Origin of the sequence: Proteiniborus sp., from assembly GCF_040308045.1 — a bacterium.
Classification (GTDB): Bacteria; Bacillota; Clostridia; order Tissierellales; family Proteiniboraceae; genus Proteiniborus.
On sequence record NZ_JAWRHZ010000007.1, the window covers coordinates 1 to 45,635 of the forward strand.

Below are 45,635 nucleotides of genomic sequence, written 5' to 3' on the forward strand. Positions count from 1 at the left end.
TTTTGAGTTCCCTTCGCCCTTGTTACTTTTGCTTAAGCATTTTCTTATTTTTGTCAAGGGTGGCGGGAGAACCTACTCAAAATTTGCTTTAAAAACACTACTTTTTGACTCTTGTTTTTTCATAGAACTTTTTACATTACCTTTTTAAGTAATAAAAAATCCCTCATCCCAGATAGGGACGAAGGATTAACTTCGCGGTACCACCCTCATAAGCGAAAAATCGCTCACTCAGTAAGAATATGTAAACACATTCTATCCTCTATAACGTGAGGACACGTCACCATCTACTTAAGAGTAAAACTCTTATTTTTCAATGTGAGATTCAAAGGCTGCTTCCATAAAGTTCCCCTACCAAAGTTCCACCACTCTTCAGCTCTCTTATAAGTTCCCCAAATGTACTATTCCTTATCACAATCTTTAAAAATTTTAATATTCTTTATATTATAACCATAATTAAGGTTAATATCAATAGTGAATTATCTATAATATTTCTAATGTTTTAACTATATTATAACTTTTCATGAACCCAATACTCTAAATAGACTTGTTTTATATACTTATTTAATTGTGGAGAGCAAAGCTTTTTTTTATTTATAAGGTAATAATACTAAAATGCCCGAATAAATTATATTAAAAACCTTTGTGAGGAGGGGACAAATGAAAATTTATATATTTGACAAAAAGGCTACTATAAAAATAACAGCAGTATTATTACTTGTAGTTGCATCTGTTATATTTACAGGAATAATAAGTGAAAATGGAATAATGAGTGTGTTTTCAACAACTAGGGAACTACCAATATACTATGTTGATACACCTGAAAAAAAGATTGCAATAAGTTTTGATGCAGCTTGGGGAACGGATTTTACTAATGATATACTAGATACATTAGATAAATACAATGTGAAAACTACTTTTTTTCTTGTGGATTTTTGGGTAAAAAAATATCCTGAAGTAGTGAGAGAAATAGATAGAAGAGGTCATGAAATTGGAAATCATTCAACAAATCATCCCTATATGTCTAAATTAGATGAAATACAAATTATTAAAGAGTTAAAAACAACTGAGGAAAGCATAAAAAATATAATAGGAAAAAGAACTACCTTATTTAGACCACCTTTTGGGGATTACAATGATAGATTAATAAAAACCTGTAGAGAAAATGGCTATTATGTAATTCAGTGGGATGTAGATTCTCTTGATTGGAAAGAATTTGGGGTACAGCCAGTAGTAGATAGAGTCACTCGAAATGTAAAAAATGGTTCAATAGTACTTTTTCATAATAATGCTAAGTATGTGTCTCAATATCTACCTATTGTTTTAGAAAAGCTGCAGGCAGAAGGATATAAGATTGTTCCTATATCAGAGCTTATCTATAAAAATGATTTTTATATTGATAATAGCGGAAAGCAAATAAAAAAACAGTAAAGTAAGACTTTTTAAGCCTTACTTTACTGTTTTAACTACTGTATAGATGACTAGCACAAAATTGCAGATTTTGGCTATCTACTTATTATGATCTTCCTAAATGAGTATATTTGTCTGATGTTTCGTTTTCCATCATTTTTGTAATATGATCATCTCTGTCCCGCAAATCAACTTCCATGTCTTTTGCTAATTCCTCTTTGAAACTTTGAAAAGCTTGCCTTGCGTTTGGAGATATTTTTTTGTCTTTCATATAAATCACCTCTTAATTATTCTTTGACTTATTTCAAAAAATATTATCGGAATATAATGGAACTCAAAAAGCAAGTAATTGATTGCACATAAAATAAGCTATGTAGGCAAAACATATACTTATACTATTTTTGATATGTGTTCTTTACTAATGGCTTTAGAAGGGGAGCTAAGATAATGAAGATTGATGGAATAACAATTACCGGAGTTACTTGTGATTCAAACAAAGTACAGGAAGGTTTTGCTTTCGTTGCTATTAAAGGATTAAAACAAAACGGAAACAAATATATTCGTGAAGCAGTAAAAAATGGAGCAAGTATTATTTATACCGAGGAAGATATTGCATTCGATAATGTACCTGTGATTAAAGTAAAAAATTCAAGAAAAAAACTTGCAGATTTACTCAATAGTTTCTATGATTTTCCATCACATAAGCTAATTTTAATTGGAATAACAGGTACCAATGGCAAAACTACTACTTCATATTTATTAGAGCATATTTTAAAGACTGCAGGTATTAGAGCAGGAGTTATTGGGACCCTTGGTATAAGATTTGATGGAAAACATATCCCTACTAATTTAACCACACCTGAGCCTGAAATTTTATTTCGTGTCCTAAATGAAATGGTAAAAGAAGAAATTGAAGTTGCCATTATGGAGGTATCATCTCATGGGCTCAAGCTAATGAGGGTTAATGGATTGGACTTTGATATAGCTATACATACTAATATTGGCTTTGACCATATAAACTTTCATAAAACAAAAGTTGACTATATAAAATCGAAGAAAATACTTTTTGACTCATTGAAGAAAAATGGGATCTCAATAATAAATATAGATGATAAAGAGGGTCTTAAACTTATAGAAGGTAATTTAAATACAATAGCAGTTACTTATGGATTAAACTCGAAGGCAAGTATTACTGCTTCTAGCCTAAAGCTTACAGATAATATTAAGTTTAATCTATATATCCAAAGAGGACTTACTGCATTAAACAGTTCAGAGATTGAACCAATGGAAATACCTGTTGCAATGAAATTGATGGGTAGGCATAATGTATATAATTCTTTAGCTGCTATTAGTGGAGCTTTATGTTTAGGTGTACAACCATATGACATAGCAAAATCATTGAAAGAATTTTCTGGAATAGATAGAAGACTTAATGTGATATATAACAAGGATTATATAGTGATTGATGATTTCTGTCATAATCCACAAGGGTATGAAGTTGTCTTTGAAACTATACAGGCATTAGATTTTAATAAATTGATAATTATCAATGCAATAAGAGGGAGTAGAGGAGTTGAAATAAATAGGGCTAATGCAAAGGTTATAGGTGGATGGTGCAGTACTATGAAAGATGTGAGGATGTTACTAACTCTCAGTAAAGATACAATAGGGGCAGAAGATAAAGTAAGAGACTTGGAGACACTAGCATATAAGACAGTTTTAGATAAAATGGGAATTGGATATTTAGTCTTTGAGACACTGAACAGTGCCTTGAAAGAAGCTTTAAAGATAGTTGAAAAAAAAGATTTAATATTAATGCTTGGAGCTCAAGGCATGGATAAGGGAAATAGTATGATAAGAAACATGCTAAAATAATATGAAATATAATTAACTTATTCTTTTTACAGAATAAGTTTTTTTCATTATTGTCTAAAAATAATATTTTTATAGCATGAAGGATTTTTCTATTTTGTGTCTAATAAACATAGAAAGGAACTATTTACTATTTTAATATTATATTACTAATGATTCAAAAAATAATTCATATTATTAAACCTTGAAGAATAAACATATTCTAGATTAAAAAAACATAAGAATAGGAAGGGGAGTGGGGTTTGATGGCTGACAAGGTAATTGATACTAATTCAATAACCGTAGTAGGCAAGATAATCACTGAAAAGGAGTTTAGTCATGAGATGTATGGGGAGGGCTTCTATTCCTTTGACTTAGAAGTACCAAGACTCAGTGACTATTCTGACGTGTTACCAATTACTATATCTGAAAGGCTTTTAGTTAACATGGATTTAAAACCAGGGGTAAATTTAGTAGTAGAAGGACAACTAAGGTCATATAACAGATATCAAAACGGTAGCAACAAGTTAGTTCTAACAGTTTTTGCAAGGGATGCATATGTTCCCGAAACTGAAGAAGAACTTAATGAATTGCTGAAAAGACCAAATGAGATATTCCTTGATGGGTACATTTGTAAAGCACCTGTTTACAGAACAACTCCATTTGGTAGAGAGATAACTGATTTATTAGTAGCAGTAAATAGGCCTTATAACAAATCTGATTACATACCTTGCATCGCTTGGGGAAGAAATGCAAGATTTTGTGAAAAGCTCCAGGTTGGCGACCATATAAGATTATGGGGAAGAATACAAAGCCGTGAATATCAGAAAAAGATTGGTGATGGGGAAGTAATAAATAAGGTAGCCTTTGAGGTTTCAATATCAAAGCTTGAGTTTGTAAGAGAAGATAATAATAGAGAGGGAAAAAAACAAGACCTTTAAATGGTCTTGTTTTTGATATAATTCTATTGAGGTGATAAGATGGATTATAAAATTATTGTTTTTTTTATTTTTTTGACTATAATTGTTAGCATACAGTACTCACTAAACAAAATTCTTTTAGAGTTAAAAGAGATAAAAAAAATATTACTTCAGAATAAGATTGATAACTAAGTGTAGGTGAAAAAAGTGAAGCCTTTATTAGCTACAATTGACAGGATATATGAATTATATTCAAAAAAAACTTATGGATATTTTGAGAATGACATAATCAATTCTTCTATTCTACTTGCTATAAAAGCTAATGGTATAAAAGATGAACAGATGAAAGAATTAAGAATAAAAAAGCTACTAAAGGTCTATGACAGCAATGTATATTCTATTCTTAATTGTCATGATTTACAAGAATTTTGGAATAACCCTATTACTTTATTAAAAATCTATGAATATATGGCTGGAAAAAAGAGCAACAAAAAAGAAAAATACAGTATCTTTTATACACCAGAATGGATAGTCAAAAATATGGTGGACAATTCTATGAAGAGAATTTTTTTAACTAATAAGCTTGAAAACATTAGGGTATTAGAGCCTGCCTGTGGATGCGGAGCCTTTTTATTATGTTTATTTGATTCATTATTCGAGTTGTATTTAGAGAAAACTAATTATTCTAATGAAGAAATATGCAAAATCATTATTGAGAATAATTTATATGGAATAGATATTGATTCTAAGGCAATAGAAATATGCAAATATTTGCTGATGATTAAAGCACTTAATAGAACTGGCAAGCTTTATTTCTATAATTTTAAGTTGTTTACTGAAGATTTCTTAGTAGCATCATCAATAGATAAGAATTTTTTTGATTTAATATTAGGTAATCCTCCGTATCTAGAGAATAGAGGGTTAAATAAATACTATGACAAAGAGTATTTAAAGAAAAAGTTTACTACTGCAGTAGGTAGATTTGATATTTATAGTCTTTTTATAGAAAACTCAATATCTTTTTTGAAAAAAGGTGGTTATATGAGTTTTATTCTTCCAGGCAACTTATTATCTAATAATAATTTCGCGCAAACTAGGAAATATATATTAGACAACTCCTCAATTACAAGTATTATAAATTTAGGAGAGGAAATTTTCGAAGATGTTGGAATGAGTGTTATCATTATTTCTATGCACAAAGATAGGGATAAAGCAAACGAACTAATTATGTGCAGGAATATTTCAGGTAGTGAAGATAAGAAAAAAGATATTGAAGTAGCTGAATATAAGGAAATCCCTCAGAGGTTTTACGAAAATACACTTTTAAATGTATTTGATATTGATTCGTCCTATGATACTTTTAGACTTAGAGAGAAAATATATAATAGCTGTTCATTAATTATTAATGATGCTGCTGAAGTTGTCGCAGGCATAGCAACTGGGAATATTAGAAAGAAGCTTTTGACAAAAGAAGAAGATACACCAAATGCAAAAAAAGTGTTAGAAGGTAAAAATGTTCATAAGTTTTACCACAAATGGTCAGGCTTGTATTTTATTGATGATAAAAGATTAATTGACAGGAAAAAAGGTGAATATGCAACTTTCATGAGAAGCGATATGATTTATAAAGAAAAGTTAATTATAAGACAGACTGCAGATAGATTTATATGTTCATATGATGATGATAAATATTATATTCTAAATACTCTTTATTCTTTAGTAATAAGAAATGATTATGAAAGCGTATTAGATATTAAATACATACTTGCTTTATTAAATTCAAAGCTTTACTATTTTTTATACAGCACTCTAATAAGAGAGAAAGGAAAACTATTTCCACAGCTTAAGATATTTCATATTCAATACAGTCCAATATGCATTCCCCATAAAAGTGAGCAACAAAAAATAGGAGAGGCAGTAGATGAAATAAGACTATTATGCAGGAAAATGAATATGAGGAATAATATGGATGGGCATAATGTATGTAAATATAAAGAGAAAAAAGAATTGTTAGAATCTCTTTTAGATGAAATGATATTTAAGATATATGGTTTAACAGCACAAGAAATTGAAGTAATAAACAATGAAATAAAATAGTCATTGCTAATTATCGTCAATTTTTTTCAAGAATTCTTTTTTAACTTTAGTATGAGTATCATATTCTTCTTGACTTATAATATCTTTATATCTAAGCTTATCAAATAAAAGAATAAATGAAGTTGAAAGCTCTTGTAATTTTCTTTCTATTTCTTTAGTGTCGTCCATTTTATCAACTCCAATAATTAAGATCATGTTGTAATCAATACCATTATAAGTTTAGTCAAAAGAAGACAAAAATACCTGTATGTAAAATATTATTTTACACATTAAATAGGTCGTAAAGGTATTTACCATTAGTATATATTCGATATTATTTTGAAAAATCCTTCTATTTTTAATTATATATTATTATATATTTTTTTAGTCATTGGTTATTCCAAAATAAACATAAAAGTTTTTTAAAGTGCCTTAGCCTTTTTAAAGAATACCATAATCAAATTATTGACAAAGCTTATTGTTTGGATTAGAATTGATTTTAAATAGATAGGATTGTCTTTATATAGGTTCATAATTTTGTAAAGGGGCTGTTTTTTGGAAATGAATAAAAAACAAAAAATACTATTTTCTACTGAGGATATTAACAAAAGAGTCAAAGAGCTAGGGCAACAAGTTAGTAAAGATTATGAAGGCAAAAAGCTAGTAGTTGTCTCTCTCCTAAGAGGTAGCTTTATTTTTGCTGCAGATTTAGTAAGAGAGATTGGAATACCAACTCAAATCGAATTCATAACTACGGCAAGCTACGGTCATAATGAAGAATCTTCTGGTCAAGTAGAAATTATTAACGATATTAAGGATGATATAGAAGGAAGAGATGTATTAGTTGTTGATGACATTATGGATACCGGCTTAACTATGGAAAAAATAATAGAGCATTTAAAAAAGAAAAATCCAAACAGCATTAAATCATGTGTTATGTTAGACAAACCCGAAAGAAGGAAGACTGAAATTACACCAGACTATGTAGGTTTCACTATTCCTGATTTATTTATAGTTGGCTATGGCTTAAACTATGGCGATTATTATAGAAATATACCATATATATTTTCATTTGTTGATTAAGTAGATAGCCAAAATCTCTGATTTTATGCTAGTTACTTATTCAGTAGCATAATTAATAAAAGAGCTGATATAACTCAGCTCTTTTCCTATTACAATACAGTTTCAATCAAATCATCCATGTTATAAAAAGCGGGCTTTTTATTAGCTATAAATTTTGCAGCTCTTATAGCACCTAAAGCAAATATGTTTTTTGATGCAGCACTATGACATATTTCTATGACTTCATCATTACCAGCAAATATTACGGAATGCTCTCCTACTATAGTACCTCCACGTATTGCGTGTATTCCAATTTCGTTTTCCTTTCGCCTTTCTGTTTTAGTATGTCTTCCAAAAGTATATTCTTTAGGATTCTTTAGACTATCATTTATTTTATTTGCAATTAAGTAAGCTGTGCCGCTAGGTGCATCTATTTTCAAATTATGATGCTTTTCTATTATTTCAATATCTGTGTAATCCTCCATTAACTTAGTAGTTATCTGTGCTAATCTTATTAATACATTTATTCCTACGGACATATTGGCAGATTGAAATATAGGGACTTTGTTTGATGCATCTTTTATATTGTTCATATCTTGATCACTTAGACCTGTAGTTGCAATAACCAATGGAGTATTAGTCCTTATAGCAAAATCTATTAATCCCTGTAAGGCTTCAGGTCTAGAAAAATCTATGATAACATCAGCTTTATTGCTGCATTCAAAGATATTGTCATATACAGGGAAGGCAACATTTTCTTTATTAATATATTTGTCGATACCAGCAATAACCTGAAGTTCGTTATCTTGCTCAATTTGATTTATTAATACTTGCCCCATCTTTCCATGACATCCATTTACTATTACTTTAAGCATGGCTACCTCCTATAGCATATTATAATTCTTAAGCTCTTTTTTAAGTATTTTAGCATTTTCATCTGACATTTCAACTAATGGTAATCTTAAGTCACCAACATCCATTCCCAGTAAATTCATAGCTTTTTTTATAGGAATAGGGTTAGTCTCTATGAATAAAGCGTCAATTAAAGGCTTCATTTTAAGCTGTAGATATCTGGATTTTTCTAAGTTTTTTTCAAGATAGTAAAATACCATATCATGAGTATCTTTTGGAAGTATATTTGCTACTACAGATATTACACCTATTCCACCTAAAGATAAAAGAGGAACTATCATATCATCGTTTCCAGAATAAATAGCAAAATCATCTGGACATAGACGAGCTATTTCAGCTACTTGACTTATGTTACCACTTGCTTCCTTAACTCCTCTAATATTAGGATGCTTAGATAGTTCAGCTAAAGTATTTGGAGTTATATTAAGTCCAGTTCTTCCAGGAACATTGTACACAATTATAGGTATATTCACGTTATCTGCAATAGTATTATAGTGAGCAATAAGGCCTCTTTGGGTAGTTTTATTATAATATGGGTTTACTATTAGCAGTCCATCTACACCTGCACTTTCGGCATTTTTACTCATTTCTATTGTATGCTGAGTATTGTTGCTTCCTGTACCTGCTATAACAGGAATTCTTTTGTTGACTTTATCTACAGTAAATTTTATTGTCTTTAAGCGCTCTTTATCACTCATAGTAGATGCTTCACCTGTTGTACCACAGATAATAATAGCATCAGTCTGCTCCTTAATATGCCATTCTAATAGTTTCTCTAGTTTATCAAAATCCACTTGATTATTCTTAAAAGGTGTAATTATAGCGACTCCTGAGCCTTTAAATAAAAACAATTAAACCCCTCCTATTTGTTGTACTAATAAATAGATTACCAAAAACAATTCTGAAATTCTACCTCCTTAAATATAATATATTATCGTAAAAGTTAAAAAATACAGAATATGCTACTAGTGATTGAATTTACTGTATAAATTATATACAATAGTGTTTGAGATATTAAAAATACTTTGCAGGGGGACACATTATGATAAGAGACAATTCTAAACCTTCAATATTGGAGGCCAATTCTTTTTATTTATTTATTGGAATTATTCTACTAACTTTAGGTTCATATGCACAAATAAAAGGAATATATACAGGTTTATTAATAACTGAATATATAATCATTTTAGCACCTACAATTTTTTTCTTAAAGATGAGAGGATATAGCCTTAAAAAAGTTCTTAGACTTAATAAAATTTCGCTCAAACAAGCTTTAATTATTCCAATAATAGTCGTTTTTTCGTATCCTATTGGGGTTTTCTTTAATTATTTAATGATGATTATTCTAAATCTCTTTGGGAAAATAAATCCTAATCCTATACCTATACCTGAAAACGGACAAGAGATGATAATAGGTTTAATAGTAGTTGCATTATCAGCAGGAATATGCGAAGAAATAATGTTTAGAGGCTTTATAATGAAAGCCTATGAGAAAAAAGGAATAAAAGCGGGGATAATGTATTCTGCATTGCTATTTGGAGTATTTCACTTCAACATACAAAATTTACTTGGTCCAATGTTCTTAGGAGTGCTATTTGGATATATTGTCTATAGAACAGATAGCATATTTTCTTCTATGATTGCCCATACAACTAATAACGCCTTTGCTCTAATATTAGGAATGCTTATTACTAAGATAAACATAGATCCAGAGATGGCTGCAGATGTAGCTGTAGCATCAGGAGCTATTTTAGATACGGCTACTATGATTATAGGAGCTATTGGAATAGGTTTTATTGCGGTTGTTTGCGGAGTGATTGTTTACTTTCTTCTAAGACTTTTACCAAAAGGAGAAAATATCCAGCAAGAGGATACAAATGCTAGTTTTCAAGAAAATGTTAGTATTGTTTCATTTATTCCTTTATTTATAGTCTTTTTAATTTTTATCTATACGATTTATGTTGCTTTTACAATGTAAAAAAATATGTTTTAATAAACTCATAAAATAGTAAAGGACCTACCTGGGGAAAGTAGGTCCTTTATTTAATGTAATTTTAATATATACAAATATATATTAAAGGGGGAGTGGGAAAGTAGTATCTTTTCACAGGTCTTAGTTTAACATTATGATGTTTATAAATCAAGTGAATTTCCTAAGGTTTACGCAATCTTAATACTTGTTTAAATTAGGTAATATCTTTATTACAAATAGTAAAAGAATAATATTTCTCTTTTTTCAAATAATAGCTAAAAGGAGGAATGATTTATTATGAAAAAAAAGCATAAAGTTGAAACACCTCAAGACAGGCTAAAATATGAGATTGCAAGGGAACTAGGCCTAATGGATAAGATTAAGGAAGTTGGATGGGGAGGACTAACTGCAAAAGAAACAGGTAGAATTGGTGGTATTATGACAGTACGTAGTAGAAAAAACACAAATAAGAGTGAAAAAGATGCAAAGGATAAAGAGAATAGTTGAATATTTAATAAAACTATACTAAAATTAAGTAGATATTAATGTAGAATATTGGAATGTTTAGAAAAGGGGACAATGATGGAGGCTTATACAGGATTTGCTTATATATATGATAAACTAATGATGGATGTAGACTATAGTAACTGGTTGGATTTTATAAAAAGCATCTTAGAGAGACATAATAAAAAACCAAGAGAAGTGTTAGAGATGGGCTGTGGGACTGGCAATTTTACAGCGCTTTTGTGTAAAGAAGGGTATAATGTGACAGCATTTGATTTGTCTGAAGACATGTTATCCGTGGCATATAATAAGCTTGATTCACACAGAAATTTTCAACTACTTAAGCAGGATATGACAGATTTTAGTATCAACATGAAATTTGATACAATAATTTCTGTATGCGACTGCGTGAACTACATAACTGAATATTCTGAGCTAGTAAAAACCTTTGAGAATGCATATAATCATCTAAAATCTGATGGAGTATTTATTTTTGATATAAACTCATACTACAAACTAAAAAATATTATAGGTGACAATGTTTTCGTTGAAGACAATGAGGAAATATTCTATGTTTGGGAAAATGAGTATAATGAATCTGATGACACATGCCAATTATATATAACTTTTTTTGTTAAGGAAGAAGGATTGTATAGAAGATTTGACGAACTACATGTTGAAAAAGCTTATACTACTTTTGAAGTAGAAAATGCCCTAAAAAAAGCTGGTTTTAAAATTGTCAATATATATAATGGATATTCAAATGAATCGCCAAATAATGAAAGCGAAAGACTAACCTTTGTAGTGCTAAAATAAAGGGATTGAGACTAGCATTCAAGCATTGAATAAATAGGGATTTAGCTGGGAATATTAATTGACAAAGGGATTTTCATGTGATAAACTAGCAATTGAAGGTGGATGTACATAAGAAGTCATCTGCAAATTTTTCAGTATATGGAGGAATGTTTTAAATGGTTAAAGGTACAGTAAAATGGTTTAATGCAACAAAGGGTTATGGATTTATCTCAACTGAAGCTGGAGAAGATGTATTTGTACACTACTCAGCAATAACTGGAGATGGATTCAAGACTTTAGATGAGGGACAAAACGTTGAATTTGAAATAGTTCAAGGCGAAAAAGGACCTCAAGCTACAAATGTTACAAAACTATAATCGACGATTATACGAAACTTTATATATATAGTTTTCTGACGGTAGCAAGCCCCTTCATGGGGCTTTCATATTTTTTGATTAATTTCTCAATTTTAAGTAAAATATAAGTATGAGCATATATATTCTATTTTAATAAAGCGTTGAAGAAAATATATTAGGAGGATTTTATGCAGGATTATGTTATAAGAGCTATGGATGATGAAGGAAATATTAGAGTTTTTGTTGCCAAGACAACAAACTTAGTTAATAATGCTAGAAATATACATAACACAACACCTACAGCATCTGCAGCTTTAGGTAGGACTTTGACTGCTGTTACTATTATGGGCACTATGCTTAAGAACGAAAGAGAAACAGTTTCTTTACAGTTAAAAGGAGCCGGCCCTTTAGGTACGGTATTAGCAGTAGCCAATAGCAAGGGTGAAGTAAAGGGATATGTAAGTAATCCTAGTGTTGACTTGCCATTAAAAAACAATGGGAAACTAGATGTTGGTGGAGCAGTTGGGCAAAATGGAAAAGTCACAGTTATTAGAGATTATGGTTTGAAAGAACCTTATATAGGACAGTCTGATATAGTGACAGGTGAGATTGCTGAGGATTTAGCTAATTATTATGTTTACTCAGAACAGCAACCATCAGCAGTTGCTTTAGGTGTGCTTGTTGATAGAGATACTTCAATAAAAGCTGCAGGAGGCTATATAATTCAAGTACTACCAGAGGCAACAGATGAAGCTTTGGATAAACTCGAAGCTAATTTAGCAAATATAGAACCAGTATCATCATTGATTGAAAAAGGATATACACCAGAAGATATACTACTTAATGTTTGCAATGGCTTTAAAATGGATATAAAAGACAAGACATCGGTTAAATTAACCTGTGATTGTTCAGTTGAAAGGATGCAAAAAGCGTTAATTGCTATAGGAAGAGAAGAATTAAATAAAATAATTGAAGAAGATGGGGAAGCAGAGCTAGTATGTCATTTTTGTAATGAAAAGTACAAGTTTAATAGGGATGAACTTGTATCATTATTAAATGAGTCAGATTTAAAGTAAATTAGGAGTTGTATAAGGCCCATTATCTAGTTCTAGCAAGAAAAAACTATTAAATACACTATTGACATTGTGTCAAAAATATTGTATACTAAAATCTGTCGCTAGGAAAGGAATTGCGCCCAGATAGCTCAGTAGGTAGAGCAGGGGACTGAAAATCCCCGTGTCGGTGGTTCGATTCCGCCTCTGGGCACCAGATTTTTTAAAATCTGGTGCAGAACATTTTCTTATACTGAAGTAGCAATGTAAGTAAATTTAATAAAGTAAATAATCATGCGGAAGTGGCTCAGTGGTAGAGCATCGCCTTGCCAAGGCGAGGGTCGCGAGTTCGAATCTCGTCTTCCGCTCCACGGCGACATAGCCAAGTGGTAAGGCAGAGGTCTGCAAAACCTTTACTCCCCAGTTCAAATCTGGGTGTCGCCTCCATACATACAATTCATTTAGTCTTCTTAAGGAAGACTTTTTTGTTTTTTTGTATTTTAATATTGAATTTGTGGTATATATGATATTAATAAAGCCAGGAGAGGAGACATTCTTTTATGTTCAGGAACCCATTTATTCCTCATGATAAAGCTCGTATCGCAATTTTAGATAGTAGAGCAGACAATGAGATCAAGGCAAATTTAATAAACCTCGGATTAAAGCTAATAGAAACTTGTAAATGCGAAGACCTTTATGACTCTATATCCTACCATCCTGACATTGTAATACATCCCATAAACCATGAAAAAGTAATAGTTGCTCCAAATGTCTATGATTATTATAAAGATACACTTAAATTTTATGGTATAAAAGTAGTTGAAGGAGAAAAGAAACTCAGTAGAAACTATCCTGAAAACATTGCATATAATGTAGCAAGGATTTCTAAATATGCCATTCATAATACTAAATTTACTGATGAAAAATTAAAATTCTACATGAAAAAAGAAGGTATAGACCTTATTAATGTTAAACAAGGGTACACAAAATGTTCTTTAGCAATAATAAGTGAAAGTGCAGCCATTACTTCTGATTGCTCTATTTATAAAGAGCTGAAAAAATATGGTATTGATGTACTTTTTATTAAAGAAGGATTTATTGAACTGCCCAATCTTAATTATGGTTTCATTGGAGGGGCTACGGGTATGATATCAGAAAACGAACTATTGATTTCTGGAATAATGAATGATCATCCTAGCCTACATGATATAAATGATTTTTTGAAAAAATATAAAATTAAACCAATTTATCTGAGTGATAAAAAAATTATAGATATAGGTTCAATAATTACTTTTTAATACATTTATTACATTTCTATTATGAGAATATACCTTTATATTAAACATATACTACTATTACATCAGAAAGGAGTGAATCGAGTGAGATTGCTTACAATCGCATCAAAGGTTGAATCAGATGAAATATTAGACAAATATATTAATATCTTTAAAAAAGAAGATTTAATTATAGAAAAAAATGTAGGCAAATGCGGAGATTTTTATTTAGTAGATTATAATTTAAGTAATAAAAGCAATGAAAAACATAAAAATATCAATAATGTATTTAAACACTATATTGCTAATGGTATTGCTGATGTTATTATAGACATATATCAAGAAAATATAGTTGAAAGACTATTAAACTATAATCTTTACTATTTTGATAAAAATGAAAAAGACAAAATTAAGATAAGTACATTAGATTATTTGAAAAAAAATGAGTATATCAATACTGAAGGGATAATATATAAAATTAGTAAGAAATCTAGAATTTTAAAATCTGTAATAGACTTTCTAGAGGAGAATGATTCAATTAATATAGAGGGCTTTATTAATTTTAGATTAAAATACTATCTAGATACTATAGAGGATGCTATTGATAAAAATATTGAAGATTATTTTGCAGAAAAAGAATATAAAGAATTTATTAAAATCCTTCAATATTTCGTAGAAATTCAAGAGCCTAAGAGGGAAGAAGTGAATATAATATTTAGTAATAATAAGTATAAATTAATAGATGAAAAAAGACTGGCAATTAACAATGAATTTCTTGAAGAACTAGGAGAAGAACTATCAGAAATAGATATAAATTATGATGACTTACTTATTAGCTCACTTATTACTATTGCGCCAAAAAAAATCATTATTCATCTTGACAATGGCACCGATAATTTTGACATAATTAACATAATTAAAAATATTTTTCTAAACAAGGTCACAATATGTGAAGGTTGTGATTTATGTTGTAGTGATATTTCTTCTCATCCTTTCAAAGGATATTAACTTTGAAAGGATGTTTTTATGAGAGCGACAGCGAACAAATAAATTTGTGTTGCGAGACTGTGGAAGATGACCTAACTCTTCTTATAGGATTATGGATTATATTATAACCATATTTAATATTCCTGAGAAATATGTTATAATGAGTCGCATAATGTTATTAGAAGGTGAGTCTATGTATATACTAAAGGTTTTGATATTAGCTGTGATTGGGGCATTAATTGGATGGCTTACAAATATTATTGCTATTAAGTTGTTGTTTAGACCTTTTTATCCTGTGAAGGTTCCACTAATTAATTATAGTATTCAAGGCTTAATACCAAAGCGTAGAGAAGAAATAGCAAAAAGCATTGGGAATGTTATTGAAAATGAGCTTTTATCCCTAGAGGAAATTGTAGACAAGGCAATGGGAGAACAGAATATAGCACAAATTAAGTCTGTCATTAAAAATAAAATTAATGAAATAATAAAAGACAAGCTTCCGTCGATTATACCTAGTATATTTAAGAACATGATTTATTCATATGTAGATGAGTTTATTGAAAAAGATGGAGAAAATATTATTAGTGATTTAATGAAAAAAATGATTGATAAAGCTTCTGAGGATATTAGCTTATCTGAGATTGTTGAAGAGAAAATTAATTCTTTTGAAATAGAGAGAATAGAAGATATTATTGTTTCAATTGCAAGACAGGAGCTCAAACATATCGAAATACTAGGAGGAGTTCTAGGATTTATTATTGGAATAGTACAAGGCGTTATAATTCTTTTATTATAAGTTTTCCTCTATAATAATCTAGTTTACCATATAATTATCAAGATAGTTTTAGATATAAAAATAAGGAAGGTATATTACTCTTCCTTATTTTTATAATTTGGTAGTGAACTGACTAAATTATCTACAATTTTTTAAGTAGCTAATACATGTGAGTCGTTATACTGATAAACAATACTGTCTAGTTCATCTCCAGTCATTGTTTCGTTTTCTAGAAGATATTCAGAAATTATTCTTAACAAGTTTTTATTAGCTTCAACTAATTTTAGCGCTTCATCATAGCACTCCTTTAAAATTTTCTTTATTTCACTGTCAACATTATTAAAAGAATACTCAATATACTGTTCTTTTATAGATATATTTCCAAGAGAACTCATACCATAGCTACAAACCATTTCCTGAGCAATTTCAGTTGCCTTTACTAAATCATCCTTTGCGCCAGTTGTTATTTCACCAAAAACAGCATGTTCTGCAGCTCTTCCAGCTAGAAGTACTTTTATCTTGTCACGAAGTTCTCTTTCTGTCATTAGGTATCTTTCTTCATCAGGCATCCTTAGAACGTATCCTAATGCTTGCCCTCTAGGTACTATTGATATCTTTTGTATCATATCAACTTTTAAAAGCTTTCCTACAAGAGCATGACCGGCTTCATGACAAGATACTATATTTTTTTCTTTATCTAATACTGAAGGGTTCTTTACTTCTAGACCTGCTACTACTCGTTCAATAGCTGAGTTAAAATCATTTATATCTATTACTTTCTTTTTATTTCTTACAGCGATTATAGCTGCTTCGTTTGCTATGTTAGCTAACTGTGCACCAGAAAAACCATGGGTTTTTCTAGCTAAATCTTCTATATCAATACTAGCATCCAAAGGTTTATCTCTAGTATGAACACCAAATATCTCTTTTCTAGCTCTAACATTTGGATTTCCAACATATATATGTCTATCAAATCTACCAGGTCTTAGAAGTGCTTCATCTAAGAGATCAAGTCTATTTGTTGCTCCTATGACTATTACTGTTTGAGCTCGATAAAAACCATCCATTTCTACGAGAAGTTGATTTAAGGTTTGATCTTTTTCATTGTTACTATCTGAATTTCTCCTAGAGCCTATAGCATCAATCTCGTCTATAAATACAATACTAGGGGCATCTTTTTTTGCCTTTTCAAATAATGTACGAACTCTCTTTGCACCTACACCTACGTATTTTTCAACAAACTCAGAACCACTTGCATATAAAAAGGTAGAATTTGTTTCTCCTGCTAATGCCTTAGCTAGCAAAGTTTTACCTGTGCCTGGCGGTCCATAAAATAGAACTCCTCTAGGAATTTTAGCCCCCATCTTCATATATTTTTCTGAGTTATTTATGAAATCAATGATTTCCTGGAGTTCTTCCTTGACTTCATCTAATCCTGCTACATCTTTAAAAGATACGTTAGGCTTATTGTTTTCACTAGGCGAATCATCAATTTTCTTTTTTTCACTACTAAAAGAAGCAGTGACTAGTGATGGCTTAAAATCAAGTCTTATATAATAAGTTAATACAATTAATGTTGTAAACCAAATAAAAAATCTATCTCCATTTGAAATATTAACAAAATCTATATTAGAAAAATATTTTTCATATACTAAGAAAGTGGAAAGCGAAAGAAAAATTATCACAATACAAAATGTTATCTTCTTCTTTAAGATACTAATCACCTCTTTATCTATAAGTTTTATCTTGTCTAAGAAACTAGAAATTATAATATTATTTTAACCAATGTTTATGTTAATATTAGATATATAAAGTTATAAGATAAAAAAAATAATGAAAATAATAACAGTTTTAACATAAAAAATCATTAAAACTAAGTAAAATTAAAATTGCAATATGCAAATAATATAAAAATATAAAAGATGTTGACAAATATCAAATGATTTAATATAATGTACTAAGACTTACATTAAAGATAAAACAAAGTAGAAGTATCCGCTTCTCACCTTACAGCTTATCTGCTCATAAGGTTAATATTGACGAGTTAATAGCAAGTATTTTGCTTTTATTGTCATGTAATTTGGCGGATAGTTTTAACTATCCGCTTTTGTATTTATAAAAAATGTTTAGGAGGTGTCTTAATATTAAAGAACTTCAGATTAATGAGGAAATCAGGGAAAAGGAAATTAGACTGATTGATGTTGATGGGGAACAACTTGGCATTATGACTTCAAAAAAAGGAATGGAAATTGCAGATGAAAGAAAACTAGATTTAGTTATGATTGCTCCTAATGCGAAACCCCCAGTTTGTAGAATAATGGATTATGGTAAGTATAAGTACGAACTTGCCAAGAGAGAAAAAGAGGCAAGAAAAAACCAAAAAGTTATAACTGTAAAAGAAATTAGACTTACGCCTAGTATTGAAGCTAATGACTTAAACGTTAAGGCTAAAAGAGCTATTGATTTCTTAAAGGATGAGGATAAAGTAAAGGTTACAGTTAGATTTAGAGGAAGAGAAATGGGCCATACTGAAAAGGGTAAAATAGTACTTCAAAAATTCGCTGAACTAACTTCAGAGTATGGAAGCATAGATAAGCAGCCAAAACTAGAAGGTAGAAACATGGTAATGTATTTGAACCCAAAAAACTAATCACTTGGAAGGAGGAAACATTATGCCAAAAATGAAAACACATAGAGGAGCAGCAAAAAGATTTAAGAAAACAGGATCAGGAAAACTTAAGAGAAACAAAGCATATAAGAGCCATTTAACTGGCAAGAAATCTCCAAAGAGAGTTAGAAACTTAAGAAAAGCAACATTAGTAAGTTCTGGAGATGAAAAAAGAATAAGACCATTATTACCATACTAATTAGATGAACGAGGAGGAGAGAATAGATGGCTAGAGTAAAAAAAGCAGTAAATGCAAAGAAAAAACATAGAAAAATATTAAAATCTGCAAAAGGCTATTACGGAGCAAAGAGCAAACTTTACAGACCAGCTAATCAAGCTGTAATGAAATCTCTTCAATATGCATATGTAGGACGTAAATTGAGAAAGAGAGATTTTAGAAAGCTTTGGATAACAAGAATAAATGCTGCAGCTAGATTAAATGGTATGTCTTATAGTACCTTTATAAATGGATTAAAGAAAGCTAATATTGAAGTAAACAGAAAAATGCTTTCAGAAATGGCAATCCACGATGCTCAAGGCTTTGCGAAATTAGTTGAAGTTGCTAAGAACGCATAGATAATAAAAGTTCCGATTACGGAGCTTTTTATTTTTCTATTATAATAAGGGTACTTTTAATATATAGGTCAAAATGTTATAATAATTATTAACGCTAGGAGACTATAGGTTAGGGTGAAGGTAATTATGCATTACAAGAGAAAACTAAAAGAAAAAAAGTTAAATCCAGCACAAATTTTAGTATTAGGATTTGCAGGATTAATTATAATAGGAGGTATTCTTCTTAATCTACCAATAGCTTCAGTAGATGGAGAAAGTATTGGCTTTATTGATTCACTTTTTACAGCTGCATCTGCTGTATGTGTTACTGGTTTAGTTGTAGTTAACACAGCTACATATTGGACTTTATTTGGTAAGATTGTGATATTGATGCTGATTCAAATGGGTGGATTAGGATTTATGACCATGGCTACTTTAGTAGCTTTACTTATTGGTAAAAGGATTACTTTAAGACAAAGACTTGTAATACAGGAAGGACTAAATCAGTTTTCATTAGAGGGTGTTGTTAAGCTTACAAAATACGTTATTATGTCAACATTAATTATTGAAGCAATTGGAGCAATTATTCTTTCAACAAGGTTTGTACCTATATATGGAATAAAAAGCGGAATTTGGCATTCTATATTTCACTCAATTTCTGCTTTTTGCAATGCTGGCTTTGATATAACAGGAAATAGCATAGTGCCTTTTGTAGGTGACGCCGTAGTTAACATCACTTTAGCTTTGCTTATTATTATAGGTGGACTTGGATATACTGTTTATATTGATCTAACAAGGAATAAAGAATTTAAAAGCAATACACTCCATACAAAGTTTGTATTATTATCTACTGCTATATTGCTAATAACTGGTTTTGTTTTCATTTTAATTATTGAATATAATAACCCAAAAACACTTGGGAATTTACCTTTTATTGACAAGATAACAGCGTCTATGTTTCAGGCAGTTGTCCCAAGAACGGCGGGATTTAATAGCATAGATATAGGAGGATTAACTAAAGCAACTTCTTTTCTTATGATTATACTTATGTTTATAGGAGGCTCCCCAGGCTCAACTGCAGGAGGTATAAAAACAACAACATTTGGTGTAATTATTTTGACTATATATTCAATTCTTAAAGGTAAATCAGATGTAGATGTATTTAGAAAGAGAATCCCATACGAATTAATTTTTAGAGCTTTAGCAGTATTGGGTATAAGTCTTTTCTTAGTAGTATTTGTAACAATGATATTGACCTTAACAGAATCTGAGAATTCTTTTTTAGATTTACTCTTTGAGACCACGTCTGCTTTTGCTACAGTAGGATTAACAAGAGGAGTAACTTCTGATTTATCAAGCATAGGAAGATTGATACTAATATTTACTATGTTTACTGGAAGGTTAGGACCTTTAACTTTAGGCTTTGCGTTGGCTAAAAGACAAGACAAAGATAAGGGTAACTTTAGATATCCAGAAGGAAAGATTATGATCGGATAGGAAGGTGATATAATGAAGCAATTTGTAGTTATTGGTTGCGGAAGATTTGGAACAAGTGTTGCAAAAACGTTGTATAATCAAGGTCATGACGTACTTGCCATCGATGGTAACGAAGAAATAGTACAAGAAATATCTGATTCAGTTACTTATGCAGCACAAGCAGATGTTCAAGATGAGAATTCATTAAAATCTTTGGGTATTAGGAATTTTGATGTTGCAGTTATAAGTATAGGCTCTAATATTCAAGCATCTATTATGGCAACACTTATAGTCAAAGAGATGGGAGTAAAGACTGTAATTGCTAAGGCTCAAAATGATGTTCATGCAAAGGTTTTATATAAAATTGGAGCAGATAAGGTAGTATTTCCTGAAAGAGATATGGGAGTGAGAGTTGCGCATAATTTAGTTTCTCCGAACATACTTGATTATATAGAGTTATCTCCAGACTATAGCATTGTGGAGATTGCTGCTATAGCTGAATGGGAAAACAAATCCCTAAAGGAACTTAAGTTACCAACAAAATATGGTGTAAATGTAATGGCCATAAAACAAATTGATAGCATGAATGTTACTCCTAAAGCTGACGATGTTATAAAAGCTGGTGATATACTAATAGTACTAGGAAACAACAAGGATTTAAGTGAGCTTGAGAAAAAAGTAGACTGAGGAAAATAAGTATGAATAAAATGATAACAAGTTCATCAAACTCAATAATAAAGGAAATAAAATCACTGCACAGAAAAAAAGATAGATGGATGAAAAGAAGCTTTTTTGTTGAGGGTATTAGAGCAATTGATGATTGCATTAAATCAAGTGCAAACGTAGAGTATTTAGTCTATTCAGATATGCTATTTGAGATTAAAGGTGGCAAAGAGCTATATGACACAATATGTTTAGAAAATTACAAGCTATATTATATATCAGATAAGCTTTTTAAAGAAGTGTCAGACACAGAAAAGCCACAAGGAATATTAGCAGTAGTAAATTATGACATAAAGAGAATTGATGATGTTCTAAAAGAAAAAGAAAATTTTATTATTCTTCTAGATAGAGTACAGGATCCAGGAAACATGGGAACTATTATAAGAACTGCAGATGCTTTTGGCTCAAATGGAGTTATTGTAACAGAAGGCTGTGTTGATATATTTAATCCAAAAACTGTCCGTTCAACTATGGGTTCAATATTTCACATTCCTCTTTTGTATTATAGGAGCGCTAATGAAGCTATAAGGGATTTAAAGAATAGTAGTATTAAGGTTATCACAACATCACTAGATGCAAAGGATTACTGTTTTGATGTAGATTTTAGAACAAACTTTGCTTTGGTTATTGGCAATGAAGCTTCTGGAGTATCGAGTGAAGTTATGGCTGAATCCGACTTACTTATTAAAATACCTATGCCAGGTGATGCAGAATCATTAAATGCTGCAATTGCTTCTTCTGTTATAATGTACGAGGTTTTGAGACAGAGATTAAAATTGAAATAATCAAAAAATTTAGTTTACATATTCCTTGTTTTTTTCTACACCTCATGCTATAATCTTAGTAAATAGCATAGAGAGGTGTTTTATACAATGTTTAATGCAGATTTTTTCTGGAAAATGTTTGAGCTCACTGGCTCTATTAACGCCTATCTAATGTACAAAGCGCTTATAATGAACTAAAAAGTTAATATCTAAAAGTGATGATAGAGAAAGTATGTATTTAAATACTTTAAGAGAGGAAGTGTCATAGGCTGAAAGCACTTCTAAGTTAAAAATACAGAGGTTCACTCTTGAACTGCTAGGTTGAAATAGTAGTAGACTTATGCCGGTTTTTTTCCGTTAACATAATGAGTGATTTGATTAACAGTCAAATTATTAGGGTGGTACCACGGAAAGCCTTCGTCCCTTTATGACGGAGGTTTTTTTTATTTTAAATATTATGGGGGTGGTTTTATGGCATATTTAGCTCAGTATATAGTCAGTTTTTTAGCTTTTTTCATTGCATATTTCGGACTAACCCTTGTTTTTAATATTGTTACAGGGAAAATATCAATAGGTAAGTCGAAGAAAGAAGAACAGAAAACTGTAAAGAAAAGCAAAGCAAAGGCTACAAAATCGAAAGATACCAATTACCTTTATAGTATTTTTAAGAACTCTTTAATAGTAAGTTTTATTTTTATAATTGGAATAATTATTTACAAAATGATTATTTAGCATGAAAGGAGTGCAAAGAAATGAAAGAATTATTAAATAAGATAAAAGAAAAAGCTCTAACTGAACTTGAAAAAACTAATAAGCTAGAAGAATTAGAGCAAATAAGAGTCAAATATCAAGGGAAAAAAGGAGAATTAACACAAGTATTAAGAGGTATGGGAGGATTGTCACCAGAGGAAAGACCAATTATAGGCCAATTAGCTAATGAAGTAAGGGAACTAATTGAGGGTGAGATTGAAAAGGTCAAAGAAAGACTTAAGGAAGAAGCAAAGAATGAAAAGCTACAGTCGGAGATAATAGATATATCAATGCCAGGAATGAGCATAGAGAAAGGACATAGACATCCTCTTATTGGAGTGATGGAGGAACTAGAAAACATCTTTATGAGCATGGGATTTAGTATAGTTCAAGGACCAGAGGTAGAGACTGTATATAATAACTTTGATGCATTAAATTCACCGGAAAATCATCCTTCAAGGGATCCATCAGATACTTTTTATATAACTGATGATATTCTTTTAAGGACCCATACATCTCCTGTACAGATTAGAACTATGAAGCAAAGCAAGCCACCTTTGAGGATTGTATCTGCTGGAAGGACATTTAGATTTGATGATGTAGATGATACTCACTCTCCTATGTTCCATCAACTAGAAGGGTTAGTAGTAGATAAAAATATTACTATGGCAAATCTTAAACATACAATAGACATGTTTATCAAAGAGCTTTTTGGTAGCGATATGAAAACTAGATATAGACCTCATTACTTTCCGTTTACAGAGCCAAGTGCTGAGGTTGATGTTTCTTGTTTAAAATGTATGGGAAAAGGCTGTGAAGCATGTAATGGAACTGGATGGAGTATGGAGCTTCTAGGATGTGGAATGGTGCATCCGAATGTACTTAGAAACTGTGGTATAGATCCTGAAGTATATAGTGGATTTGCATTTGGACTAGGAGTAGATAGAATTGCCATGGTTAAGTACGGAATAAATAACATAAGACTTTTATTTGAAAATGATATGAGATTTTTAAATCAGTTTTAAAGAAAGAAGGAGGAAGGAAACATGCTAGTACCTGTTAAATGGCTTAAAGAATATGTTGATATAGATATAGATTCAAAAGAGTTGGCTGATAGACTTGCTATGTCTGGCTCGAATGTAGATTCAATAGAAAATATTGATAAAGGAATAGAAAATGTTGTAGTAGGAAATATATTAGAAATAAGCAAGCATCCAGATGCAGATAAGCTGGTAGTTACAATTATAGATGTAGGAAATGAAAAGGTCCAGATAGTGACTGGTGCTAATAATATTAAAGTAGGAGACTATATTCCAGTAGCTCTTATAGGTGCAAAACTTCCAGGAGGAGTTAAGATTAAAAAAGGAAAATTAAGAGGTATTGAATCTAATGGAATGCTTTGCTCAGCTAGTGAACTAGGCATAAGTGATAATGTAGTACCAAAGGAAAATAAGGACGGTATTTTTATACTAGATAAGGAGTACACCTTAGGTCAGGATATAAAAGAAGCTATTGGATTATATGGAGAAATTATTGACTTTGAAATAACTCCAAATCGCCCAGACTGTTTAAGTATTATTGGAATGGCAAGGGAAACAGCAGCAACCTTTGAAAAAAGAGTAAAATACCCTAAAATAGAAATAAAAAATCAGGTAGGCGACATTAAGGAACACCTAAATGATATTACAGTACAAGCTAAAGACTTATGTAATAGGTATTATGCAAAAGTAGTAAAAGACATTAAAATAGGTCAATCTCCAATGTGGATGCAGAGAAGGCTTATGGAAGCTGGAGTAAGACCTATAAACAATATAGTAGATATTACAAACTATGTTATGCTAGAAATAGGGCAACCAATACATGCTTTTGATCTTGATAAATTATCTGGTAAAAAGATTATTGTAAGAAGAGCACAGGAAGGCGAAAAGATTAAAACTCTTGATGGTGTAGAGAGAAGCTTAGATTCTTCAATGCTAGTAATCGCAGATGATAGTAGGCCTATGGCTATTGCAGGGGTCATGGGAGGAGAAGACAGCGAGGTTACAAAAAATACTAAAAATATACTTATAGAATCGGCTAACTTCAATGGAAGAAGTGTAAGGTTAACCTCTAGAAAGGTAAGCTTAAGAACTGAAGCATCTGCAAAATATGAAAAGGACTTAGATCCGAATTTGTCGGATATTGCATGCAATCGTGTTTGTCAGCTTATAGAAGAAATAAATGCAGGTACTGTAGTATCAGGGCATATTGACATATATGATGGCAAAGCAGAAGAAAGAATAATGGAACTATCACCAGAAAGAGCTAATAGATTACTAGGAACTGATATTGAAGCTAATGAAATGGTTAAAATGCTAAATTCACTAGAATTAAATGCTGGAATTGAAGGTGAAAAGATAAAAGTATCTGTACCCTCTTTTAGAAGAGACTTAGGAATTGAGGCTGACTTAATTGAAGAAGTAGGTAGAATATATGGACTTGATAGGATTACACCTCAACCTTTAGTTGGTACATTAACAAAGGCAGAGAAAGCTCCTATTAGACAAATTGAAGATAGAGCAAAAAGCATACTAACAGGTATTGGATTAAATGAAATTACAACTTATTCATTTATAAGTCCTAGACAATACGATAAATTAAATATTTCTGAAAATAGTATGAAGAGAAAATATGTTGAAATAAGAAATCCTTTAGGTGAAGACTTTAGTGTAATGAGGACTACTCTTATAGGGAATATTCTTGAGGTGATGACAAGAAATTATAAATACGGAGTAGAAAAGGCTTGGGGATATGAGATAGGAAATACATTTACACCAAGGCAGCTTCCTATTACTGAACTACCATATGAAAACAGGACTCTTTCCATAGGAATGTATGGTAATAGCGATTTCTTTACTCTTAAAGGCGTAATAGAAACGCTATTAGATAAATTAGGAATTAAAGGGCATGAATATGTTAGAGAAAAAAATGACCCAACATTTCATCCTGGAAGAACTGCTAGTATAATACTAGGAGATCATGTATTAGGAACAGTAGGAGAAATCCACCCTGATGTATTAGAGAACTTTGGAATGAAAGAAAGAGTTTATGTAGCAGAATTGAATTTTGAGCTATTAGTATTAGCATCTAATCTAGGAAGAAAATATACACCACTTCCAAAATATCCTTCAGTTACTAGAGATATTGCATTAATTGTGGATGAAGAAGTTATGGTAAAAGATATAGAAAAGGTAATTATGGAGAATAGTAAGAAACTTGTTGAGGCTATTAAGCTTTTTGATGTTTACAAGGGTGGACAGATAGAAAATGGAAAGAAGAGTGTTGCATACTCAATAGTATATAGATCCCATGATAAAACACTAACAGACGAAGATGTATCAAAAGTTCATGATAAAATTGTAGAAAAATTAAAAGAAAAGTTAAACGCAACATTAAGAAGCTAAAAAAAGAGCAGGAAATGAAGTGCACCTTAAATGTTAGACACATGTAACATTTTGAGGTGCATTTTTCATATGGGATTTGTGGATTTGGGGTCAGGCTTTTATAATTTTATAACTTCTTTAATAATTATTTTACTTCTATGAAATGAACTCTTTATTACCTACGAGCTTCCCAAAAATATCAAAAAATAAAGGAAAAAGGCTTTTAATGAAGAAATAATAGATATTAAGCAAAAATTATAGGAAGGATGAGCATGCATGGAGATTATAGATAATATTCATAGTTTGTTAGGTGACGACCTTAAAAAAACAATAAAAAAAGGAGATAAATTATCTATAGTAGCTTCTTGCTTTTCTATATATGCATACGAATCTTTAAAAAAAGAACTTGAATCCATAGATGAGCTACGATTTATTTTCAATTCACCAACATTTATAAAGGATAAAATTGATAAAGAAAAAAGAGAATTTTACATACCAAAGCTAAATAGAGAACGAAGCCTTTATGGAACAGAATTTGAGATAAAGTTAAAAAATGAACTGACACAAAAAGCCATAGCAAAAGAATGTAGTGATTGGATAAAAAGAAAAGTAACCTTTAAATCAAACAAAACCAATGCAGGATTACAAGGCTTTGTAAATATAGAACAAGATGTCCCAAAAAACACGTACACTCAAACCAATGGATTTACTACAGTAGACTTAGGCTATGAAAAGGGAAATAATTTATCTAATATAGTTATAAAACTAGCAGATTACTCACATACAAAAACATATTTTACTTTATTCGACCAAATATGGAATGATAGTGAAAAGCTAGAAGATATAACAAATGAAGTAGTAGAATACATTTCCACAGTTTATAATGAAAATTCACCAGAGTTTATTTACTTCGTCATACTATACAATATTTTCAATGAGTTTCTTGAAGATATTACAGAAAACATATTACCTAATGAAGCCACAGGATTTAAGGAAACAGAAATATGGAAAAGACTATATAACTTTCAAAAGGATGCAGTTATCGGTATAATAAACAAACTTGAAAAATATAATGGTTGTATTCTTGCAGATAGTGTAGGGCTAGGTAAGACTTTTACCGCATTAGGGGTAATCAAGTACTATGAACTCAGAAACAAATCAGTATTAGTTCTCTGTCCAAAAAAATTATCAGAAAACTGGAATACCTATAGAGAAAATTATACAAACAATATACTAGCCAAGGATAGATTTAACTATGATGTATTATATCATACAGATTTATCTAGAGATGGTGGTTATAGTAATGGAATCAATTTAGGTAGATTAAATTGGTCAAACTATGATTTGTTAATAATAGATGAATCACACAACTTTAGAAATAACGATCCTTATAAAAACAAACAAACTAGATACCAAAGACTAATGAATGATGTCATAAAAAAAGGAGTAAAGACAAGTGTACTTATGCTTTCTGCAACACCAGTAAACAACAAATTTACTGATTTAAGAAACCAACTAGCCTTAGCATATGAAGGTAATCCTTCAAGTATAAATGCAAAGCTAAACACAGAAAGAGGAATTGAAGATATCTTTAGAAGAACTCAGCTTAATTTCAATAAATGGTCCAGGCTTCCAAATCATGAAAGGACTACAGAAGCATTACTTCAAATGCTAGACTTTGATTTCTTTGAATTACTAGATAGTCTTACTATTGCACGCTCAAGAAAGCATATTCAGAGATATTATAATGTAGAGGAAATAGGAAAGTTTCCATCAAGACTAAAGCCTATATCTCATTTTTGTGAACTTACTGATAGAGAAGATGTAATTAACTATAACGAAATATTTAATGAACTTACTAAATTGAACTTAAGCTTATATGCACCATTTAACTATATCCTTCCTAGCAGACTTAATTTTTATAGCAACATATATGACACTGTTGTAAAAGGAGGACTTAGTAGCCTAAGACAAGCAGACAGGGAAAGAAGCTTACAGACATTAATGAGAATAAACCTATTGAAAAGGCTAGAAAGCTCAGTAGATGCCTTTAGATTAACCTTATCTAAATTGTTAACTAATATTGAAAATATCTTAGAGGATATAGATAATTTTGATAGACTTGTTTCAAATGTATTTGTAAATCAAAATGAAATAAATAGTATTAACTTAGATGAAGATGATTGGCTAGATGAAGATTATAGCATAGGCAGCACCGTGAAAATAAATCTAGCAGATATAGATAGAATTTCATGGAAAGAAGATTTAGCTAATGATAGAGATGTTATAGTTTCTCTATTAGAAGAAATGGCAAAAATAACACCAGAACATGATACAAAGCTTAGAATACTAGAAAAGATAATAAGCGAAAAAATATATAGACAAATGAATCCGGGAAATAAGAAAGTAATAATATTTACCGCCTTTGCAGATACTGCTGACTATTTATATGAACATATTTCAAAATATGTAAAAGAAAATTATAATTTAGACACAGCAAAAGTAGTAGGCTCTGATGCAAATAAAACTACACTAAAGATAAAAAATGATTTACATACAATCCTTACATGTTTTTCACCTATATCCAAGGAAAAACATTTAACCATGCCTCATATTCAAGGAGAAATAGATATATTAATAGCCACTGACTGTATTTCTGAAGGACAAAATCTTCAAGATTGCGATTATTTAATTAATTATGATATACATTGGAATCCAGTAAGGATAACTCAAAGATTTGGACGAATAGATCGTATAGGTTCAAAAAATGATACTATTCAACTGGTTAATTTCTGGCCTGATATGACTCTTGATGAATATATAAAGCTTAAAGAACGTGTAGAAAACAGGATGATAATTTCTGATGTAACAGCTACAGGGGATGATAATTATCTAACTAATAAATCCACAGACTTAGAATATAGAAAAGAGCAGTTAAAGAAATTACAAGAAGAAGTATTAGATTTAGAAGATATTAATACAGGAGTATCTATAACAGATTTAGGACTTAATGATTTTAGAATGGATTTAGTTAGCTACGAAAAGGATAATGGAGAATTAGACAAGGTTCCTAATGGTTTGCATACAGTGATTATGGCGGATAAAGAAAAAGGTATAGTGCCAGGAGTAATATTTGTACTAAAAAATATAAATGATGAAATAGATAAAAATAAACAAAATATGATTTATCCTTTTTATTTAGTATATATGAAATACGATGGAGAAGTTTATTTAGACCATTTAAAAGTAAAAAAAATATTAGACGTTCTGAGAACTGGATGTAAAGGTAAAGATGAGCCTATAAAAGAAGAGTATTTAGAATTCAATAAAGAAACAAAAGATGGCAAGAAAATGGACAAGTATTCAACTTTACTAGAAGAAACTATAAAAACTATAGTAGATGTCAACGAAGATAGTGATATAGATAGCCTATTTAGTGCTGGTGGTACAACAGCCTTATTAGAAAATATTAATGGCTTAGATGATTTTGAACTTATAGCCTTTGTAGTCATAAGGTAGGTGTGAATATGCTAAATCTTCCTGAGAGATCACTATATAAAAAAAGAATACCTAAAAATAAATTCTATAATAAAATAAATGCAGATAGCAAGTTAGAATCTATGTTTAGAGAAGAAGTAGATTATATAATTTGGAAGCACAAGCTGTCAGAAGAAACTACAAACTTAGATTCAACAGAAGAAGTACAAGAGATTCAAGTCTTTGAGGTGTTTTTAAAGACTGGGGAACTATCAAGGGAAGTACTAGAAAATATAGATAGAGTCATACCTTACCCAATATTATATATATTGAGGTATAGAGATAAAGTTAAACTTTCAATGGCTTATAAAGAAAGAAACAAAACAGATGAAAATAAAATGGTTATTAAATCTTATTATGAAACTAAATGGATGAAAGAATACGAATTAGATTTTAATATAATTTCAGGTTTAACACTAAAAGATGTTTATGATAATATACTTAGGCAGCTGATACCTATACAAAGTAGTATAGAAGAAGATATTGAAGATGTAATTGAATTAAACGAGAAAATAGAAAAGTTAAAAAGAGAAATAGAGATATTAGAAAAGAAAATCAATAGAGAAAAACAATTCAACAAAAAAGTGGAGATAAATAGAAAAGTAAGAAAGAAAATAAAAGAATTAGATGGCTTACTTGATAGATAGGAGGATGACCATGAATTCAAATAGGAACTTGCAAATACGAAATAGCACTGCTGAATTCTTAATATTTACTTCTCAAGCAAATGAAAACACTATAGAAGTTAGAGTTGAAAATGAGACTGTGTGGCTTACGCAAAAAATGATAGCGGAATTGTTTGAAAAATCAAGAAGCACAATAACTGAGCATTTGCAAAATATCTTTAGGGAAGGAGAACTAGATGAAAATTCAGTATGTCGGGAATTCCGACATACTGGTACTGATGGCAAAGAATACACTACAAAGTTCTATAATCTTGATGCCATAATATCCGTAGGATATAGAGTAAATTCAATAAAAGCAACTCAATTTAGACAATGGGCAACAGCTGTACTTAGAGATTTTGCTATTCGTGGATATGTACTTGATAAAGAAAGATTAAAAAACGGAACATTTTTAAACGAAGATTATTTTGAACATCTACTTGCAGAAATCAGAGAGATTAGGGCATCTGAAAGAAGATTCTATCAGAAAATAACAGATATCTATGCGACAGCATTAGACTATGATCCTAATGCAAAGGCAACTAAAGACTTTTTTAAAACAGTTCAAAATAAACTACATTTTGCTATCCATGGTAATACTGCAGCTGAAGTAATTTATAAAAGAGCAGATAGTACGAAGAAACATATGGGACTAACTACCTGGAAGAATGCACCGAATGGTAAAATTGTAAAAACAGACGTCTCTATAGCTAAAAATTATCTAAGTGAGAAAGAATTAAAAGAATTAGATAGATTCGTTACAATGTACCTTGACTATGCAGAAACTCAAGCCGAAAGAAAAATACCAATGACTATGGAAGACTGGGCAAAAAAATTAAATGCATTTTTACAGTTTAATGAAAGAGATATACTTGAAAACTCAGGAAAAGTAACAGCTGCCATAGCAAAAGAATTTGCAGAGTCTGAATTTGAAAAATATAGGATTGAGCAAGACAAACTATTTAAATCAGATTTCGATAGATTGACTGATATATTAGAGTGATAACAGGAGGAATAAAATGGATAAATTAAACATGAAATCAAAAGATATAACCAAAGATAATATTGAGAAAATAGAAAAATTATTCCCAAATGTAATTACAGAAATCAAAGGAAATGGTGGAAGTATAACAAAAGCAATAGACTTTGAACTATTACAGCAAGAATTAATGGATGAAATAGTAGAAGGGGATAAGGAAAGATATCAATTAACTTGGCCTGGAAAAAAAGAAGCCATATTACTAGGAAATACACCTATAAATAAAACCCTTAGACCAGCAAAGGAAGAAAGCGTAGACTGGGAAAACACAGAAAATTTATATATAGAAGGAGATAATCTAGAAGTACTAAAACTGCTTCAAGAATCTTATTTAAATAAGGTAAAATGCATATATATCGAGAGAATCATACAGAGATTGATACAATTTAATGAACCTCATTGTTGCTATGCATAGGGGTATGCAAACTCAAAAAGGGTACGCAGTAGTTTAGTTAAGGTGGGGGAGGAATATATGGATAATGAATTTACTATAAAGATCTCAATACCGACTGATGACTATGGATACATTCTTTTGAAATGTTCCCATTGCGGAACTTTTTTTAAATCAACTCCCGACGATATTGAAGACGATAGAGTGTTAGAAATATATTGTCCAAGTTGTGGATTGATTAGTGATAACTACTTAACAGAAGAAGTAGTCGAATTAGCCATGGCAATGGCTCAAAATAAAACAATGGATTTGATATACGATGAATTTAAAAAGATGGAAAAAGAATTTAAAAAAGGACCTGTAACATTCAAAGCTGGTAAACGACCAAATCATGAGCATGAGAATCCAATTCGATCTGGAATTGAAGCTTTAGAAACTACAATATTTCCTTGCTGTAATCGGAAAGCAAGAGTCAAACCAATATTGAGAATAACCGGATGTTATTGTCCGTTTTGCGGGGTGAAAAACTATGAAGTTGAATAGAGCAGAATTAAGAAAAATTATATATGATTTTAACAGCATTTCTAATCGATTATTACAGGCAGATTTTGAAGATTATAACGCAGTTCTATCAAAATTTACTGCTTTTATAAAAAGCAATGATTTGATTTTTAGTTACATACAAAGCTGTGGTGAATGTGAGCAAGATTTAGAAAATGAAGTCAAGGAGGTTGCAGGATCATATGGAAGAGCAATCTTCTCCTTAGGCCATCTTGATGAAGAAGAAGTACGAAATGTTTTCTCCATTATTTGCTATATAGTAGACAATAATATCCAAATTCATAATGGAGTGGCAATGGGATATTCATCTTCAAGAAGTTTTCAAGACAAAGTCAAGGGTTTTAATGACCGGGTGGTAATGGTCTTAATACGCCATATAGAAAGATATTTAACTAAAATAGGGATCGAGATGGGAATTGATGAAAAAGTTACATATTCTATAGCAATTGAAAATGGGCAGGTTAATATAGCAAACGACAATTCTACTATTAATGCAACAAATACTGTCAATACAATTGATGTTGAAAAATTGAATGGGCTTATAGAAGATATTAAAGAAAATGCAAAAGGACTTTCGATAGAAGATGAGGAAACTCTCGTTAGTAGTTTAGAAGTAATTAAAGAAGAATCGAAGTCAGCAAATCCAAGAAAGGGCTTTATCAAAACAGCAATTAAAGGACTTCAGACTATAAAAGGCACTGTAGAATTTGCTGCTGCAACAGCTACACTGATTCAATTTATACAACCTATATTATAATTAATATAATGGGTTCACAAAAGACATAGTGCAATGCAAAAAAAGAGGAACACCTTACTACTGAATTGCCAGTTATAAGGTGTTTTATTATATTAAATAGTGATTCCGTTTTTAAAGGTAATTTGAACATTTTCTTTATCTAGGACTGTCACACAATCGACTAAACTGTGCCAGAGGAGTGGATCAAAATCTGTGAGTAATTCATTTTGATTCTTAAGTTCAGCGAGGAAAGCAGCCATTGTTTGGCGACTGGTCACTTTTTCCTTAATCTGCCAGGATATTTTTTCTAAATCTTCTTTGGTAGTGTCAAACCTCTGTACCAAGCCATCGTATCTTCTTTGGTATTCTCCTTGGTCTAAGGCAACATTGGCATTTTCGTTTATGCATTGCTGTATCAGCTCAGTGACAATCTCCATTTCATTTTGAAGCTCGACCTGTTTGGTTTCTAAGGGACCAGTGTCAAAAAGAACATCCTTCATGGATTCGAAGTTTGCTATGATTTCATCCTTGTCATCCAGGAGCTTATTAGTAGCCTTCACGAAGAGTTCTTTTATAGTATCTTCATCGAGGTGGGGAGTGGAGCATTTTTGCTGTCCGTTGAACTTGTGGTTGCATTGCCAGACTGTACGTCGGTATTTGCTGTTTGAATGCCATACCTTTGAACCGTACCAGCTTCCACATGATCCGCATTTTATCTTTCCAGAGAATATATGAACACCGCTGTGACGATTGTTTGCAGGGTTTCTCTTTTCTAACTCATTCTGGACCAGGTCGAAGACCGCTGGCTCGATAATCGCTTCATGGTTATTTTCAACATAGTATTGAGGGATTTCTCCCTCGTTGGCTTTCTTCTTTTTGGTAAGAAAATCTACGGTGTAGCTTTTCTGCAAAAGCGCATCGCCTTTATATTTTTCATTTGTGAGGATGCGCTTGATGGTGCCAGCGTTCCACTTATCTTTCTTGGCGGGTGATAAAATGCCGTCTGCTGTAAGCTGCTTGGCAATACCGTATGGCGTCATGCCCTGTAGGAACATGCTGAAGATCCTCTGGATTATGACTGCTTCATTAGGGTTCAAGACAAGGTTGCCATCTTCACCCCGATCGTAACCGAGGAAGTGCCCGAAGGGAACTGTAACCTTCCCGTCTGCAAATCGCTTGCGCTGTCCCCATGTGACGTTCTCTGAAATGCTACGGCTTTCTTCCTGGGCAAGGGATGACATGATGGTGATTAGAAGTTCACCTTTAGAATCTAAGGTCCAGATATTTTCCTTCTCAAAATAGATCTCGATTCCTTTTTCTTTCAATTGGCGAACGGTGGTGAGGCTGTCTACTGTGTTCCTTGCAAATCGGCTGACTGACTTGGTAACGATGAGGTCAATCTTGCCGCTTAAGGCGTCCTGGATCATGCGCCTAAAGCCTTCACGCTTTTTGGTGTTGGTACCGGATATCCCTTCGTCGGTATAAACCTTCACGAACTCCCAATCGTCTCGACTCTTAATAAAATTGGTGTAATAATCGACCTGCGCCTCATAGCTTGTGAACTGTTCTTCGCTGTCGGTAGATACGCGAGCGTAGCCAGCTGTGCGGCGTTTTCTTTGCTCATTAATAGGCGTGGAAGAAAACTGCCTGAGAGTAGCAGGTATGGTTTTAACGTTTTTAGCTGTCTTTGTTCTGCTCATGCTTTTTCCTCCATGCCTCTTTCATTTTCTCAGATTGTCTTTTCTTTCTTTCCTCTGACCAAGCTGGCTGTCTGCGTTTGAATTGCCATTGTTTTGTGATCTTACTGCCATCCTTCAGCTGAAAGAGAAGTTCTGTGTTGGAAACAACAGTGATGTTATCAACTTTTTCTTTAAAGATACCTTCATCAAACTCTTTAATGGAAAGGACATCGCTAGATATAGTTTTTAGCAGATTCTCTTCCAATCCGCTGTGGCCGCAATCTGTGTGAGGGGGACAGCGCCAATGGTGGGCTTTCTGACCACTTACTCGGAGGCTTGTGTTTCTGCGTAGGTTTTGCCCGCACTTACTGCAGTTGATTTTTCCGGTGAAGCAAGTGATGTTTCCAGAGCTTCTTGGGTTCTTCTTGCTGTAGGCTGATTTTGCAGCGCGAGCTTCCGGTGTCCACCAATCCTTCCTGGCCGTGGATTTCCAATGTTGATGAATAATGCTACCACTCTGAAAATGAAAGATGAGTTCATCTTTTCCATTCACCACAACTTTTTCAACTTGATCCAGGAAGACATCTTCATCAAATTCGTCTAAGTCGAGTACCTGGGCACAGACACCTTGGAGTATCTTCTCTGGGATGTTTTTGGCGCTGCACTCTGACACGCCTTTGCGGTCTTTAGTCTGGCAAGTCCAAATGTAATAAACATCACTTGAATGCTTGCTTTGTCTTTTGCCGCTGCGCCTATAGCTGACACCGCAGTTTCCACACTTTATCTTGCTTGTAAAGCAGGTGGTGTTGATTGATGGATTTGCGAAAACGCCTAACTTTCTGCGCCTTGCGATTTCAGCTTGTACCTTTTCATAAGTTTCTAGGTCAATGATGGCTTCATGAGAATCTTCTACCCAGTACTGTGGGAGTTCGCCGTTGTTGGGCTTTAACTTGTGTGTGATATGGTCCTCAATAAAACCCTTTTGTAAAAGCATGTTACCGGTATACTTTTCATTCTTAAGGATCGCCCGAATTGAGGTGTTTGAAAAGCGTCCTCCGGTATATGATTTGACACCCATTTCTTCAAGCTGTACCTCTGTTTGTTCGGCGGACATTCCTTTGATGAAATTATCATAAATCAGCTTTACAATCTTGGCTTCCTCGGGCTCAATAACAAACTGCTCTCCATTCCAGCGATAGCCATAAATATTAAAGGAATTAGGCTTTCCTTTCTGGAAATTCCTTCGAATGGCCCATTTTACATTTTCACTTGTAGAGCGGCTTTCTTCCTGGGCAAAGGAAGCGAGGATGGAGAGCATTAGTTCACCGTCACCACTCATTGAATTGATGTTTTCTTTCTCGAACCTTACCTCAACTCCGATGTCTCGAAGGTGGCGTACTGTTTCCAGTAGGTCCACCGTATTTCTAGCAAATCGCGATATGGACTTGGTTAGTACAATATCGATCTTGCCTGCATCACAATCTTCCAGCAGTCTCTTGAACTCATCCCGGTTTTCAGTCGTGCCTGAAATCCCTTCGTCTGCATATACACCTGCATATTCCCATTCACGATGGGTCTGGATGTATTTGCTATAAAAGCTGACTTGCGCTGAAAGAGAGTGTAACGTTCTGCCTTTTTCTTCGGAAACCCTCGCATAAGCAGCAACCTTTTTTCTTGTAGGCATTACCGGAGCGGAAGGTTCGATTCTATTGATTTTCCGCATAAACTCACTCCTTTCAACACTATACATCACTCTAAAAGGCTATGAAGTCAAGTTAATGTGAGAGAATAGTGTACCTAGTAATGGCCTGTATTTTTCAAGAAGATACTCATCGATTAAGGCAAATTCCTCGGGGGTAATTATGTTTTTTTCAAGCATGGATTTTGCAATAGAAAGACTTGATTGGTATTGCTTTTCAGCTCTGAATTGATCGTCTGTCATAGTACATCACCGCCTTTGAAGCGGTCGTTTATATAGCAATCATGAGAACAATATTTTCTCTTTGAATTGCCATAAGCGGTAAAGGAGCAACCGCAATAAGCGCAGGTGAAGAAGTAGATGGCTTTCTTCTTGACCTTGTCCTGATTCGAGTTCCACCATGTAACACGACAATCTTGGTTACAGAATTTCAATTTCTTTTTTCCTGAGATCTGTATAAGCTCCTTACCGCAGTGTTTACAGTATTCCTTATCGGGAGTAACTGTAGTTGAGTGATTGGCCTTGATCCCTCCTAGCTTATTTCTTTGGCAGTGGGAAGTAACAGTACTTTTTGGAAGACCTAGGGCTTGAGCGATTGTTGCATACCCAAACCCTTTAGCCCTAAGGTCAGCTATTTGATTTTTTTGTTCTCCAGTCATTATTAATCCTCCTATCGGAGGGTAGAAATCCCTCTCACCATTCACAGGACAGAAGAGGGCATATTGAGTACTGAAAAATAAAAAAATGCCGCCAAGTGCAAGAAAAGCACCTAGCGGCAAAGAATTAATTATTCAGTTTTGATAAAGGCATCTGTAAAGCCTGCAGCTTTTACTTTGGCCAGCATAGCATCAGCATTGGACTTGACGCTGTAAGCCCCGACCTGGACCCTGTAAAGCTTCTGAGGCGGGGGAGTGGAAGGAGTAGGAGCCGTCAGCAGCTTTTTAACATCAGCCCTGAAAGTATCCATACTCTTACCATGCCTAGAAAACCAGTGACGAGGATCTCCGTGATTGCTGGCGATTTTCTTCTGATAGCCCTCGTAGTGGCCAATGATGTCTTTCTCTGTCAGGTCATAGAGTTTACAAAGGTAAGCACAAAGCTCCGTGGCTTCTTTATAAACTGTATTGAAATAAGAGGCGTCGGACAGGTTGTCTTCGCAGATTTCAAATCCGATGTGACTGTTGTTGGCGTCACCACCTGCATGCCACCCTCTATGATCCCATGGCAGGGTCTGATAGGTAGCGACGGTTCCATTTTTAAGTTTTCCGATAAAGGCATGGACACAGACTTGTCTGCCACTTGGTCTATGCTGGTTCCAATGATTGTTGTACTGGTTTTCTCCCAAGATGCCATCATCTGGACCAACGTATCTACGTAGATATGGATTGTTAGCTCCGGTGCTGTGGACCATAATGCCCTTGGGCTTGATTTTTCTACCTGCTTTATAGCATTCATTTTCTGTAAAGATAAGTTTTTTTAGGTTCATAGATTTTCCCTCCTACGATTTGTTGCAATCTATAGAAAAATAAAAACGCCACAGGCTTGGCCTATGACGCTTCTACTAGAATAGATATTCTTGATCAGTTATGTCGTCTACATTTAAATCTCTTGTCTCATTTTCTTTCCCGCAAACCGGGCATGTGCCATAATAATCTCTAAATGTTAAACTCCCTTCTAAGTGCATTAAATACTTCACTAAGATTAACGTCGCACCACAATGGCATTTAATTCTGGTCACTTTCATCCCCTCCAAAAGCATTATGCGAAGGGGATGACATTTTATACAGCTAATCCAGTTTTCCTTCATCAAAAATCTGATCGCTGTTTTCATGCCAATAGAAGTCTAGAGTTTTGTGGCAGCATGGACATTCCTCTTGATAGTTCCTGATCACCATTTTGTCACTGAGTAGTAAGTTGTAATTGATAACGCATAATGGTTCTTCGCAATAGCTACAATGAATAAATACCATTTGAACACCTCCATAACTTACATATGCAAAGAATGCTCAAATGGCAAAATCATTTATTACTTTGTTCCATCTTTATCTCCACCGTCTTTAAGTTGTTCCAAAACATCGCGGAGCTTTTCTGGAATAGGCAGTCCTAGTCTTGTGGCATTTTCAATAATGCTGATTCCTTCATTGGATAGGTAGAAGAAAATAACTGCTGTTCTGATAACACCACCATCTCCGATGATGTTCTGATCAATGATGTGGGCTACCCCCACCAAAGAGAAGATCACCACTTTTTTAAAGATGCCCCGAGCGCCCACGTCACTGGATAAATGCTTCTCGATAATGGCGCACATGACACCAAGCAGATAATCAATGACAACAAAGGCAATCAGGGCATATAAAAATCCATCGTAACCTCCGAGAAACCAGCCAAGCCAACCGCCAAGGCCAGCAATAGCCAGTTGAATATAAGTCCAAATATCTCTCATTGTTTTTCCTCGCTTTCATGTAGATTTATATATTAAAAGACGCCCGGCTAAAGGCGTCATAATCTGATAGAAATGGGCTTCAATTAGTAAGGTGCATAGTAAACATACCCGCTGGCTTTGGCATAGAACCCGTCTCCGGGAATGTACATAGCACCGTCAAAGGTATCGTATTGGGACGTTGTGAATCCTGGCTGATGCAGGCATTCCCAGGTAACCCCATCAGAGGATACACAAAGGCTGCTCTCTTTAAGAAGTGCGAACTTACCCCAGTCGGGCATCCACATGATATTCCTTGGATTGGGGATGTTGTTATTGGCTAGATCCCCTACCCAGGAAAGATTCGTCTCTGTAATTTGCGTGGCATCGTCACTCATCACGCAGAGCTTCACGTAGTAGGTGTAATCGCCACCCACATTGGTGTAATTGAACTTCATCACAAAGAGCACACCATTGATAGAGCGAATGAACATGTACCGAGTATCATTCACATCTTCAGGAATGGTGGTTACCCAGCTTCCAGGACTGGATGTACTTGCTCTGGCGATGGATTTGTCCCCACCAACAACTCCCACAAAGTTTCCTTTATGCCTGGTCAGGTATTTAAAGATGGGGACTGAGGTTCCGTCCGATCCAACCAAGGTCCAGGCGGTTCGTTCTTCCAGGGAATCAAAGCTGTAGTAAACCGGGGATTTATAGTACCACCAGCTGACCACACCAGAGCCTCGGTCCATATCATAAGCACCACAGGTCATGGCATTTTGAGCTCCGGCGCAGTACCCAGCGTTATGCCAGGTGATCCCGTCAAAGGATGCAATGATATTAGCAAGGCCTACAATCTTTGCGATAAATACCCCATCTGCAGCATAAAGAATTTCAGGCTGACCATGACTCCACCAAGGAACACTGACAACGGTCCATTGTTTGGTGGTCTTGTTCCAGTAGGACATGTATGGGGTTTTAGCATAGTAAACTGCAATCTGAGCGTTTCCGTTATCATAGACATTAATTTGTCTTTCGCTGCCGTATTGAGTATAGCCAAAATTGTTATAGTACTTCTTGGTCCAGCTTAAGGTAGGAATAGGAAGGACAATGCTGCCTCTACCACCAAAAGCTGTCCAGATGGCCAAGGTGTTATTAAAATTACGATCATAGCTCATGGCTTTCCTCCTTAAACTTTCTCAATGGCTGTAATTCTTCCGCTGGAATCAGTGGAGTAGGCATAGCTTCCAGTTGAGCCATCGGCATAAGTTACTTCAAAGGCTGCAGCATCAATCAGAAGTGAAGAGACCTCTTTAAGGAGAAGCTCTGAGAAAATATCTTCTAAGGTGATGCTGGTTATTCTGCCACTGGAATCTGTGGTGAAGCTGTACTCGGCATGATACTGATGGGTATCACCTTTTTCCACTTCATAGGTCACATTGATTTTGTTATCAACCACCGACAGCGTTTTTACAATGGTGTAGGAGACGCCTAAGTCATAGACCTGGTTTTGAAGATCATCCACGGAGCTTCCAACATTAGAAATAGAGTTTTCTATGCGATAAAAGGTGTCAGAAATACTGGGTCGATACCTTCCCACCTCAACACGGATGTTAAATCGATAAAATGGGTTGTATTCAAGAGAGATGATCCTAGTCTTTACGTTAATGCCTAATGGATTGAAGATGATGTGCACATTATCACCAACAGCCAAATCCATCAGCTTGAAAAAGGAAATGTCATAGGATGATGCATTCTCCCTGGAATCATGGGATACAGCCACATTTGTGACATTCTTTGAACCCATCACAGGGATATACTCATTGGAGCCTCTATGGCTACGAATATTAATGCTATAGCCATCGTACTGAATTTCACCACCTAAAATAGCAATGAACTGCATCAGCGCAGCTCGTCTGGAAACCTTCTGATTTATTTTCATCGTGACACTCTCTGTAAAATCCACAATCCCAGCTGAAAAGGGAGTGCCAGCAAGGAGCTGGGATAATCCTGCTGAAGGATCACCCGTGAAATCAAAACTGCTTATTTGATACATTTCATGGTTCAAAAGATAAGATACATGCTCACAAAGAACAGAACAGACTGGTAGGCTCCCTTGAATTGATTTACTGATTTGAACCAGTTCAAAATACTGATTATCTAGTTTTGCAATTTGCTTTGTTTTTAAAGCCAATGCAGACTTCGCCATAACAGTAAATGAGAGGGTAAATTCACCCTCTAAGGTTTCTCTAATGTTTGAGCTGATGACTTTCTTAACGGACTGAATCATGGTTGCTCCTGCGTAAATTTCAATCAAGGGACCGCCTCCTTTCTATTAACTTCCTGCCACACCAAGGTTTCTAACTGTGACGGTGTTTTGGTTCCACTGAAGTTGTGCAATAACTCTTGTTAGAATATTACCGTCAATGGTAAGAGGGATAGTTACATCAAAGACTGCTCCGTCAGAGCCACCGAGACTTCCTGTTACTTGAGAGTTCAGGTCCAAATCAAAGTCTGTAGGAATAGCGCCCTGCATATCTTTTTCCACATCACCCATGGCTTTTTCGAAGCCCTCTCCAATACCTTCACCCATGTTGGAACCAATGCCTGCAAATACCTTTGAAGGAGATCTAATACCAAGAACCTTCTTAACGCCACCAACGATCCCGTTGACCATGTTTTTTACTTTTTCTCCAAGCCAACCAATCATCGATGCAATACCGTCCCATAAACCTCTGGCGATATTTCTTCCCACTTCTAGTATGGATGGAATCCCACGGGCTAGTCCGGTGACAATAGACATGATGATCTGAGGCAGTTGAGCCACGATCTGAGGAATGGCACGAATAAGTCCCATACCAAGCTGAATGGTCAGCTGAACCCCCATTTCAATGAGCTTTGGTAGGTTACTGGTGATGAAGGTAATGATGCTGTTAATAATCTGAGGTAAGGACTGAATCAGTGTTGGCAGAGAGTTTAAAAGTCCCATAGCCAAGCCGCTGATAATCTGAAATGCTGCATCTAGTACCAAGTCCAGATTGTTGATTAAGGTGGTAGCGATCAGAATAACCGCTTCTACAATGGATGGAATAAGTTCCGGCAGCGCATCTCCAAGTCCAGTAGCTAAAGTAACAATCATCACTAGCGCCGCTTCCACCAGGGCAGGAAGATTGGTAATAATCCCATCCACCAATGTTAGAACAAGCTGCAAAGCACCGTCTGTAATTTGAGGTAAGGCTTCGATGAGGCCACCTACAATGGTCATGATGATATTGGTTGCAGCTTCAATAAGAGTAGGAAGATTATCTAAAATCCCACTTACAAGCGCGAGAATCAAATCAGGTGCTACTTCTGCAATAGCTGCAATAAGTCCAGTAACCACATCCAGTATTTGAGGAAGGATGACAGCAATCTGTTCAACCGTCTGCCTTGCACCTTCCTTAAGCTGCTCAGCGGCCCCTTCTTGGCCAGTGATAAGGCCTGTCAAACCATCTAGAATCATGGTAAAGCCAGGGAGGAGCTGGGATGTGATGTTGTTTTTCACCCCAGCAAAGGAGCGGGTGAGGTTATCCATGGCATCTGTGTAGTTCACCGCAGCATCTACAGATTCATCACTCATAACCAGCCCTAGCTCACTTGCTTTGTTCTTTAGGGCATCTGTGCTTTCAGCGGTCTGGTTTAGAAGCGCCCCTAGCTCAACTGAGGACGTTCCAAGTAAATCATTGGCAATGGCCGCTTTTTCACCTTCATCAGAGATGCCTTGAAGACCTTTAATGGTCATCTCAAAGACTTCTTCTCTGGATTTGCCCTCAAGGTCGGCCATTGAAATCCCTAGTCGCTGAAATTTTTCTGTGGCTGAGGAACTACCGTTGATGGCATCGTCCACGGTGTTGTTAAGCTTCTTCATTCCGTTTTCTAAGGATGAGATGCTGGCACCGTTTTGGGAAAGGACATAGTCCCACTCTTGATAACCTTGCCTGGAAAGACCAATCCTTTGGCTGGCCTTATCGATCTCATCCCCTGCAGCCGCAGCATCATTAGCCATATCAAAGAGCTTTTTACCCGCTGTTACTGCTGCAGTTCCAATGGCTGCCATGCCAACGCCAATCCCCGCAGCCACACCTTTCATAACGGAACCTAGCTTCTCAAACTTACCACCGGAATCATCTGCCACTTTTGCAGAGTCTTTGATTTCATCCCCAAACCTGTCCGCTTCTTTACCAGCATCATCAAACCCATCACTGGCTGCATCAAGAGCCTTGTTGTTATCATCCAGCTCTTTTTCCATTTTGTTTAGGTCCGCATTTGCATTGTTTAGCTGGATCTGCCAGGCTTTTGTTCGCTTGTCATTCTCCCCAAAGGACTCCGCAGCATTTTTCAGTGCAGCTTCAAGGGTGGATACTTTGTTTTTCTGAGCGTCAATCTCTTTATTTAAGACTTCATTTCTTGCTGTTATAGCCTTGATGGATTTATCTTGCTTATCAAACTGTGAAGTAACCAGATTCATTTCAGAACCCAGCACCTTGAATGTTTGATTGATATCTCGAAGAGAGTTCTTAAATTCTTTTTCACCCTCAACACCTATTTTCAGGCCGAAGTCCGACATAGCGTTCACCTCCTTTGGGGCATGAAAAAAGACACCTCATCAGAAGTGTCTTGATAAATGAAAACTTGTTTATTATTCTGCTAGTGCTTCGTCAATCGCCGTTTGAATTGTCTCATGGCAACAAACTCCAAGTGGATTTTTAATTTCGCATTTAGAATTTTTCATAGCACCTGTGATTGCTAATACATCTTTCATCTTTCGTGCGCCTTTATCTCTTACTGCTTCTTTCACTTGGTTAATAGTAACTTCACTGCAATAGCAAGCATACCTAGGGTCCGCATCTTTCTTAAACCAAATAGGAACTTTTACTTGCTCTTTGCTAAACTGAATTCCTTTGTTTTCACTAAAGTATACAGTATCACAATCTTCGTTCATACAAATTGAATAATTCATAGTTTCTACTGATTCTACATATTCTTCTTTAACTAGGTGTTTAACTGTTATATTTTTCACTTTTTTGCCCTCTTGATTACAAATAGGACACTTATTCATATCTTCAGTAGTCATGGTTAAATCTACAATGTCACCACAACAACTACAGCCTGTATTATTCGACATTTTATCCCTCCATTCAGTTCGCCATACACATTATTATATATGACAAGATTGAAATTTAATAGGAATAATTTACAGGAACTCAGGAACAACATCGTCGATGGTATATTCCTTTCTTGGTTTTGAGATACCAATAAACTGCTTATGACACTCCCAAAGGTCCATCAGATAACCAATGGGTAATAGCCATACCTCATCTTCATTTCTATTTAGGTGGGCAGTGCCATAGTAAATGAGTCGGGTAAATAACTCTTGATCACTTACCCGACCACCTCGTTTTTTGATGGTTCACTCTCCACATTCCTTTTTGTGCCTTTTATCATGCTGGCCATAATGGCATTCTTGTAATTAGCCAGGTCAAAGGGAGTGGTAAGAAGTTCCACTTCATCTTCTGTGAGAAGTTCTTTTCTATCATCCTTGTTCCTAATATTGTGGATCAGGATGGATTGGTTTGCCAGAAGGGTGATGAGCCACACCACCTCCTCGAGCGCCATTTCAAAGTTCTCAGTTTTCATCAGCTTATCGCCCAAATTCTCAAGACCACCATAGCGCTTGGCAATTTCCTTTGTAGCTTTGGTGGTAAGAACCATCTTGAACTCCGCGCCGCCAATATCAATGGTGGTACTTCGTTCTTCAGCGGCCTCATCAACCTTTAATTTTTCATCTGCCATGATCAACCCTCCCATTAAGAAACAACAACAGTAGCCACTGTGGTTGTCACATTTTCTGCACCACTAGAGCTTAAGACGCAGTAGTAGTAATAGGTATCTGCCAAGAGGTCTGTTGGAATATCAAAGCTCGCAGAAGTTTCTCCATTAATGGCAGTACCGCCAGTGGTGCTATCGATGGTATTTTCAAACCACTGATAGGTTACAGGGTTTGAGGTGTTGGAATTTGCCACAACAGAAAGGCTTCCAGTAATGCTTCCTGCGGTTACTTCACTTAAGCTTGCTGGCTGGGTTGTGATGGTAATGGTTGGGGTTATGGCGGTAAAGTCTGGTTCATATACGGATGTGAACCAACTTGTAATGGTTGATGCCGATACACCATTATCGCCTTCAGTAACTTCCGCTTTCCAAGGATGTTTGCTTTCTCCGTCCAGTTTGTTTCTTCTAAAGACGGTTCCTTCTATGGTGGGACTGCTAAATGTAATGGAATCGCCTTTGGTGGCAAGACTTGTGGCGGGAACAGAGAAGATAACCCTGTAAAGCCAAAAATAGCGATACTTTCCATTGGCCTTCTTGGCACGAAACCCAATAGCCACCGGCGATCCACCATCTTCACTTCTTGAAACAACTACGTTATTGCTGTCGATTTTACATCCTGTCAAATCCTGCGCTACCAATGATCCGATATCATCAATACCCAGTGTCAGGGCACCACTCTTAAATTCTTTTACTACCTCGCTGGCACCGTCATCTGCGTAGAGAATAGCTTCAATGAG

The 45,635-nt window shown here is 33.9% G+C and carries 46 protein-coding genes, 3 tRNA genes, 1 pseudogene and 3 other annotated features; of the genes and pseudogenes, 32 read left to right on the forward strand and 18 right to left on the reverse strand.

Features of this window, described 5'->3' with window-relative positions; all coding sequences use genetic code 11:
• Positions 1 to 171: 171 nt before the first annotated feature.
• Positions 172 to 421, reverse strand: a binding site (T-box leader).
• Positions 422 to 657: 236 nt separating this feature from the next.
• On the forward strand, positions 658 to 1,428 hold the full coding sequence (locus tag ABV008_RS00735) for a polysaccharide deacetylase family protein (RefSeq protein ID WP_352417906.1): 771 nt from the start codon (positions 658 to 660) through the stop codon (positions 1,426 to 1,428).
• A gap of 85 nt (positions 1,429 to 1,513) precedes the next feature.
• Here ABV008_RS00735 and ABV008_RS00740 read toward each other — a convergent pair whose 3' ends face one another.
• Positions 1,514 to 1,678, reverse strand: a complete 165-nt coding sequence (locus tag ABV008_RS00740) for a small, acid-soluble spore protein, alpha/beta type (RefSeq protein WP_352417907.1) — start codon at positions 1,676 to 1,678, stop codon at positions 1,514 to 1,516.
• 176 nt (positions 1,679 to 1,854) lie between these two features.
• Here ABV008_RS00740 and ABV008_RS00745 point away from each other — a divergent pair, with 176 nt between their 5' ends.
• The 3 genes from ABV008_RS00745 (at position 1,855) to ABV008_RS00755 (ending at position 6,275) form a co-directional block, all read left to right on the forward strand.
• Entirely contained in the window at positions 1,855 to 3,282 is a 1,428-nt protein-coding gene (locus ABV008_RS00745; RefSeq protein ID WP_352417908.1) for a Mur ligase family protein, read from the forward strand.
• 242 nt (positions 3,283 to 3,524) lie between these two features.
• Positions 3,525 to 4,199 carry a single-stranded DNA-binding protein gene (locus ABV008_RS00750; RefSeq protein ID WP_352417909.1) on the forward strand — a complete coding sequence of 225 codons (675 nt, stop codon included), beginning with the start codon at positions 3,525 to 3,527 and terminating at the stop codon, positions 4,197 to 4,199.
• A 186-nt stretch (positions 4,200 to 4,385) separates the two neighbouring features.
• Positions 4,386 to 6,275 (forward strand): Eco57I restriction-modification methylase domain-containing protein, encoded by a 1,890-nt coding sequence (locus ABV008_RS00755; protein WP_352417910.1) that lies wholly within the window; start codon positions 4,386 to 4,388, stop codon positions 6,273 to 6,275.
• Between the two features lie 6 nt (positions 6,276 to 6,281).
• Here the strand turns inward: ABV008_RS00755 and ABV008_RS00760 are convergent, their stop codons facing one another.
• Positions 6,282 to 6,443, reverse strand: coding sequence for a hypothetical protein (locus ABV008_RS00760; protein ID WP_352417911.1), 162 nt, complete (start codon positions 6,441 to 6,443; stop codon positions 6,282 to 6,284).
• 372 nt (positions 6,444 to 6,815) lie between these two features.
• Between ABV008_RS00760 and hpt the strand changes: the two genes are divergently transcribed.
• The gene (hpt, locus tag ABV008_RS00765; protein WP_352417912.1) at positions 6,816 to 7,337 is read left to right on the forward strand and encodes a hypoxanthine phosphoribosyltransferase; all 522 of its coding nucleotides are present in this window, start codon (positions 6,816 to 6,818) and stop codon (positions 7,335 to 7,337) included.
• Positions 7,338 to 7,426: 89 nt separating this feature from the next.
• Here hpt and dapB read toward each other — a convergent pair whose 3' ends face one another.
• Together dapB and dapA are read right to left on the reverse strand one after the other, a co-directional pair.
• Positions 7,427 to 8,191 carry a 4-hydroxy-tetrahydrodipicolinate reductase gene (gene dapB / locus ABV008_RS00770; RefSeq protein WP_352417913.1) on the reverse strand — a complete coding sequence of 255 codons (765 nt, stop codon included), beginning with the start codon at positions 8,189 to 8,191 and terminating at the stop codon, positions 7,427 to 7,429.
• A 9-nt stretch (positions 8,192 to 8,200) separates the two neighbouring features.
• Positions 8,201 to 9,079 (reverse strand): 4-hydroxy-tetrahydrodipicolinate synthase, encoded by an 879-nt coding sequence (dapA, locus tag ABV008_RS00775; protein ID WP_352417914.1) that lies wholly within the window; start codon positions 9,077 to 9,079, stop codon positions 8,201 to 8,203.
• Between the two features lie 191 nt (positions 9,080 to 9,270).
• Between dapA and ABV008_RS00780 the strand changes: the two genes are divergently transcribed.
• The 11 genes from ABV008_RS00780 to ABV008_RS00830 all read left to right on the forward strand — a co-directional run bounded on the left by ABV008_RS00780 (position 9,271) and on the right by ABV008_RS00830 (position 15,964).
• A complete protein-coding gene (locus ABV008_RS00780) occupies positions 9,271 to 10,206 on the forward strand; it encodes a CPBP family glutamic-type intramembrane protease (protein WP_352417915.1) in 936 nt (311 codons plus the stop codon).
• A gap of 291 nt (positions 10,207 to 10,497) precedes the next feature.
• A complete protein-coding gene (locus tag ABV008_RS00785; protein ID WP_352417916.1) occupies positions 10,498 to 10,707 on the forward strand; it encodes an alpha/beta-type small acid-soluble spore protein in 210 nt (69 codons plus the stop codon).
• A 75-nt stretch (positions 10,708 to 10,782) separates the two neighbouring features.
• Positions 10,783 to 11,520: a class I SAM-dependent DNA methyltransferase gene (locus ABV008_RS00790; RefSeq protein ID WP_352417917.1), complete on the forward strand. Its 738-nt coding sequence runs from the start codon at positions 10,783 to 10,785 to the stop codon at positions 11,518 to 11,520.
• A gap of 155 nt (positions 11,521 to 11,675) precedes the next feature.
• A complete protein-coding gene (locus ABV008_RS00795) occupies positions 11,676 to 11,876 on the forward strand; it encodes a cold-shock protein (RefSeq protein WP_074349562.1) in 201 nt (66 codons plus the stop codon).
• A gap of 167 nt (positions 11,877 to 12,043) precedes the next feature.
• A complete protein-coding gene (hslO, locus tag ABV008_RS00800; RefSeq protein ID WP_352417918.1) occupies positions 12,044 to 12,931 on the forward strand; it encodes an Hsp33 family molecular chaperone HslO in 888 nt (295 codons plus the stop codon).
• Positions 12,932 to 13,048: 117 nt separating this feature from the next.
• A tRNA-Phe gene (locus ABV008_RS00805) sits at positions 13,049 to 13,124 on the forward strand.
• 79 nt (positions 13,125 to 13,203) lie between these two features.
• A tRNA-Gly gene (locus ABV008_RS00810) sits at positions 13,204 to 13,278 on the forward strand.
• Between the two features lies 1 nt (position 13,279).
• A tRNA-Cys gene (locus ABV008_RS00815) sits at positions 13,280 to 13,354 on the forward strand.
• 113 nt (positions 13,355 to 13,467) lie between these two features.
• Positions 13,468 to 14,205, forward strand: coding sequence for a DUF6873 family GME fold protein (locus tag ABV008_RS00820; protein ID WP_352417919.1), 738 nt, complete (start codon positions 13,468 to 13,470; stop codon positions 14,203 to 14,205).
• Between the two features lie 81 nt (positions 14,206 to 14,286).
• The gene (gene ytxC / locus ABV008_RS00825) at positions 14,287 to 15,189 is read left to right on the forward strand and encodes a putative sporulation protein YtxC (RefSeq protein WP_352417920.1); all 903 of its coding nucleotides are present in this window, start codon (positions 14,287 to 14,289) and stop codon (positions 15,187 to 15,189) included.
• A 172-nt stretch (positions 15,190 to 15,361) separates the two neighbouring features.
• Positions 15,362 to 15,964 carry a DUF445 domain-containing protein gene (locus tag ABV008_RS00830; protein WP_352417921.1) on the forward strand — a complete coding sequence of 201 codons (603 nt, stop codon included), beginning with the start codon at positions 15,362 to 15,364 and terminating at the stop codon, positions 15,962 to 15,964.
• A 131-nt stretch (positions 15,965 to 16,095) separates the two neighbouring features.
• Here the strand turns inward: ABV008_RS00830 and ABV008_RS00835 are convergent, their stop codons facing one another.
• Positions 16,096 to 17,628 (reverse strand): ATP-dependent metallopeptidase FtsH/Yme1/Tma family protein, encoded by a 1,533-nt coding sequence (locus ABV008_RS00835; RefSeq protein WP_352417922.1) that lies wholly within the window; start codon positions 17,626 to 17,628, stop codon positions 16,096 to 16,098.
• A 292-nt stretch (positions 17,629 to 17,920) separates the two neighbouring features.
• Positions 17,921 to 18,062 (forward strand) — a sequence feature (ribosomal protein L20 leader region).
• Between the two features lie 3 nt (positions 18,063 to 18,065).
• On the opposite strand from ABV008_RS00835, the gene infC reads away from it, so the two are divergent.
• The 16 genes from infC (at position 18,066) to ABV008_RS00915 (ending at position 33,251) form a co-directional block, all read left to right on the forward strand.
• Entirely contained in the window at positions 18,066 to 18,593 is a 528-nt protein-coding gene (infC, locus tag ABV008_RS00840; RefSeq protein ID WP_352417923.1) for a translation initiation factor IF-3, read from the forward strand.
• A gap of 22 nt (positions 18,594 to 18,615) precedes the next feature.
• Positions 18,616 to 18,810: a 50S ribosomal protein L35 gene (rpmI, locus tag ABV008_RS00845; RefSeq protein WP_352417924.1), complete on the forward strand. Its 195-nt coding sequence runs from the start codon at positions 18,616 to 18,618 to the stop codon at positions 18,808 to 18,810.
• A gap of 26 nt (positions 18,811 to 18,836) precedes the next feature.
• Positions 18,837 to 19,187 carry a 50S ribosomal protein L20 gene (rplT, locus tag ABV008_RS00850; protein WP_352417925.1) on the forward strand — a complete coding sequence of 117 codons (351 nt, stop codon included), beginning with the start codon at positions 18,837 to 18,839 and terminating at the stop codon, positions 19,185 to 19,187.
• 126 nt (positions 19,188 to 19,313) lie between these two features.
• A complete protein-coding gene (locus tag ABV008_RS00855; protein WP_352417926.1) occupies positions 19,314 to 20,663 on the forward strand; it encodes a TrkH family potassium uptake protein in 1,350 nt (449 codons plus the stop codon).
• A gap of 12 nt (positions 20,664 to 20,675) precedes the next feature.
• Positions 20,676 to 21,329, forward strand: a complete 654-nt coding sequence (locus tag ABV008_RS00860; RefSeq protein WP_352417927.1) for a potassium channel family protein — start codon at positions 20,676 to 20,678, stop codon at positions 21,327 to 21,329.
• 11 nt (positions 21,330 to 21,340) lie between these two features.
• Positions 21,341 to 22,150 carry a TrmH family RNA methyltransferase gene (locus ABV008_RS00865; protein WP_352417928.1) on the forward strand — a complete coding sequence of 270 codons (810 nt, stop codon included), beginning with the start codon at positions 21,341 to 21,343 and terminating at the stop codon, positions 22,148 to 22,150.
• Positions 22,151 to 22,237: 87 nt separating this feature from the next.
• On the forward strand, positions 22,238 to 22,327 hold the full coding sequence (locus ABV008_RS00870) for a YqzL family protein (RefSeq protein WP_352417929.1): 90 nt from the start codon (positions 22,238 to 22,240) through the stop codon (positions 22,325 to 22,327).
• A gap of 11 nt (positions 22,328 to 22,338) precedes the next feature.
• Positions 22,339 to 22,557 (forward strand) — a binding site (T-box leader).
• A gap of 43 nt (positions 22,558 to 22,600) precedes the next feature.
• Positions 22,601 to 22,861: a hypothetical protein gene (locus ABV008_RS00875; RefSeq protein WP_352417930.1), complete on the forward strand. Its 261-nt coding sequence runs from the start codon at positions 22,601 to 22,603 to the stop codon at positions 22,859 to 22,861.
• A gap of 20 nt (positions 22,862 to 22,881) precedes the next feature.
• On the forward strand, positions 22,882 to 23,904 hold the full coding sequence (gene pheS / locus ABV008_RS00880; protein WP_352417931.1) for a phenylalanine--tRNA ligase subunit alpha: 1,023 nt from the start codon (positions 22,882 to 22,884) through the stop codon (positions 23,902 to 23,904).
• A 21-nt stretch (positions 23,905 to 23,925) separates the two neighbouring features.
• The gene (gene pheT, locus ABV008_RS00885) at positions 23,926 to 26,322 is read left to right on the forward strand and encodes a phenylalanine--tRNA ligase subunit beta (protein ID WP_352417932.1); all 2,397 of its coding nucleotides are present in this window, start codon (positions 23,926 to 23,928) and stop codon (positions 26,320 to 26,322) included.
• Positions 26,323 to 26,577: 255 nt separating this feature from the next.
• A complete protein-coding gene (locus ABV008_RS00890) occupies positions 26,578 to 29,820 on the forward strand; it encodes a helicase-related protein (protein ID WP_352417933.1) in 3,243 nt (1,080 codons plus the stop codon).
• Between the two features lie 8 nt (positions 29,821 to 29,828).
• Positions 29,829 to 30,485: a DUF4391 domain-containing protein gene (locus tag ABV008_RS00895; RefSeq protein WP_352417934.1), complete on the forward strand. Its 657-nt coding sequence runs from the start codon at positions 29,829 to 29,831 to the stop codon at positions 30,483 to 30,485.
• Between the two features lie 4 nt (positions 30,486 to 30,489).
• A complete protein-coding gene (locus tag ABV008_RS00900; RefSeq protein ID WP_502929728.1) occupies positions 30,490 to 31,506 on the forward strand; it encodes a virulence RhuM family protein in 1,017 nt (338 codons plus the stop codon).
• 16 nt (positions 31,507 to 31,522) lie between these two features.
• Entirely contained in the window at positions 31,523 to 31,957 is a 435-nt protein-coding gene (locus tag ABV008_RS00905) for a hypothetical protein (protein WP_352417936.1), read from the forward strand.
• 57 nt (positions 31,958 to 32,014) lie between these two features.
• Complete coding sequence (locus ABV008_RS00910; protein ID WP_352417937.1) at positions 32,015 to 32,476, forward strand: TFIIB-type zinc ribbon-containing protein; 462 nt, start codon at positions 32,015 to 32,017, stop codon at positions 32,474 to 32,476.
• Positions 32,463 to 33,251: a hypothetical protein gene (locus tag ABV008_RS00915; RefSeq protein WP_352417938.1), complete on the forward strand. Its 789-nt coding sequence runs from the start codon at positions 32,463 to 32,465 to the stop codon at positions 33,249 to 33,251. The genes ABV008_RS00910 and ABV008_RS00915 overlap by 14 nt, the downstream gene beginning before the upstream one ends.
• 92 nt (positions 33,252 to 33,343) lie before the next feature.
• On the opposite strand, the gene ABV008_RS00920 is transcribed toward ABV008_RS00915, so the two are convergent.
• The 13 genes and pseudogenes from ABV008_RS00920 to ABV008_RS00985 all read right to left on the reverse strand — a co-directional run.
• Entirely contained in the window at positions 33,344 to 34,930 is a 1,587-nt protein-coding gene (locus ABV008_RS00920) for a recombinase family protein (protein WP_352417939.1), read from the reverse strand.
• Positions 34,908 to 36,632 carry a recombinase family protein gene (locus tag ABV008_RS00925; protein ID WP_352417940.1) on the reverse strand — a complete coding sequence of 575 codons (1,725 nt, stop codon included), beginning with the start codon at positions 36,630 to 36,632 and terminating at the stop codon, positions 34,908 to 34,910. The genes ABV008_RS00920 and ABV008_RS00925 overlap by 23 nt, the downstream gene beginning before the upstream one ends.
• Positions 36,633 to 36,671: 39 nt before the next feature.
• Positions 36,672 to 36,851 carry an SHOCT domain-containing protein gene (locus tag ABV008_RS00930; protein WP_352417941.1) on the reverse strand — a complete coding sequence of 60 codons (180 nt, stop codon included), beginning with the start codon at positions 36,849 to 36,851 and terminating at the stop codon, positions 36,672 to 36,674.
• Positions 36,848 to 37,267 (reverse strand): helix-turn-helix domain-containing protein, encoded by a 420-nt coding sequence (locus tag ABV008_RS00935; RefSeq protein ID WP_352417942.1) that lies wholly within the window; start codon positions 37,265 to 37,267, stop codon positions 36,848 to 36,850. Before ABV008_RS00935 ends, ABV008_RS00930 begins: the two co-directional genes overlap by 4 nt.
• Before the next feature lie 128 nt (positions 37,268 to 37,395).
• Positions 37,396 to 38,094, reverse strand: coding sequence for an N-acetylmuramoyl-L-alanine amidase (locus ABV008_RS00940; protein WP_091264121.1), 699 nt, complete (start codon positions 38,092 to 38,094; stop codon positions 37,396 to 37,398).
• A gap of 75 nt (positions 38,095 to 38,169) precedes the next feature.
• Positions 38,170 to 38,346, reverse strand: coding sequence for a hypothetical protein (locus ABV008_RS00945; RefSeq protein WP_352417943.1), 177 nt, complete (start codon positions 38,344 to 38,346; stop codon positions 38,170 to 38,172).
• A gap of 288 nt (positions 38,347 to 38,634) precedes the next feature.
• Positions 38,635 to 39,051, reverse strand: coding sequence for a phage holin family protein (locus ABV008_RS00950; protein ID WP_352417944.1), 417 nt, complete (start codon positions 39,049 to 39,051; stop codon positions 38,635 to 38,637).
• 83 nt (positions 39,052 to 39,134) lie between these two features.
• The gene (locus ABV008_RS00955; RefSeq protein ID WP_352417945.1) at positions 39,135 to 40,208 is read right to left on the reverse strand and encodes a hypothetical protein; all 1,074 of its coding nucleotides are present in this window, start codon (positions 40,206 to 40,208) and stop codon (positions 39,135 to 39,137) included.
• Positions 40,209 to 40,219: 11 nt separating this feature from the next.
• The gene (locus tag ABV008_RS00960; protein ID WP_352417946.1) at positions 40,220 to 41,347 is read right to left on the reverse strand and encodes a phage tail protein; all 1,128 of its coding nucleotides are present in this window, start codon (positions 41,345 to 41,347) and stop codon (positions 40,220 to 40,222) included.
• 18 nt (positions 41,348 to 41,365) lie between these two features.
• Positions 41,366 to 43,636 carry a phage tail protein gene (locus tag ABV008_RS00965; protein WP_352417947.1) on the reverse strand — a complete coding sequence of 757 codons (2,271 nt, stop codon included), beginning with the start codon at positions 43,634 to 43,636 and terminating at the stop codon, positions 41,366 to 41,368.
• Positions 43,637 to 43,708: 72 nt separating this feature from the next.
• Positions 43,709 to 44,194: a Csac_0668 family 2Fe-2S cluster-binding (seleno)protein gene (locus tag ABV008_RS00970; RefSeq protein ID WP_352417948.1), complete on the reverse strand. Its 486-nt coding sequence runs from the start codon at positions 44,192 to 44,194 to the stop codon at positions 43,709 to 43,711.
• A gap of 257 nt (positions 44,195 to 44,451) precedes the next feature.
• Positions 44,452 to 44,862: a hypothetical protein gene (locus tag ABV008_RS00980; protein ID WP_352417949.1), complete on the reverse strand. Its 411-nt coding sequence runs from the start codon at positions 44,860 to 44,862 to the stop codon at positions 44,452 to 44,454.
• A gap of 320 nt (positions 44,863 to 45,182) precedes the next feature.
• Positions 45,183 to 45,635: pseudogene (locus tag ABV008_RS00985) on the reverse strand (major tail protein); the annotation flags it as partial.

Bases quoted from the DNA above. Each gene is read 5' to 3' on its own strand.
- ABV008_RS00735 (WP_352417906.1), top strand. From the start codon at position 658: ATGAAAATTTATATATTTGACAAAAAGGCTACTATAAAAATAACAGCA.
- ABV008_RS00740 (WP_352417907.1), bottom strand. From the start codon at position 1,678: ATGAAAGACAAAAAAATATCTCCAAACGCAAGGCAAGCTTTTCAAAGT.
- ABV008_RS00745 (WP_352417908.1), top strand. From the start codon at position 1,855: ATGAAGATTGATGGAATAACAATTACCGGAGTTACTTGTGATTCAAAC.
- ABV008_RS00750 (WP_352417909.1), top strand. From the start codon at position 3,525: ATGGCTGACAAGGTAATTGATACTAATTCAATAACCGTAGTAGGCAAG.
- ABV008_RS00760 (WP_352417911.1), bottom strand. From the start codon at position 6,443: ATGGACGACACTAAAGAAATAGAAAGAAAATTACAAGAGCTTTCAACT.
- hpt (WP_352417912.1), top strand. From the start codon at position 6,816: ATGAATAAAAAACAAAAAATACTATTTTCTACTGAGGATATTAACAAA.
- dapB (WP_352417913.1), bottom strand. From the start codon at position 8,191: ATGCTTAAAGTAATAGTAAATGGATGTCATGGAAAGATGGGGCAAGTA.
- ABV008_RS00780 (WP_352417915.1), top strand. From the start codon at position 9,271: ATGATAAGAGACAATTCTAAACCTTCAATATTGGAGGCCAATTCTTTT.
- ABV008_RS00785 (WP_352417916.1), top strand. From the start codon at position 10,498: ATGAAAAAAAAGCATAAAGTTGAAACACCTCAAGACAGGCTAAAATAT.
- ABV008_RS00790 (WP_352417917.1), top strand. From the start codon at position 10,783: ATGGAGGCTTATACAGGATTTGCTTATATATATGATAAACTAATGATG.
- ABV008_RS00795 (WP_074349562.1), top strand. From the start codon at position 11,676: ATGGTTAAAGGTACAGTAAAATGGTTTAATGCAACAAAGGGTTATGGA.
- hslO (WP_352417918.1), top strand. From the start codon at position 12,044: ATGCAGGATTATGTTATAAGAGCTATGGATGATGAAGGAAATATTAGA.
- ABV008_RS00820 (WP_352417919.1), top strand. From the start codon at position 13,468: ATGTTCAGGAACCCATTTATTCCTCATGATAAAGCTCGTATCGCAATT.
- ABV008_RS00830 (WP_352417921.1), top strand. From the start codon at position 15,362: ATGTATATACTAAAGGTTTTGATATTAGCTGTGATTGGGGCATTAATT.
- infC (WP_352417923.1), top strand. From the start codon at position 18,066: ATGTTTAGGAGGTGTCTTAATATTAAAGAACTTCAGATTAATGAGGAA.
- rpmI (WP_352417924.1), top strand. From the start codon at position 18,616: ATGCCAAAAATGAAAACACATAGAGGAGCAGCAAAAAGATTTAAGAAA.
- rplT (WP_352417925.1), top strand. From the start codon at position 18,837: ATGGCTAGAGTAAAAAAAGCAGTAAATGCAAAGAAAAAACATAGAAAA.
- ABV008_RS00855 (WP_352417926.1), top strand. From the start codon at position 19,314: ATGCATTACAAGAGAAAACTAAAAGAAAAAAAGTTAAATCCAGCACAA.
- ABV008_RS00860 (WP_352417927.1), top strand. From the start codon at position 20,676: ATGAAGCAATTTGTAGTTATTGGTTGCGGAAGATTTGGAACAAGTGTT.
- ABV008_RS00865 (WP_352417928.1), top strand. From the start codon at position 21,341: ATGAATAAAATGATAACAAGTTCATCAAACTCAATAATAAAGGAAATA.
- ABV008_RS00870 (WP_352417929.1), top strand. From the start codon at position 22,238: ATGTTTAATGCAGATTTTTTCTGGAAAATGTTTGAGCTCACTGGCTCT.
- ABV008_RS00875 (WP_352417930.1), top strand. From the start codon at position 22,601: ATGGCATATTTAGCTCAGTATATAGTCAGTTTTTTAGCTTTTTTCATT.
- pheS (WP_352417931.1), top strand. From the start codon at position 22,882: ATGAAAGAATTATTAAATAAGATAAAAGAAAAAGCTCTAACTGAACTT.
- pheT (WP_352417932.1), top strand. From the start codon at position 23,926: ATGCTAGTACCTGTTAAATGGCTTAAAGAATATGTTGATATAGATATA.
- ABV008_RS00890 (WP_352417933.1), top strand. From the start codon at position 26,578: ATGGAGATTATAGATAATATTCATAGTTTGTTAGGTGACGACCTTAAA.
- ABV008_RS00895 (WP_352417934.1), top strand. From the start codon at position 29,829: ATGCTAAATCTTCCTGAGAGATCACTATATAAAAAAAGAATACCTAAA.
- ABV008_RS00900 (WP_502929728.1), top strand. From the start codon at position 30,490: ATGACCATGAATTCAAATAGGAACTTGCAAATACGAAATAGCACTGCT.
- ABV008_RS00905 (WP_352417936.1), top strand. From the start codon at position 31,523: ATGGATAAATTAAACATGAAATCAAAAGATATAACCAAAGATAATATT.
- ABV008_RS00910 (WP_352417937.1), top strand. From the start codon at position 32,015: ATGGATAATGAATTTACTATAAAGATCTCAATACCGACTGATGACTAT.
- ABV008_RS00915 (WP_352417938.1), top strand. From the start codon at position 32,463: ATGAAGTTGAATAGAGCAGAATTAAGAAAAATTATATATGATTTTAAC.
- ABV008_RS00920 (WP_352417939.1), bottom strand. From the start codon at position 34,930: ATGAGCAGAACAAAGACAGCTAAAAACGTTAAAACCATACCTGCTACT.
- ABV008_RS00925 (WP_352417940.1), bottom strand. From the start codon at position 36,632: ATGCGGAAAATCAATAGAATCGAACCTTCCGCTCCGGTAATGCCTACA.
- ABV008_RS00930 (WP_352417941.1), bottom strand. From the start codon at position 36,851: ATGACAGACGATCAATTCAGAGCTGAAAAGCAATACCAATCAAGTCTT.
- ABV008_RS00935 (WP_352417942.1), bottom strand. From the start codon at position 37,267: ATGACTGGAGAACAAAAAAATCAAATAGCTGACCTTAGGGCTAAAGGG.
- ABV008_RS00940 (WP_091264121.1), bottom strand. From the start codon at position 38,094: ATGAACCTAAAAAAACTTATCTTTACAGAAAATGAATGCTATAAAGCA.
- ABV008_RS00950 (WP_352417944.1), bottom strand. From the start codon at position 39,051: ATGAGAGATATTTGGACTTATATTCAACTGGCTATTGCTGGCCTTGGC.
- ABV008_RS00955 (WP_352417945.1), bottom strand. From the start codon at position 40,208: ATGAGCTATGATCGTAATTTTAATAACACCTTGGCCATCTGGACAGCT.
- ABV008_RS00965 (WP_352417947.1), bottom strand. From the start codon at position 43,636: ATGTCGGACTTCGGCCTGAAAATAGGTGTTGAGGGTGAAAAAGAATTT.
- ABV008_RS00970 (WP_352417948.1), bottom strand. From the start codon at position 44,194: ATGTCGAATAATACAGGCTGTAGTTGTTGTGGTGACATTGTAGATTTA.
- ABV008_RS00980 (WP_352417949.1), bottom strand. From the start codon at position 44,862: ATGGCAGATGAAAAATTAAAGGTTGATGAGGCCGCTGAAGAACGAAGT.